This window comes from Corynebacterium sp. LK28, assembly GCF_014335105.1.
Lineage (GTDB): Bacteria > Actinomycetota > Actinomycetes > Mycobacteriales > Mycobacteriaceae > Corynebacterium > Corynebacterium macclintockiae.
The window spans coordinates 1-57671 of the sequence record NZ_PDGZ01000009.1 but is presented as its reverse complement, the minus strand read 5'-3'; the positions used below and the strand labels follow the sequence as shown (position 1 = coordinate 57671).

Sequence of the window (57671 nt, the reverse complement as noted above, 5' to 3'; positions counted from 1 at the left end):
TTACTTCCGGAACATTGTGCGGCGGTGGCGGCTGCTTCCCTTCGGCGACCAGCACTGTGGCGGCCGCGAGCTCCGCGCCATCGGCGTAGCGGGTTCGTGGGTTCTTACGCAGGCATACCTTGATAAGTTCCCGCAGGTTCGGGCTGATGTTGTCCGGCAGGTCTGGAGGTGTTTCGGAGATGTGCTTGATGGCCACAGAGACAGTTGAATCGCCGGAAAATGGGCGGTACCCGGCCAACATCTCAAAACCAACCACGCCGAGGGAGTAGACGTCACTGGCTGGGCCGACCTGATCACCCTGGGCCTGTTCCGGGGAGACGTACTGGGCTGTGCCGACGACCATGCCGGTGCGCGTCAGTGGCACTGCGGCAGCTGCCTTGGCGATGCCGAAGTCGGTGATTTTCACCATTCCGTCGGAGGTAATCAGCAGGTTCCCCGGCTTGATGTCGCGGTGCACCAGGCCGGCGGCGTGGATGGCCTGCAGCCCCGCAGCGGTCTGAGCCAACACGTCCAACGCCAGGTTCTGTGGCAGCGCGGATTCGCGCGACAACACATCGGCCAGGGATTCCCCGCGGATGTATTCCATGATGATGTAGCAGAACACCGTCCCGTTATCGGGGTCCTCGACCTCGCCGGAATCGTAGGTGATCACCACGTTGGGGCTGGATAGATCCTGCGCTGCCTCGGCCTCGTTGCGGAAGCGCGCGCGGAACTCTTCATTTTCCGTGTATTCCGGGCGCAGAATCTTGACCGCTACGTCGCGCTCTTCTTCGCCATCTCGGGCCAGCCACACGGTGGACATGCCACCGCGGCCAATGACCCACTGCAGCTCGTAGCGCGCACCCAGCAGCCGCTGTGTGCGCTCGATTTCCGTGCGGTCGGGTTGTTGGGAATCGCTCATGGCTACTGCTGCTCCTTCTCAGCTGCATGGATGACGGCACGTCCGATGGGACCAGCCACCGAGCCACCGGTTGCGGCCTGACCACGGTCGCCACCATTCTCCACGAGAACCGCTACCGCCACGTCGGCGCTGGTGGAAAACGCGATGTACCAGGCATGCGGCTTCGAGTTGCGGGAATCCTCACCGTGCTCGGCGGTACCCGTCTTCGAGGCGATGGAGGCATCCCCACCGGCCCACTTCTCGGCGTCCACCATCAGTTCCTTCAGCGTGTCGGCCGTCTTCTCCGGGATCGCCCTGCCCGCCTTCTGCGGCTTGGTGGTGCGCAGGGTGGACAGGTCGCGGCCGGTGATCTTGCTGACCAGGTAGGGCTTCATGCGAACACCGCCGTTGGCGATGGTGGCGGCGATGACCGCATTCTGCAGCGGGGTCAGCGCCACGTCGCGCTGGCCGATGGAGGACTGGCCCAGCGCTGCATCGTCGGGGATGTCGCCCAGGCGGGAGGGCTCCAGGGGCAGACCCAGGTAGTCGTCCTTCTCGCCCACGCCGAAAGCACGGGCGACATCTTTGAACTTATCCGTGCCGTGGCGGTTGGCCATCTCCACGAATGCGGTGTTGCAGGAGCGCTTGAAGGCCTCGCGTAGGGTCGTGGTGCCGCCTCCGCCGCAGGCCGCCCCGCCGTAGTTCTCCAGGGTGGTATTCGTACCCGGCAGAGTGATCTGGGACGCGGCGGTCACAGAGGTATTCGGGTTATCGCCGTCATTCAGAGCAGCGGCGGTGGTGATCACCTTGAACGTCGAGCCCGGAGGCTGGATCTGCTGCGTTGAGCGGTTCAGCAGGGGAGAGGACTCGTCCTTCGCATAGTTGTCGAAGTTAGCCTTCGCCTCCTCCGCCGGAGGCCCGACAATCCTGCCCGGGTCGGCAGAGGGGGTGCTGGCCATCGCCAACACCTCGCCCGTCGAGGGGCGCAGCGCCACTACGGAACCTGAGTAGCCCTTGTTGGCCAGCTGATCGTAGGCAACCTCCTGAACCTTCGGGTTCAGGGTCAGCTCCACGTTCGCCCCGCCGACTTCCTTACCCGTCAGCATGTCCCATGTGCGGGTGGCGAATAGGGAATCGTCTTCACCGGTGAGGATGGAGTTCTGCGAGGACTCGATGCCCGACGCACCGTACTGATCCGACAGGTAGCCGATGACAGAGCCGTACTTGGCGGACATGTAGGGATATTCACGGTCGTAGAAGTCCTCGGAATCCTTCACCGACTGCGCCAGCACCTGGCCGCCGGCGGTGATCCTGCCGCGTTCCTGCGACTTGGCCTCTAGGAATTGACGCGAATTCAGCGGGTTATGCGCCAGCGACTTCTGCTGGAAGGCCTGGATGTACGTCAGGTTTGCGATCAGAGCCATGACTAAGATGAAGCTAAAGATGGCTACCGCGCGGATGGAGCGATTCATGCTTCCTCTCCCTCCTTGATGGCCTGGGGCGTGCGGGCGTCATGAGAAATACGCAGAATAATTGCCAACAGTATGTAGTTCGCCAACAGCGACGAACCACCGTGGGAGAGGAATGGCGTGGTCAGGCCCGTCATGGGAAGCAGGCGCGAAATACCGCCCGTGACCACGAAAACCTGGATGGCGATTGTCAGCGCCAAGCCCGCGGCGACCAGCTTGCCGTAGGAATCGCTGGCCCGCATAGCGGTGTTGAATCCGCGGGAGACGAACACTGCATAGAAAAGCAGCACGGCGGCCAGGCCGATCAGTCCTAGTTCCTCGCCGATAGCAGCCAGGATGAAGTCGGAGTGCGCGACGGGGATGTTGTTCGGGTAGCCCCCACCCAGGCCGCGACCGGTCACGCCACCGAAGGACATGCCAAACAGGGCTTGGGAAAGCTGGAAGCCGTTGCCGTCGTAGTTCGCCAGAGGGTCGACGAAGTTCGACACGCGATCCTGAATCTTTGCCGAGATCTGGTACACGCCGAATGCGCCGACGAAAGCCAGACCCAGGCCCAGCACCAGCCACGAGGCGCGGTTGGTGGCAATGTACAGCATGCCCAGCACGGTGCCGAACAACAGCAGTGCGGGACCGAAGTCGTTCTGTGCGGCCATGATCATCAAGGCGATGCCCCACACCAAAAACAGCGGACCCAGGTCGCGCAGGCGGGGGAACTGCAGGCCCAGGACGGACTTGCCGGCGACAGTGAACAGTCGGCGTTTATTCACCAGCAGCGCGGCGAAGAACAACAGCAGCATGATCTTGGCGAACTCGCCGGGCTGGATGGAGAACGGGCCGATGCTGATCCACACGTTTGCATCCGCGTTCAAGGAGGTCGGCCACACGATTGGCAGAGCCGTCAGAATCAGCCCCGCCAGACCCAGCAGGTAGGAGTAATTCTGCAGCGAACGGTGATCCCTTAAAAAGCCGATCACCAGGCAAAAAAGGATCACGCCCAGGGCGGTCCACATGATCTGCGATTTCGCCAGCTCGCGCCCCGACCCCAGGTCCAGACGGTAGATCATCACCAAGCCCACGCCATTGAGCAGCGCGGCGATGGGCAGCATGATCTGGTCGGCCTCCGGAGCGGTCCAGCACACCACCAGGTGCGCGACCAAGAACGTCGCAAAGAAACCTCCGACCAGGTAAAACACTTCGGAGGTGATTTCCTTACCCTGGGAGATCTCCAACGCCACGATGGCCAGCAGCAGGATAATCGCAGCCAGCAACAGTAGACCGGCCTCAGTACGTCGGCTAAAAAGCTTCATAGGCTACTTCACCTCGCGGCAGGACACTCCGGGGGTCGTGAGGTCCGCCGGATCGCCGCCGCTGCGGCGCTCCGAATCGTTGCGGTCGTCCTTTTTGTCTTTTTTGTCCTCGCCCTTGCCCTTCTTATTTTCCTTATCGGAAGGCACCCGCGTCACACACACCGGCAGAGTTTGCTCCGCCAGCCGATTCACCTGGCTTTCGACCTTCTCGTAGGAATCCTCCGGCAGATCCTCCAGCGCGCCCCGCGCTGCCGGGGTGAGGTCGGAGGTCGTAAACAGGTGGCAGCCATCGCCTGCACCTGGATCCACTAGCTTTGCCGTGCCGTCGTCTTCCAGGCAGATGTCCTGTTTAACGGAGTTCAGCTTTATACCCAGCACGGAGGCATCGGTGCCGTTCATAACCTTGATCTGCGAGTTTTCCTCCGCCACGTAGTACGTGTCTTTGATCCGTTGGTACGTGATGTAACCCGCCGCGGCTGCGCCCAGCACTACGACTAGGACGATCGCGAGGGTAACCCACAGGCCGCGCCGGGACTTCTTGGGTTTATCGGTCTTGCCGGACTTGCCGGCGCCCTTTCCGTCATCGCGACCTTCGGTGCGGGCCGCCGTGCGGGCTACGCCGGGTGTCGCTGGTTCGGTTTCGTCGTCTTCTTCGTCCTTTTTTGGTGACGCCGTCGTCGTCGATAGCCCCTGAATTGCCGCTGCGCGGGCCGCCGAAGAATTCGGGCGTGGCATATCCGTTGCCTCCCCCGCAATAGCGCCCGCTAACACCGGGCGGGGTGGGAGGGTTAGCTCCGGATCTGTGGGGGTGTTGGAGTCGGCGTCGAACCCAACAACATCAGCGACAACGACCGTGACGTTATCGGGGCCGCCACCGCGCAGCGCCATTTCGACGAGCTTGCGGGCGGCCTTTTCCGGTGTGCCGTGGGAGAGGATTTCGCGGATCGTGTCGGGGCTCACCGGGTCCGAAAGTCCGTCGGAGCAAAGCATGAATCGGTCGCCGACCTGCGTCTTTTCGCGCCACAGGGTGGGCTCGACGGGGCGGCCGGTCAGGGCTTTGAGGATCAGGGAGCGCTGCGGGTGGCTGCTGACGTCCTCGGGAGCGAGCTTTCCTTCATCGACGAGGGACTGGACGAACGTGTCGTCCTTGGTGATCTGGCGCAGATTGCCGTCGCGCAACACGTAGCCGCGGGAATCGCCGATGTGGCAAATGGCCACTTCGTCCTCGCGGAAGAGCATGGAGGTCAGGGTGCAGCCCATGCCATCGAGGTTCGGGTGTTCGTCGACGTGTGCGGCGATGTCCTGGTTACCTTCATCGGTGGCTGTGGCCAGCAGGTTTTCCAGTTGATCGCGGTTGTCGGGTTCGTCGATCAGCGGGGAATCCAGGGGGCTGAGCGCATTGATGAGGAACTGAGAGGCAACCTCGCCGGCCGCGTGGCCACCCATTCCGTCGGCCAGGGCCAGCAGGTGTGGGCCGGCGTAGGCGGAGTCCTCGTTATTGCCGCGGACCAGGCCACGGTCGGAGCACGCCGCGAAGTTCAGTGTGGAGCCGGTGTCGGCGGGGCCGCCGGCGTTGCCTTTCGTGCCGTCGGTCATGCGTCCATCCTCACGTGGGTCTGGCCGATGCGGATTTCCATACCGGCGGAAAGCTTAACGGGCTGGTCCAGGCGCTCGTTGCCTACCCACGTGCCGTTGCGGGAATCGAGGTCTTCCACGTACCAATCGGATCCGCGGTGGATCAGGCGGGCATGGGAACCGGAGGCGAAATCGTCCTCCAAGACCAAAGTGCAAGACTGCGAACGGCCGATGGAGATTTCCTCGTAGCCCTTGAGGTTTAGCGTGGTGCCGGTCAATGGACCAGAAGTCAGTTCCAGGGAACGGGGGGCCTTGTGCCTGCGGAAAGCGGAACCGGAGGACGAGGGTTCGTTCATGGGCGGCCCATAACCCGCAGCGACCGGTGCCATTCCGGCCGGGGCGAGCCCGGAAGTTCGGTCTGCATCCTTCTTGAGGGAGCGAACTGTCATCCAGATGAAGAACCACAGCAAAAGCAGCAGGCCAATCTTGACCAGCAAAAGCAGCGTGGTCTGCACGGTTTTCAACTCCTCAAACAAGGTCGGCTAGCGCTTCGACTAGCGGGGCTGCACATGGCCAGTGGGCCACATGTGTATGTGAATAGCCTAGTTTAGATGACCCCGGAGGAGTAGACGAGAAAAGAAAAAGGATTCGATTCGGGGGCGTTAGTGGAACTCAACCCCAATTTCGGAGTGCCCCATCGAAATCACATCGCCGTTGGCCAGCAGCCAATTTTCGATCGGAGTGCCATTGACGGACGTGCCGTTGGTGGACTGCAGATCCGTCAGGATGGCATCGAAGCCATCCCAGGTAATGTCCGCGTGCTGGCGGGAGACACCGGTATCGGGAATGCGCAGATCCACCCCGTTGCCACGGCCAATAATGTTGCTGCCCTTGCGCAGTTCATAGGTGCGATCCGAACCGTCGTGCAGGGTGAGGGTGACCTTTAGCTCGCCTTCGCCCTCGCCCGCGCCTTCGCCGCCGCGGATGGGGGAAGGTGTGGTCTGCGCGATGACTTCGGTGCCCGGGTAGCTGGCTGGGTGCTCAAAATTGTCGGCGACCTGCTCTTGCGGCTGGTCTTGTGACTGCTCTTGTGGCTGGGCTGGTTGGTTGGGCTGCTGGGGCTGGTCCTCCGACTGCTTACGGGCGAAATCTGGGGAGGCGTGGTGCGCGGCTGCGGCTCCGCCGAGTCCCGCGGCGCCGGCTGCACCAGTCACACCTGTCGCTCCGGCTGCACCGGAAAACTCATTACCGGCGCTGCCTTCCTGGTTCGGTGCTTCCGCTGGCGAGACCAAATCTCCCAGAGACCTGCCCGCACCCGAATCGTCAGTTCTGTTGATCGGGTTGCTGTTGTGACTGTGGGCGTCATAATCCTGCGACACCAAAGAGCGCTCGCCGGACTGCGACGACGGCCATGCCGGGTGATCAGCGTCGTCGGCAGCGCGAGGATAGGGTTCCCCGTAGCCGCCATCCGGGCTGTGCTGTGGCGCGGCGTTGTTCATGTAGTCGTTGCTAGCGCTGGCGTTATGGGCATTGGCACTTGCGCTGGTGTTGGCACTGCCGGAATTGCCGGAATTGGTGGAATTGCCGGAATTGGTGGCGCGAGGCACATCGAAACGCGCGTCAGCGCGCATCTGGCCGGAGTGCAGGCCATCGTGGGCAGAAAGATTCACCTTGACCGGCTCGTTAGTGCGCCAGCCCTGATTACGGATGAAACGGCTGAGGCGATCGCCCATCTCCTCGGCCAGGCGCGGGCGGGACTCGGTGAGGCTGGCGTAATCGCGGGTGCTGACCAAAACCTGGAAGTAGCTGGGCGCCAGGCGCTGACCCTGGGCATCCGTCATGACGGATTCCTCTGCATACTGCTTAAGAACCTCGTCGATCTCGGTCGGGACAACCTCGCCGCCGAAGACACGTGCGAAGCCGTTATCCAACCCGCGCTGCAGCGAGTTGTCGAGCTTCTTGATACGTCCAAACAGACTCATTGTCCGTAGTCCTCCTGTGTCATCCTGTGTTTTTCTAATGCAGTCGCATGCCTGTAGCGCCGTAGGCGAAACAGCTGGTCAGCAGTTTGCCCAGGCGCCGGGTGGCAGGTTGTGCTGTGCAAGCCGCGCCCCGTCGCTGCGAGTACGTCCACGAGGCAGACATGCGCGAAAAATCAGTCACTGTGCGAGTGTGTAGTTGGCCATTATAGGGGCAATGCCGGGTATCGTGCACTTTCTAGCAGGTCAGAGGCGATTTTTGGAAGCGCGCATGCATCGTGCTAGAGTTTCATTTCGTTGCCAGCGAGCATCGCTTCCAGTTCGGAATGTTGAGCTTTAGCAGGCAAGACAGTGTAAACACTGTGGTGAATACCATGTGTCCTACATAGTCGCTCGGGCGAGTGGCGGAATGGCAGACGCGCTGGCTTCAGGTGCCAGTGTCCTTCGGGACGTGGGGGTTCAAGTCCCCCTTCGCCCACAGAATGAACACCCCGCGGGGTTGGGATCTTCGGATCCTGACCGTGCGGGGTGTTTTACATTTCCGGGGTGCCAATAAGGCAGTAGTAATGCGCTTAGTTTCAGACCGCGAATGGGTCGTGCTCGGGGTCGCTATTAAATTGAATCTCCAGATCGTGGGCAATTTTCTCCGCAAGTGCAGTACTGAAGTAGTGGGAAACAAATGCGATGGCCATATCTATACCCGCGGCAACACCGGATGACGTCCAGCGATCACGATCCTGCACCCATCGGGCAGAACTTTTCCAATCGATGTTGTTGCCGAAAGAGGCGGCCCAATCAAACGCAAGTTTATTGCTGGTGGCGGCGTATCCCTCTAGCAAGCCAGCTGCGGCCAGAACCGCCGAACCTGTGCATATGGAACAGACAAGTGAGGCGCAACTCGCCATTTTGTAGATGCGGGCCAGGAAATCCGCATCTTTGACGAGAGCTCGCGTTCCCTGACCGCCCGGGATGATAACGGTGTCGCACACGAGGGAATCAAAGGTTGTGTCGGGGAGAATCTTCACACCTTGGGAGCTGGCTACCGGCTCCCCATCCGAGGATACAAACCTCACTTGAAGGTCAGGAACCTTAGCGAAGATTTCCGCGGGTCCAAAGACATCCAAGAGCTCGAATCCGTCGAAGAGAATAAACGCTACCTGCTGTGGTCGTTCGTTATTCATGAGCCTGCTCTCGAACCTGCCGCAGTTCTTCGTCCAATAAGGCCTGATCGATCGCAATCGCGGTGGCCACACCCGCGCCCATCGCCTGAGAAACCTGGTCGGGGGAGCTGGTGACGTTTCCTGCCGTCCACAGACCTGCGACGGACGTTTGGCCACGAGGTTGCCGTACTACCCAGCCGTTCTCGGATTCGCATCCGGCGGCTAGCAGCAGCTGATCATTGGGGTGGAAATCCGGTCCGGTAAAGCATGCCTCGAAGGCGCGGGTTGTAGAGGTGGAGGCGCCAGCTTCGTTGGGGTCGGAAGTGCTCACCAGAACTCCCGTGTCCGATGCTGGGTCGGGCTGTACGCCGGAGACGGGGGCGTCCATAAGAACGACACCACGCTTTTCAAACAGTGCGCGGTCGGCCTCGTCTAGGGAAAGCCCGTTGGTGAAGAACGTGACGCGGTCGGTCCATTTACGCATCAGGTGCACCATGTGCATCGTGAAGCCAGGGTTCTTTCCGCCAATGACGGCGAGGTCGCGTCCGCGCACCTCATAGCCGTGGCAGTAGGGGCAGTGGAAAACGCGGGATCCCCAGAGCTCAGTCAGTCCTGGTACGTCCGGCAGCTCGTCGGTGATGCCGGTTGCGACGAGAACCTGCCTGGCCAGAAGCTCCTGGCCGTCGGTGGTGGTGGCCTTCCAGGCGCTGTTCGCGCTCCCTACTTTGTCGAGCGCGGTGACTTCGCCGGGGATGACCTCGCCGCCGAAGGAAGCGAACTCGCTGCGACCTTGATCTAGCAGCTCCATGGGGTTAACCCCATCGCGACCCATGATCCCGTGCGCGTGGGCGCTGAAGCGGTTTCGGGGTTTGCCGCTGTCGACGATTGCTACGCGCCGCTGCGCGCGGGCTAGGGTGACGCCCGCCGCTGTGCCCGCGAACCCGCCGCCCACGATGAGTACGTCGAGTGGTTTGGCCGTGTTGTTTTCCATGGTTGGAATCCTCTCTGGGGATTGCTGTACTTGGTCACCCAACCTACATGCTTGTTGTAGTGAGGGAAGGGGTTGTGGAAGTGATTCGCGACTGGAGAAAGATTGCGCGCCCGACCAGCGTCTAGCTGGTTCCGGGGAAACTTTATTGAAAACGTATTGACAACGCAGCAGGTGAGGGGCAGTATAGAAAGCGTCAAAGCAACCGACTGGCCCGCCCGACCAAGGGGAAGTGGCTCCATGGTTGCCCGGGATTAACAAGGAGTTCATCATGAGCTGCACCACTCACGCCGACCACGATCACAAGCACGGTTCGAACTGCGGCCACGTTGCCGTCCCGCACGGCGACCACGTCGATTATGTTCACGACGGTCACCTGCACCGCGAGCACGAAGGCCACTGGGACGAGTGTGAGACCGCCGAGCACCACGTCCACGAGGGTCACGATCACGAGCACGGCCCGGACTGCGGCCACGTTGCCGTCCCGCACGGCGACCACGTCGACTACATCCACGACGGCCACCGTCACGCGAAGCACGGCGACCACTGGGACGATCACTAAAGCTGCGGAGAAGAGTGACTTCCCAATCGTCACTCCGGTAACATAGGCCACCTGAAACGCCAGTGAAAGGAGCGTTGGGTGACGTACCCGCAAGGAAACGACGACCAGACTCGCATGTTCAACACGCAGGGCGGTGCTGGCTACGGTGGCTATGGCAACCAGGGCTACAACCAGCCACAGCAAGATCCCCGCGAAGGGCTGCTGGCCGGCCGATACGACGGCAAGAAGGTCGCGGTGAACCTCATCGTCCTCGCCGTCTTGGCTGCGGCCGTCACCTTCGCTGCGGTGTTCATCGCGGATCTCCTTGTGAGCTTCATCCCTGGCGAAGCTTCTGCGGGCGTAGGATCCGCGGTACTCACTGGCGTGGTAGCGGGCGTCATCGGCGTACTTGCCGGACTGCTATACATTCCGGTCTCCGGTACGGGTAACGAGCACCTCTTCGGAATGGCGGTGATTGCCCTGGCGGCCGTCGCCGCGATCGCATGGGTCTTTGCAGGTGGGCTACTGGACGGCGATTGGGGAACACTCGTCACGCTCACGGGTATTGTCTGCACCGCCGCGATTGCGTATGTGGTGCCGTCCCGTATCGAATCGGCAGCCGTTTACGGCCCGCGCCGCTAGCTCGAAGCTGGGGGAAACGAACGGCACTTAGTTTAAGAGTGCTCGTTAAGTGCGTTCCAGAGACTGTCTTTATCGTCAATGTTGACAAGTAGGGGGCCACAGTCGAAACGAGGGAGCTCGACAGGAGCCGATTTCGGGGGCTTGGGGTGGCTATGGGCTACTTCATTCTGCTCTGCGTCCGTCACTTGCATAGTTTCAAAACTAGCGTGGGTTCCGCATCAAACAAAGGCTACCAGCGTGGTCAGGGTCATTTCCATAAGAATCCCCTTAATTTTCGTTATCAATCCGAGATTTTTTCGGGATTTAGCGCTTTTTCGGTTGACGCACCCCGGGGGAGAGTGCGTAAGTTTGCGTGCTTAGTGGCAGCCGCCCGGCAAACACCCGGGGCGCGATACTTCGCGTAACTGCCAGCGTGCAGTCGCAAAGCGCGGCCGCGTAGACATCAAACAATCGATATGAAGCCAGCCACCCGGCAGGCTTCGCAGAAGGAGTTTTCGTCTACATGAATAAGTCCGTAAAGACCGCTTTCGCCCGCATCGGCATGGCTGCAGGCCTGGTCGCTGCCCCGGCGGCAGCCGCCACAGTCGCAGCCCCGTCCGCACAGGCTGCACCTGTTAGCGTCTGGGATCAAGTCGCACAGTGCGAGTCCGGCGGCAACTGGAAGATCAACACGGGCAACGGCTACTACGGCGGGCTGCAGTTCAGTGCCCAGACCTGGTCTGGCTTCGGTGGCACGAAGTACGCTCCGACGGCCAACCAGGCTACGAAGGCGCAGCAGATCGAAATCGCCGAGAAGGTCCTGGCCACCCAGGGCGCAGGCGCTTGGCCGAACTGCGGCAAGGTGCTGGGCTAACAGCTGGGATAACCAGCTGGGCTAGCTTAAGCGTCCAGGTACTTTTCTGGAATATCTAGAGCCACCAGGTCCTCCCGGGACTTGGTGGATTTTTCTAGTGCTACCTTCACCACGTGGCGCATCTGGTCCTCGGGGTTGGGGATGCGACGCTGCTCGGACATCAAAACAGTCAGGATCTCCGGCTGGTCCTTGAAGCAGTGCCACACCACCGCGTTGGCCAGCGATTCCAGCACCAGACCCCGTGGCTGCAGAGCTTGCTTCGGACGGTCGGCGCGCTTACCGCCACCGCGTGGGCGCACGTGCAGATCCTGCTGGCCGATACCAACGACCGAACCATCCTTGTTGTAAATGATGGAGGTGTACGGCACGTTGCAGTAGCCGTCCTCGTCGACGGTGGTGGTGATCCAGTCGATCAGCTCGGGGGTAAGTTCTACGTCCATGTACGCGCCGCTGCGTCCGGGCGTGAGGAATTGGAAGGTGCCGGTGCGCGTCCAGGCCTCGTATTCAGTGCCGAGTCGGCGGGCAATGAGGGTGCCGAACAGCACATCCGTCATGGAAAACAGGGTGCCGCCGAAAGCTGCGCCGTGCATGTTTGCGTTCCACCAGCGCAGGTTCAGCACGATGCGTGCAAAGGCCCAGTCGTCCGAGACCTCGGTCATCTTAATGCCGGAAAACAGCAGTGGCGGCCAGAGGTTCATCATGCGCCGCATGCGGCTCGGCTTCTTAATCATTTTGTTCACGAAGCCGGGTACTGCCTTCATCTGTGCTTGGTAAATCTTCTTCAGAGGTTTCATGATGCGTTTATGGTATCGCGGACCGCCAACGGCAGGCAGGTATAAAAGTATTCTTTTCTTGTTGACGCCCCTACGCCCGCGCCGTACTGCACGGGTGTTCGAAACCTACCGTGGATTATCGCGGGAGGTTGCGGGGGTTGTCCGGCTGGGTTGCTAGCGTGATGGGCTATGAGCAAGAGGGTAAATGGCCGCGTAGTCGGCGTGCGTGTAGTCGGCGCGCGCGGTGTGGCAGCGCTTGTGCTGGGTGCAAGCCTGCTGCTCGGCGGGTGCGTCGAGGGTGCGGAGATTCTAGAGGGCGGAAGTTCGGCGTCCCAAAACTCGGAAACGACAGTAGAACCGCCTACAGAAACAATCCCCGACCAGCCGGAACCGCCGGCGGCGCCAGAACAGACAGAGCAGTCAGACCAACCGACTCAGCCCGCAGAGCAAGAAGCGCCCGCAGTGCCGGAACGTTCACTGCACCAGCAGAACATGCTGGATCTGCTGGAGACGCTGGCGGTGAAGGGGCGCGCGCCGAAGACGGGATATAGCCGCAGTCAGTTCGGCCAGCGGTGGAAGGACATCGACCGCAACGGTTGCGACCAGCGCAATGATGTTCTGGCGCGCGACCTCACCAATGTCGAGGCGCCGAAGGGTTGCAAGGTGCTCAGTGGGGACCTGGATGACCCCTATACCGGCCAGCTGATCCATTTTGTTCGTGGGCAGAAGACCAGCCAGGCGGTGCAGATCGACCACGTGGTGGCGCTTGCTGATGCGTGGCAGAAGGGCGCGCAGCAGCTTACGCCGGAGCGGCGCGAGCAGTTCGCCAACGATCCGCTGAACCTCCTGGCTGTTGATGGACCTTCGAATATGCAGAAGGGCGCGGGCGATGCTGCGACGTGGCTGCCTGCGAATAAGTCCTTCCGCTGCACTTACGTCTCTATTCAGGTGCGGGTGAAGGCGGAGTATCAGTTGTGGGTGACACAGGCGGAGAAGGAAGCGATCCGGCGCGAGCTCGGCCGCTGTTAGAAGCGCAGATAGAGGGCCACTTCCGCCGGTTGCACTTCCAAACTAGACTGCTTGGTCTATAATCGTTGAAACGATGCGCACCGGGCTGTGATTTCCCGGCGCACAAAAAGCACAAAGACGCGCTACCAAGCCCTAGTTCGAAGAGGAGTTTCCATGGCCCACAACACAGACGCCATCCACGCAGGCTACGAGCCCGACGAGTTCATGGGCTCCATCAACGTACCGATCTACGCCTCCACCACGTTCGCCCAGAACGCGCCGAATGATCTGCGCGGCGGCTATGAGTACGGCCGGGTGGCGAACCCGACTGTCGATTCGCTGGCCCGCACGATTGCGGCGCTCGAGGGCGGCAAACACGGCCGCGTCTACTCTTCCGGTATGGCAGCGACCGACCACCTGCTGCGCGTGCTGCTGCGCCCCGGTGATCACCTGATCATGGGGCACGATGCTTACGGCGGCACGTATCGCCTGATCGCGACCGCTTTCAAGGATTGGAATGTGGACTTCACCGTCGTTGACACCACCGACGCAGAGGCCGTCCGTGCGGCGCTGACCCCGAAGACAAAGCTGGTGTGGCTCGAAACTCCGACGAACCCGCTGCTCGCTGTGTCCGACATCGCCGCCATCGCCGAGGTGCTTGCCGATGAGTGTGGTAGTGACGCCCCTACGCGCCCGAAGTTGATCGTGGATAACACTTTCTGCAGCCCCTACCTGCAACGACCTCTGGATCAGGGCGCGGACGTGGTGCTGCACTCCACGACGAAGTACATCGGTGGACACTCCGATGTGGTCGGTGGTGCGATCGTCAGCAACGATGCGCAGCTGGATGAGGATCTGGACTTCCTGCTGGGCGGGGCAGGTCCGATTGCTTCGCCTTTTGATGCCTACCTCAACGCCCGTGGCTTGAAGACCCTGGGCGTGCGGATGGATCGCCACTGCTCGAACGCCCAAGCTATTGCGGAGTACCTGGACGGCCGCGACGAGGTCGCCACTGTCCTGTACCCCGGCCTGCCACAGCACCCGGGGCACGAGGTGGCTAAGCGCCAGTCCACCGGTAAGGGATTCGGCGGCATGATCTCCGTGCGTTTCCACTCCGAGGAGGCCGCGCTGAAGTTTTGCCAGTCCACCAAGCTGATCTGCTTGGCTGAATCCCTGGGCGGCGTGGAGTCTCTGCTGGAGCACCCGGCGACGATGACCCACCAGTCCGTGACCGGTTCTCAGTTGGAGGTTCCGCGCGACCTAGTGCGTATCTCCATCGGCATTGAGGATCTGGAGGATCTGCTCGCAGATGTCGCGCAGGCGCTGGAGCAGCTTTAAGATCTGGACTTATGAAGTCCTTTTCTTCTTCCAAGTCCTTGGCTGCACTGGCCACCGCAACTGCCCTGGTTGCCGGCGCCGCGAGTGTAGCTCCGGCCCAGGCCGCAGCGTCGTCCGAGGGTAAGGGGTCCAGTACGGCTCCGATTACCCAGCCCGTCGACCCGGATGACAATCCAAAGAATCCGCAAGCGAACAACGAGGGCTCGCTGGCTAGCAGCGTGGAATCCGCGAACCCGGGCGCGGAGTGGTTGTTGAAGGCCTTCCCGCTGGGCAGCACTGACCCTGCGGGTTCCCTGGGCAAAGATGCGCCGCCGATCGCAGGCATTCTGGCCTGGGTCGGCGGCATCGCGGGCGTATTCGCCCTGGGCGCTGCGGCGTTCGGTGCTTACCAGTACGCCGTTCAGCAGGGATGGATCAAGCCACTATAAATAGTGGCTTATGCGCAGGGCGTTAGGCGGATTCGCCTTCGCCGCCCTTGTAACCCAACTGTTCGAGCAGCCCGTCCAGCTCCCCATCCTCCGCGTTGTAAATGTCGGCTTCGAGGATGATGTCCTTGTCCTTGTTGATGATGAAGAGCTTCTCGTGAGCCAGCTCTTTGAAGTGTCCGGCGTAGTTGTTCGGGTCGTTGCTTACGACAACCGGGTTCTGGCTATTGAATTCCTTTGACTTAGTGTCGACATACTCTTTGTCGTTGATGAGGTCGACTTGGTTGTATGCCCAACCGGTGCCCCGGACACCCGTGCAGCGAAGGCCGTCCATTTCGCGGGACGGGCGACTGCGGTCTCGGTAGCGGAGATTAAAGTGGCCGTTCTTGCAGCGGTTGACTAGATCGTTTAGCTTCGCGGGCATTGCGCCCTTGTAAGGCTCCTCGAGGGTGTTATCCGGGCCGCCGAAAGTGCCGGGCGCAGCAGGAGTGTCTGTAGCAGAGCTGGAGCTGCTGGAAGTGCTGCTAGACGAGCTAGTGTCCTCGCTAGACGGAGTGTCTTCGGTGCTTGTCTCCTCAGTGGTTTCCTCTGCACCCGTGGATTCCGTCGAGGAGCTGTCGGCGGTGTTCTTTGTTTCCTCGTCATCCTTCACGACAAAGAAGTAGCCACCGACTGCCAGCGCGACCACTACGACTAGGGCTGCGATGATGCCGATGATCTTGCCGGCACCGCCACCCGAATTCTGAGGCTGGCCGTAAGCTGTCGCCCCCGAGCCATACCCTGCTGCACCTGCGCCGTACCCACCCTGGTCGAAAGGGCTCTGGGGCTGCTGGCCGAAGCTGTTCTGCCCCGGCTCGCCATAACCGTCGAACTGGCTCGGCTGGCCAAAGCCGCCCTGCGGAGCCTGCTGGCCATAGCCACCCTGTTGGCCCGGTTGTGCGCCGGGGTATTGCGCGCCTTGCGGATTCTGGCCTGGGTTCTGCCCCTGCGCCGAATTCCACTGCGTGGTTTCGTCTGTCGGGTTGGAGCCGTTAAAAGGGTTGTCGCCCCCGTTGCTATCGCCCGGATTGGGAGTGTTTCCGTAAGGATTGTTGTTCGTCATGGTGGAGTGAAAGTCCTTCAAGTCTCAAGAAACGTCTTTGCTTTTTGCATGGCTCAGAAATTGTGAGCGCATTCGTGGGGTTGAATGCTGCCACGCGACTTGGTGTTCCGCTACGTGTTCAGTTGGGGTGATATAGGGGTGACAGATGGGGGGATGTGTCACCCCACTAAGGGGATTATTTTTCCGAGTAGCCCAGTTCGATGAGTGCCTGCTTCGCCTTTTCCTCATCGCCTAAGTGCAGGGTGGTTTCCATCAGGTAGCCCTTGGACTTGTTGAAGACGAACACGATCGGGGAGTACGTGTCCGGAATGTAGCCAGCGAAATTATCCGGGGCGTCGGACCAGATCTCGGCGTTGTGGTCCTTGGCGTACTTGATCTCGGTATCGGGAGCCTTGGAGTCCTTGATGAGCTTAATCTGCTTGTACTCCAGCGCTGTGTCCCAGACACCGGAGCACTGCATTCCCTGGACTCGTCGCTTATTTTCCCGGTTCAGCTCAAAGGTGCCGGACTTGCAGCCGTAGACCATATCCTTGAGCTTCGCCGGCATTGCGTCCGCGTATTCCTTGGTCAGCGAATCATCGGGGCCACCGATTCGACCGCGTTCCCGGGGCTGCTTCGAAGTAGAGGACTCGGAGGAAGAAGACTCGCTGCTGCTTTCCGAAGACTCCGAAGTTTCCTCGGAGGATTCACCCGACTTTTCCGCGCTGCTCGAGGAACCGGAGGCCTCGGTAGAGCCTCCCTCATCGTCCTTGTTCAGCAGGAAGTAACCACCGACGATGAGACCAATCACTACGACAGCTGCAACGATGATGCCAACGATTGTTCCGGTGTTTCCACCACCGCCGTTGCCGCCATTCATCGGCTGGCCATATGCGCCGTGAGGTTGCGAGTTGAAGGGGTTCTGGTCGAGCCCTTGCTGGCCATAGCCTTGCTGACCGAGGCCCTGCTGGCCGTAGTTCTGCTGGCCGTAATTTTGCTGACCATAGCCTTGCTGGCCGTAGTTCTGTTGACCGTAGCCTTGCTGGCCGTAGTTCTGTTGACCGTAGCCTTGCTGGCCGTACTGCTGTCCCTGATTAGCGGCTCCGTCCGGGTCCTGACCTGGGGTCTGACCCGGGTTCTGACCCGGATTGAACGGGGAGCCACCATCACCGAAGTTGTTCGACATGTGAAATCCTTAGAGAAACGCCATAATCATTTATTAGGCCAAAGATTAATACATAGAATTGACCGCTGCAGTGCTCTAGGAATTTTTCGAAACCAAGTCGGGAAGAACCTCCTTGTGGCGCCACCCCGGCCGCTACATTGGGACTCATGAGTACTAACGCTGCAGCAACCGAACCTTACCCATCGTCCGACTCCCGCGTAGCCGTTGTCACCGGCGCAAGTGCTGGCATTGGGGAAGCAACCGCCAAGCTCCTGGCCGCGGATGGCTGGCACGTCGTTGTGGCTGCTCGTCGTATGGAAAGGCTAGAGCAGGTCGCGCAAGAGATCGCCCAGGAGGGCGGTAAGGCTACGCCCCTTGCGCTCGATGTGACGGATGGGGCGTCAATAAATAATTTCACCGCAGCCGTGGCCGAGCTGACGGGCTCCAAGGTGGACCTGCTGGTCAACAACGCAGGCGGCGCGCGTGGCCTCGACCCGGTGCTGGAAGCCGATCCGGAGGATTGGCGCTGGATGTTCGAAGCAAACGTGATGGGCACCCTGGAGGTCACCCGCGCGCTGTTCGATCAGCTACAGGTGGCGGAGGCGCCGCAGGTGATCAACGTGGTTTCCGTCGCAGGTCGCGGCGCTTACCGAGGGGGCGCCGGCTACAATGCGGCGAAGTTCGGGCAGACCGCACTGACCGATGTGATGCGCATGGAGTTCGCCGAATCTGGCGTGCGCGTCTGCCAGGTGGATCCGGGACGGGTGGCCACCGACTTCAGCCTCAATCGTTTCAAGGGCGATGCCGAGCGCGCGGCGGAGGTCTATGCAGACAAGCTAAACCTGCAGGCCGAAGATATCGGCGAGACCATTCGTTGGGTCGCGGGGCGGCCACGCCACATGGACGTTGAGTCGATCATGATCCGCCCGCTCGACCAGGTGTAAGCCCGGCAACGCGCCGGGCACGAGCTGCTACTGGAAGGTGACGGCGGTGCCGGTCGCGCTAACCATCACCATGCCGCCCTGCCCCAGGGACTCGTAGTCGATGTCGACACCGACGATGCCGTGCGCGCCCATCTCCAGCGCGCGATCCACCATCTCCTTCAGAGCGGTCTCGCGAGCTTGCAGGATCTCGCCCTCGTAAGCGGAGGAGCGGCCACCGGTGATGTTGCGGAAGCCCGCGCCGATATCCTTGAACATGTTGATGCCCGCCACGGTCTCACCCGAAACGATGCGCAGGTACTGCGCGATGGTGTGGCCTTCGACGGAGTTAGTGGTAGTGACGATCATGGTGTTGCTGGCCTTTCTGCGATTTTTTCTTAATGACGCCCACAGTCCCAGCGTGCGCGCCTGTGCAACCGACTATAGAGGAACGCGCGGGGCTGGCGGCTGAAAAAAGGTCAGCTGGTGACGGGGTTGGTTGTGAAGTAGTTGTATAGACCTGGCGAAACGGGGTGCATGAGGTCCAGACGCATATTAACGATCGGCATTGGCTCTTTGGCTGTGGGAATGGTGGTCTCCACCGCATCGCGGGAACGTGCCTGGCCAAGGTAGTGGAAGTCGTGCCCTTCGGCGTCGTCCTTCTTTACAAACACTTCCAAGGTGTAATTCCCGGCAACAATTCGTTGCTCAATCTTGCTATCGAGGCGCCTGTTTGACTTCGTAAACCAGTTAATCACGGAGGGGCTGTCGAACTTGTCTTCGTACTTGGTGGAATCCGAAATGTCATCGGCCTTGTGATAAGTGATGAAGATTGGGCACGTCCCGGTTTCCTCGTTAGCTGCGTAGCCGTACATCGTGGAGTATTGGTTATTTTCCCAGTTCAGCATGCGGCACACATCCTTACGCGAATACTGCTTTCCAGGGAGCATGGAACCCTGCGATGCGTAGCGTTCGCGGTTGGTGCGCAGGCCAGTCTCGATGGCATCGTCAACATGGCGGGCGAAAAGGGGAGAGGAGTCGTAGGTCTTTCGCAACGTATCGCTGAGGGTGAAGATGTCGTTGCTAAAGGTGGCCAGGGGGAGATTGCCGTATTTCTTTTTCTCGTTGAGTGTGAAGAAGCTCAGATCCAGAATCCTGGAGACCGATTTCAAGGTCAGCGTGTCTAGCCCCTGTTCACTCCGTTGGGGAATGAAGCGATGTAGCAGTGAGCGGAAGTCTTCTACGGAAACCCGACTTTGCTCCAGCAATTGTTTAAGCAGCAGTAGCTCGTGAGGGCGCAGCCCGTTCAGCAATTCATTGTCGAGGAAAGTCAGGAATGCGCTTTCCTCCTTCGTTGGCACTTGAGTTTCCTTCTTCGACCGGACCAGAAAGTCCCAGTAGTTGGCTGTCCTGGACGTAGCAATGATTGGCGGCTGCACAGTGTCCTGGATCAGAAAATCGAGTCGCCAAGGCTGGCGCCCCAGTCGAAACTCCAAGTCGGCGAAAGACTTCTTCAGTTGGTGGAGCTTATCCAAACTGGCATTAGCCAGGCTTTCCAGAATCCGTTGTTCGGAGATCTTGTCAAAGCTGATGCTGCTAATCCCAGCGATTGACCCTGACTCGTCGGCATCCCGCAAACGCTTGCGAATGATGTCCTTGTTTAGTGAACTATCGCCAAAAAGAGCGATGGGCACGAGGAAGTTGTTTTTGTAGTTGCCAATGAAATCGATGACTCGCAAGTGATCCTTGCCTGCCGCCTTGCGCAGACCGCGGCCGAGCTGCTGGGTAAAAATGATGGCGGACTCGGTATTCCGCAGCATGACCACCTGGTTAACGGAGGGAATGTCAATGCCTTCGTTGAAAATATCGACGGTCAGTACATAGTCCAGCTCTCCGTCTTCCAGCTCCTTAATCACCGCATTGCGGGTCTGTGGCGAATCTTCACCGGTCAGCGCTTTGGTGCGCAGGCAATGGCCGAATACCGATTCTCCATTGAGCAATGCGGAAAGCTCTGTGGCCTCTTGCCGCGATGAGCAAAACATGAGCCCCGTGACCTTATCCGCCCGCCCGTAAGTCGTGAGCATGTCGAGTAGATGCTTTACCCGCTCGGTGGAGATCAGCTTGGATAGCGTGCTCGTTTCTTCAATAGTCCGCCCTTGGTCATCGATGTAATCCGTGACCCCGTAGTAGCTGAAAGGTGCGAGCATCTTCGACTCCAAGGCTTTTTGGAGCCGAATTTCGTAGGCCACGTTGTAATCGAAAAGTTCAAAGACGTTAAAGCCATCGGTACGCTCCGGCGTCGCCGTAAGCCCCAGAAGGAAAGCCGGCTGGAAGTGGTCCAGGGTGCGCAGATAGCTCTCTGCACCGGCTCGGTGGACCTCGTCGACAATGATGAAGTCAAAGGAATCGGGATCAAAGTCCCGCAGGTTATCCTCGCGCGAAAGGGACTGAACGCTGGCGAAAACATACTTGCGGTCCGGCTGTCGCGTGGAACCGACGAACTTGCCGAAGTCTTCCGGAGGAGCTTCCAGAACCCTTTGAAATTCCAGGATCGCCTTGTCCAGAATCTGTTCCCGGTGAACGATGAACAGCATTCTTTCCGGCTTGGCTTCCCGGACACTCAGCGCGGCGAGGATTGTCTTGCCCGTTCCCGTCGCGGAGATCACGACCGCGCGCCGGGCATTCGACTCGCGAATCTGTTTGATCTTTTCGAGGGCTTCCGACTGCATCGCGTTGGGCCTAATACGACCGACGGGGATGACCTCGTCTTTTTCCCCGAGTATCTCGTTCCTCTGCGGGATCGGTTTCCACGATTTCTCGTAGGCGTCGATCCATGCTGCGGTGAGTGGCTCGGAGCGCTCTTCCAATCGCGCGACGGCATTTCGAACTTGCAGGGCAATGTCGCCATCCGGCATGGCCGAAAAGCGCACGTTCCATTCCGTGTTGCTAATTAGGGCGTTACGGGTCAGATTTGAGCTGCCAATGATCGCCGTTGTGCCACCGGCGTGCTCAAAGACGTAGCCCTTGCTGTGGAAAGCGTCGACCGAGTCTTTAAGTACCCTGACTTCGATGTTGGTGAGTTGTAGAAGCTCTTTAAACACCGCAGGTTCGTTGAACTGCAGATATGTCGAGGTGATGATGCGACCCTGGCCCTGGAAATTCAGCAGGTCCTGCTTCAACAGTGCCAGTGCGGAGGAAGTGATGAAAGCAATCGAAAAATCAAAGCTCTTTGCGCGCTTTAGTTCGTGCTTGATGGCGCGCAGCATATCGTTGCTCTCGGTGTTAGCAATGAGCGCAGGATTGAAAACCTGGCCGGATTCAATACTTCGATCCAGATAGCCGAAGGCTGTATCCAGGCCTACCTTCGTATCGAAAACAGACACGATGCTTCCTCAAAAAGCTGGCTACTGGCCGAGCTCTTGGACTATTTTCTGGACCGCAGGAATGTCGGCGGGTGCCCAATCGAGCTCCGGAAGTTCGTTGACATCCATCCAGCGGATCTCTGCGTGTTCGGTGATCTGAGGGTCTGCTCCATTCAGGGTGCAGTAGAAGGTGCTGAGGACTACGGTTCCGAAGTCGTAGTTGTGCTCCGTCGTTTCGAGGTGGTCGCCCACAGTCGCGTCACACAGTAGCTCTTCTCGCAATTCCCGTCGGAGTGCTTCCACTGGGGTTTCACCTTGTTCGATCTTTCCGCCGGGGAATTCCCACGTCAGTGGAAGGGACATCGATTCGCTGCGTTGGGCTGCCAGGACCTTGCCATCGCGTACAAGCACGGCCCCGACTACGTTGATCCTCTTCATTTCGATACCTCCACAGCTTTGAATATTGTCGTAGCCTAGCAGGCATTCTTCTTTTCTGCCGCGCAGTCTTCCAGCTCCTCCAGAGGGCTAGCCTGTGGGCACAATCACCGTGGTCGCGAGCCCGCAATTCACCTCCGACGAACTCCCGTCGCCGACGTTGGAAGACCTGCCCCGTTAGTTCTGCGGGTTCGGGGGCGCGGGCTGATTCTTCTTGGGCATCAGCCCGACGTTCATCGGCGGGATCTTGTGGTTCGGATCGAACATCTGCGCCTCTAGCTCCGGAGCCAGAGTCTCCGCGAAGATGTTGTTGAAGTGGTGCGCATCGCGGTAGACCGCCATGTTGCCGATGATGGACGGGCACCAGTCCTCGCGGCACACCGCCGCGGTCAGATCCAGGAGGGTCACGTCCATGCCCTTGTAAGCTTCGATGGAAGGATCCTCAGGCAGCAGGGAATCCCAAATGCTCTGGCCACACTCGGCGTTGATGGCCAGCACCTCATTGAAGTTCGGGCGACCGGGGTTAGCCAGGCCAGGGAAACCATCGTCTTCCGCAGCTTCGCCCTGCTTACCTTCCATCATCTCCGCCACGCAGGTGCGCATGTCACGCGGTGCCCCGTTGGCGTTGGTCTGCCACGGGTTATCGCGCATCAGCCAGCTGTGGATGCCCTGGTCGGTAAAGCTCTGGACCAGATCCTTGTACTCCTGCGGCACCTGCTCCGGGCCCGCGCCACCGATCGTGGACGGTCGGGTGCCGGTCATGAAGATGCCCTCTGTCGGCGGGTGCTCCTTGATGTACTCCACGACCTTTTTCGACCAGCTGATGCAGGTGGGGTAGGGATCGCCGTTGACGCGCGGGATGTTGGCATTCACCGGGCAGCCCATCTTCAGGATCGGGATCATCTTCACGTGCCGGTTGCGGCCCACGATGTCCAGCGCCGGAATGTAGTGCTCGGAGTGCGAACCGCCGATGACGTACAGGGTCTTGTCAGAGTGGATGTCGCCGTAGGCACATTCCTCGTCGGAACGGTTGTAGTTCTTCTTCAGAATCAGCGCATCGCTATCGAAGCCGATCTGGCAGCCATCCGGCTGGGTCTGTGGCAGCAGCGAATGGAAGTCCTCCAATGGTGGCACCAGCGGCATGTTCTCCGGCACGGGAGCGTTGTTTAGGAAGCTTGCCGCGCCGGGGTAGATTGACCGATCGGCCGCCAGATCCCACAGCTGTTCGCTGTTGACGTCCTCGCGGTGCTGGAGGTACTTCGGGGAAGCCACCACTGCGCCGGCGATCACGATAACCAGCACGGCGTAAATGGCCTTCGGCCAGGCGGAAAGGGACTTTGCCCAGTAACGGGGGCTCAGCAGCACCCAGTTACGCTCCGGCTTCTTGCCCTGGCGCAGCGGGCGCTCGATCAGGATGTTGGACAGCCAAGCCAGCACCACGCTGCCCCCGATCACAGCTGCGCCCAGCGCCGGGGTGACCTTGGGGACGTTGAAGTAGTAGACGCACAGCACCAGGATGGGCCAGTGCCAGACATACAGCGCGTAGCTGATGCGGCCCAAGAACTGGAACGGACGGGTCAGTAGCATCCGGGTAACGCCGACGGGCTCGCCGGAGTGGCCGGCAACAACCACCAGCAGCGCGCCGACCAGCGGCACCAGCGTCCACGGGCCCGGGAACTGGGAAGAGCCGTCCAGGAAGATGCCGGTACCGATGATCATGGCCAGACCCACGATGCCCATGATCGTGCGCGTCCAGCGGCCGAGGGGACGCAGCACCGGGTTGCCGTTGGCATCTCGGCGCAGCAGCAACATGCCCAGCAGGCCACCCAGGCCGATCTCCCAGAAGCGGCTCAGGGTGGAGTAGTAGTTGATGGTCTGGTCTTCTATGTGGAAGTACGTGGCGTAGGCGAAGGAAAGTACCGTGGCGGCGGTAAGCACAACAAGCAGTACTTGGCGGGCGTACTTGCGGAAGATCAGGGCAATCAGAGTGATAACCAGTAGCGATCCGGCGTAAATCTGCAGCTGGGCAGACATGGACCACAGGTGCTGGAACGGGCTGACCGTGGTCTTTACGGACGTGTATTCGCGGCCGGTGTATGCCAACTGCCAGTTGATGTAATAGCCCAGGGCGGCCACCGCATCCTTCGCCATCTGCACATGCACGAGGCGGTTCATCAGCAGTAAGGAGGCCGCAAGCACGCTAGCAACCACCACCGCGAGCAGCGGGAAGAGTCGCCGGATAATGCGGATCAGGGACTGCGGGAACGTCAACCCCTTCGGGTTCTGCGCATTTCGCAGCTGGCTGCCAAAGAAGAAGATGCCGCCGAGCAGCAGGAACACGTCCACGCCCGAGCTGACCTTGCCGACGAAGACGTGGAAGACCACGACCAGGCCGATAGCCAGGCCGCGCAGCCCCTCAATGTCGTAGCGCATGCTGGAGGAGCGCACGCCGGACTTACCGGAAGAGCCAACCTTCTTGGCGCTGCTTTGCGCAGCGTCGGTGGATTCCGTTGATTGTTTCGCCGTTGATCGTTTCGCCTGAGTAGCGTCCGACTGCTCCGTTGTATGGTGCGAGTTCTCGTCCGCCGTAGAGTTTCCCTGTGCCATAACTTGAATCAGTCTATTGACCAGCGGGAAAAATATCGAAACGACTCACCCGTCAGTGCTCAAAGTGCATGGGGCTGCAACTTCTGGCACCGCCTGTTTGCGCCGTGGAACCACACCACCGAGCTACTCGAAATACACATCCTCCAAGGACAGTGCCTCCGCTGTGCTGGCCTGCTTACCGGCTGTTTCCACGTAACGCGCTGCATGGGCGATGAACCCCTGCCGCTCCTCCTCAGTCAGCTCGCGCCGTACCTTCGCGGGCAACCCGGCGGCCAAGCTGCCAGCCGGAATCTTCTGGCCTTCCAGCACCACCGCGCCCGCGGCGACGAGGCTACCGCTGCCGATCACGGACCCGGACAACAGCGCCGACTGCATACCGATCAACGTCCCCGCCTCTACGTGCGAGGAGTGAATCAGCGCCTGGTGGCCAATAGTCACGTCGTCTTCCAGCACGCACTGCTGCCCGCGCTCCACGTGCATCACCGAGTTATCCTGCACGTTTGTCCGCTCGCCGATGCGGATCGCGCCCACATCCCCGCGCAGCACGCACCCGTAGAACACCGAGGAATCCGCCCCGATCTCTACATCTCCAATGATCGTCACACCGGGGGAGATCATCGCGCTGCGGTGGATCCTCGGCGCCTTGCCCTGAAACGGAAGGATGAGCGGTGCTGCATTCATGTTCTCTATGCTAACTATTTTTGGACGCCCACACCCCCTTTCCCCGAATGGTTCACGCAACACTGCAGGATCGGTAGCGTTGGCGTCATGAGTAAGAACACCACGAACGACGACCAGCCAGTAACGATCCTGGTCGTCCACCACAGCCCCACAGAGAAGGCCCAAAAGCTGGCGGACACAGTCCTCGCCGCAGCGCGCGCCGCAGCCGAGGAAGTGAATGCCGAAATGGGGGAGGCCGGGGATGGCGGCGGCCAGCCGGCCGTGCAGGTCCTGGAGCGGCAGGCGTTGGATCCCGACGTCGACGAGCTGCGCGGCGCCAGCGCGGTGATCCTGGGAACTACTGCCAACTTCGGCTACATTTCCGGCGCCCTCAAGCACTACTTCGACACGGTGTACGTGCCGGTCCTAGAGGACATGAAAAACACCCCGACCAGCTGGTGGATCCGGGGTGGATATGACACGACGGGTGCGGAGAAAGCCATGCGCTCCATCCTCACCGGGTTGGAATGGCAGACGGTCGCCGAACCCGTCGAGTTCACGGGAGATATTGAGCCCCACCTGGCGGAGCTAGAGGTGATGGCGCAGGCGGTAGTGGGCCAGGCTGTGGCGTCGATAATTTAAGGCGCTTTAGCGCTGGTCGGACAGCGCGTAAGCAGCACCGGCGACGGCCGCAGTGACCGAAAGAACCGCAGGCCAAGCACCAATCTTCTTAGCCAACGGGTGGGACAGGCCGAACGCCGCGATGTAGCCGGTGGTCAGCCCCACAGCTACCCCGGCGCCGGCCTTGGCATTCCAGGAGCGGGCGGCATAGCCCCCGGCAGCAGCGAGGATGACGCCGCCGAGTGGCCGGATGCCGGTCTCCCGCGCAGTCAACCAACCACCGATAAGACCGGTGGAAACAACCGCGGCGGTGCTGACCTCCTTCGCAGGCTTCACAGTGGTGGTGGGCTTGAGCTGATCCAGCTTCGTTTTCTTAGACATGCCCCCACCCTACGCGCGCGACGAGACCTAGACTTCGTATAATCGACAAAACGATGACTAGGGTGGCAAGTAGTTCAAGGTACAACGATCATGAGGAGGAACATTCCATGGTTGATCGGATCGATACCCGGCTAACCGAGCTGTGGGGAATCGATAAGCCAATCATCGGCGCACCTATGGCCGGGCGCTCCGACGGCGAGCTGGCTGCAGCGGTGAGCCGCGCCGGTGGCCTGGGCATGTTCGGCGCCGGTGCGGGTACTGCGCCGGAGTGGATCCTCGAGAATGCGCGCATTGCGGCGGAAGCTGGCCCCTATGGCATCGGCCTGATGGTGTGGGCGCTGGAGGACAACCCCGCGCAGTTCGACGCCGTGCTGGAAGCCCGCCCCACCGTGGTGAGCTTGGGGTTCGGGGATCCCGCGCCCTATGTGGATCGGGCGCACGAGGCCGGAATTTCCGTTGTCGCGCCGATCAATACCATGGCTCAGCTGCGCCAAGCGCTGGCCGCGGGCGTGGACGCAGTGTGCGTGCAGGGAACCGATGCCGGCGGCCACACCGGTCGCATCGGCACCCTGCCGCTGCTGCAGATCGTGACGGAGTACATGCAGCTTCACGCGCCGGGCGTGCCGATCGCTGTCGCCGGAGGTATCGCTACGGGACGGGGCGTGGCCTCCGTGCTGGTAGCTGGTGCGGACGCAGCCTGGGTGGGCACTGCGCTGCTGGCTTCGCCTGAAGCTGCGGGGCCAGAGGAGCTCCGGCACGCCGCGATCAAGGCCACGGCCAGCAAGGCCGTGTTGACGGACATTTACGACCGCGCCGAGAAGCAAAAGTGGGATACCGAACAGTGGCCAACCCGCACTGTGCGCAACGCATTTGTGGATACGTACGGACCATTGTCCGACGCTGGTGAGGTAAGTGATGAGGAACTGATCGCCGCCCGCGCTGCGGGAGGCGACTTCGCCGACGAACTGAAGCTGCACGCGGGGCAAGGCGTTGAGCTGCTGCGGGCAGAGGTTCCGGCGGGGGATGTCGTGCAGAAGATGTACGACGAAGCGCTGTGTTGCCTACGGCGCTTCGCTTAGGTTTCCCCAGGTGTACTAGTCGCTAGCTGTTTGGGGCTAGCGACTCGAGGCTAGCGACTCGAGGCTAGCGACTCGAGGCTCGCGACTAGAGGCGCTGGCGGGACAGGAAGTTCCAGACTTCCTGGGAGGCATCCGGGACGCGGTTCCAGGTGTGGTTCTGCGGGTTCAGGATCAGCTGCAGTTCCTTGCGGGCGCACGGGTAGACGTGGCGCTCGCCGCCTGGGATGCGGGTGACGCGCGGCGGGAAGCCACAGCCATTGCGGCGTGCGTAGCTGTTCACCAGGTCGCGAACGGCCATGTAGTGGGCGCCGTTGTGGCGGTAGCCGCCACCGATCTTCATCATCGTGTCGCCACGACCGTGCATGATCAGGAAGGGGATCGCACGGTTCTTGCATCCGCGGTTCACCGGATCGTAGAACGCGCCACCGACAGCAGCGGCACCGGCGAAGACGTGGGGCAGGTGGCAGGCAACAACTGCCGTCATGCCACCACCGTTGGAGTGGCCGGTAGCGTAGATGCGGCCGCGGTCAATGTTGTAGGTGCGGTCGACCTCATCGATGATCTGCAGGAAGAACCGCAGGTCGGTCCCACCCTTTACTACTGCGTAGGGGGCGCCTTCCCAGCCGTGGTTGATGGACTCCGGGAAAACCTTGATGGCCTGCTGGCGTGCACCGGTCTCGTACAGGCGGGAGTAGCGGCGGAAGTTCTCCGGGGTGTCCCGCCAGCCGTCGAAGCCGAAGATCACGGGAGCCGGGCGTGCCGGGTTGTAGTGGGTCGGCATCTCCAGGATGTAGCGACGGTTGTAGCCGCCAGAGCGGGTGTAGACGTTGATCTGTTGGCCGTTGCCGATGCGCGGAGCTGGCTTGGCGGTGTTCACGCGCTGCGGGCCCTGCTTCGCCGGAGCCGGCGGCTGAAGCATGCGCTGCAGATCAGAAGAACCTGCAGGCAGCGGAGGCAGCTGCGGAAGCGGAGGAAGCTGGGGCAGGGATCCCTGCGGGGCGGCGTTGGCGGCGGGAGCGTTGTGCGCAGCTACGCCGGCTGCGCCCAGCACGGTGGCCAGAACGAGGGAAAGGGTTACAACAATGCGCTGGAATGCAGCGAAGAAAGTGGTCAGAGGTTTTTTCACGAAAGTGACTATACATAACCTGTGAGAAAGCTTCTAATTGTTTGAGTATGGAAGGGGTAAATCTTTATTTAGGCAGCGTCCATAGAACTTCCTGGGGACCACAGGTAGCGTAGGTGACATGACTACAGAAATTCTTGCAGCAAACACTTTCCTTCTCGCGAGCGATTCTGCGGTGCCGCCACTCGGCATGCTTGGTTGGATCATTATCGGTGGCCTGGCTGGCTGGATCGGCTCCAAGATCATGGGCACCGACGAGCAGATGGGGCTAGTCCTCAATGTCGTCGTCGGTATCATCGGCGGCTTCATCGGTGGCTGGGTCTTGGGGCTGCTGGATATCGGCAGCGGCGGCAAGTTCTTTAGCTTCCTCACCTGCCTGCTGGGTGCATGTATCTTCCTGTTCCTCGTCGGCCTAGTTACCGGCAAGCGCGGCAAGAAGTAGCAACAAGCTACGGGGCGTTAACGCGCTCCCATGGTGGGCTGAGTGCTTACGCCGAGGCGCGCGCTTTCGGCTTCCAAGCCTTGGCCTAGCCACAGCACTAGCAGCAAGACGACCAGTCCGCAGATGATGAAAATCAGCGTTCCGATGAAGAAGTAGGAACGGAAAGGGTCACTTTTCGATTCTTCCCGAGTAGGCGCCTCGACCTCAGGTCGGGCGCTTTCTTCATTCCTGGAAACGGCTGGCTCGCCCGATTCGTTGAGGAATCCGCCGCGCTGAACAGATACGGCGCGAAATGTACCGGTATCGCGCTGCGGCGATATCGGCTGCGGAGCCACGGTGGGTTCCGCAGGGCCGACTGTGGGGCGACCTTCCATCGGGTTTCCTCCCGTCTATTACTTAAAGCGTTCCACGTTGTTTTCTGGCTGCGATACAACCGTGGGCTCGAGCAGTCGGGTCGGTGCTGCGAACCCTGAAAAGTAATCGCAGCGCCGAGCGAAGGCTCTGCGAGAGGCTGAAAAGTGAGGTAATAAAAACAGCCCTTGCTGTTGGGTTATTTTAAGCTTAGTCGCGACTTTCCGCTATGTAGAAGGCGACCCCTTTCGAGGGGCAGGCATCCTGGTGAGTGCCATTTTTCTACCCCCAAGTGGGGTTATCCACAGGTCAGGGCTCTGTGGATAACTCCGCAGTAGGGGTGGGGTAAGAAGCTGCTCGCGCGGAGGTCGTCCGGCGTTTTTATTACGCTGTTGATTGCTACTAGCGCTTACACGCGGCAGCTAGGCTTTTCGCAGTTGAAAGGAAAGAAGAAACGCGATGGAAGGCACACGGCAGTTACTCACCACCAGCACTGGCCAACTCACCGACGAATCCGGGGTGGCCCGTCCACCGTGGGCCTATCGCAGCGAGGTCGAGCTGGACTACTACGACAACGAATGGGGCCGCCCCGTCATCACCGAGCACGGCCTTCTGGAACGCATCTCCCTAGAGGGCTTCCAATCGGGGCTGTCGTGGGCCACGATCCTGCGCAAGCGGCGGGGTTTTCGCTCTGTGTTCTTTCTTTTTGACGCCCAGCGCATCACCGAAATGAGTGAATCCCAAAGACGCGCTGCTCTGCAGGATGAGCGTTTGATTCGCAATGCCCGCAAACACGAGGCACTGTACGAAAATGCCAAGGCGACGTTGGCGCTGCGACAGTTGGACGAGTATCAGGTCTTGCCGGAGGATTCACCGGCGCACCAGGTGCTGGGTGGTGCGGCAAACAGGCTCGCTCCCGGACTGCCCGTGCTGGTGTGGTCTTTCACCCCGGCCGAGCACTCCCGGCCCGCTACGCTGGAGGACGTGCCCTCGTCCTCGCAGGAATCCCGCGCGCTGGCGCGGGAACTCAAGCGCCGCGGCTTCCAATTCGTTGGCCCCACCACCTGTTATGCGCTGATGCAGGCCATCGGCATGGTTGACGACCGGGTGGTGGAGCCTTAGAGGGATAGTGCGGCCGCTTAGATTTTGGCGGCCAGCTCGACGGCTTGGCGGATGGCGCGCTTGGCGTCCAGCTCCGCGGCGACGTCTGCACCGCCGATGATGTGAACGTTGCCGGAGTCCTTATTGTCGGCACTATCCTGTTCAGCGCCTGCCGGGCGGACGGACTCCTGGCCGGTGCACAGCACGACCGTGTCCACGTTCAGCACACGCTCTTCGCGGTTCTCCTTGGTTTCGCGCTCGATCTGCTCCAACAGTTCCTGCTTCTCTGTGCGATCCAGGGTTCGGCCTTCGAAGGTGCCGGACTTGATCTGCTTGATCTTCTTCAGGGTGACCTGCGGATCCTCCACCGGAACGGTGATGTGCAGGCCATCGGAATCGATCTTCTCGTAGGTCACGCCCACGATCTGCTCCGTGCCACCCATCGCAACTGTCGCACGGTGCACCCAGCCGGTCGTCTTGCCCAGCGAGCGGCCCATGCGGGTCGGCTTACGCTGCAGCATCACCACGCGGCGCTGAGGGCGCTCCGGCTTCGGGGTGGAAAGGTTGCCGTGTACGTCGGAATCCTCGACCACGCCCCACTGGCTGTTCCAGGAGGTTAAGGACTGCGGCTCGCCCTGGCGATCCTCCAACAAGAACTCCGCGACGTCGTAGCCGATGCCACCGGCGCCGATGACGGCCACGTATTCGCCCGGAGCCTTCTTGCCGGAGATCAGCTCGGCATAGGTGGCGACAGTCACGCCGTCGATTGTGCCCTCCAAGCCTTCGGCCACACCGGGGAACTCAGGAATGCGCGGGCGCACGCCCGTGGCCACCACGACCTCCTCGAATCCATCGGCCTGCAGCTCTTCGGGGGTCACGGCCTTGCCGGTGGAGATGTTCACCTTCAGACCCTCCAGGCGGTTAACCACCGCGTACAGAGCCTGCACGAACTCTTCCTTACCCGGCACGCGCATCGCTAGGTTGAACTGTCCGCCCAGGGTGTCGGCGGCCTCAAAGATAGTGACGTCGTGGCCACGGAGTGCCAGCGCTTCAGCAGCGAAGAGTCCGGCTACACCGCCGCCGATCACGCCGATCTTCTTCGTACCCTGCGCGGGCAGCAACTCCAGTTCCGTCTCGTAAGCCGCCCGCGGGTTAACCAGGCAGGTCGCCCGCTTGTTCTCGAAGGTGTGGTCCAGGCAGGCCTGGTTGCAGGCGATGCAGTGGTTGATCTCGGTGTTCAGGCCGCGTGCAGCCCGGTTGACGAATTCCGGGTCGGCCAGCAGCGGGCGAGCCATGGAGACCAGGTCGGCCTGCGGGGTGCCGGCGGGCTCGCCGTCGCCACCGTCCCAGCTGCCGTCGAGGATGGCCTCGGCAACCTCCGGGGTGTTGATGCGGTTAGAAGCCACCACCGGGATGTTTACGTGTTCGCGCACCTTCTGCGTGGCCCAGGCGAAAGCGCCGCGGGGCACGGAGGTCACGATCGTCGGGACCTGTGCCTCATGCCAGCCCACGCCGGAGCTTAGCATGTCCGCTCCGGCCTCTTCGAGCTTCTTGGCCAGCTGCAGGATCTCCTCCTGGCTCTGGCCGCCCTCGACCAACTCCAGCACGGAGATGCGGTAGTCGATTACGAAGTCCTCCGGCACCTTGGCGCGGATGGCCTTCACAATCTCCACGGGGAAGCGCTGGCGGTTTTCCACCGAACCTCCCCACTTGTCAGTGCGCTGGTTCGTGCGCTCCGCGAGGAACTGGTTGATCAGATAACCCTCGGAGCCCATCACCTGTACGCCGTCGTAGCCTGCGTCGGCAGCGAGGGCGGCGGAGGCGGCGAAGGCGTCAACAAGCTTTTCTACCTCTTCTCCCGTCATCTCCCGGGCGGGGAAGGGGCTGATCGGCGACTGCGACGCAGAGGCGGACTGCACCATCGGGTGGTAGCCATAGCGACCCGCGTGCAGCAGCTGCAGCAGGATCTTCGCGCCACCGGCATGCACCGCATCGGTGATTTCGCGGTGCGCTTCGGCGATCTCCGGGGTGTTGAACGGGGTGCCGTAGGGGGTCAGGTTGCCCTCTAGAACCGGTGGGTAGCCGCCCGTGACCATCGCGGCCACGCCACCCTCGGCGCGGGCGGCGTAGAAGGCGGCGAGCTTTGGTACATCTTCGGTGTTGTCCTCCAGGCCGGTGTGCATGGAGCCCATGATCACGCGGTTGCGGAAGGTGGTCTTGCCGACCTGGATGGGGGAGAGGAGGGTCTTGTAAGCGGTGGCAGGATCCTCGGTCGGGGTGGCGGTGAGTGTGGCTGCGCCGGGTGCCGTAGTCAGCGGCAGCAGGGTGCGGACGGAAGAGTCGTTGGAAGGCTGGTTCGTCATGGGCGCAATTATTCCTAACTGCGCAAAAACTTGTGGAGCTTTTCGAGAAACCGAGAGCATTCAGCCCGACGCGGGTTAAAGTATGTATCAAAATGTGAGTAATGTATGACAATCATCGCTGTTCAGCGTGATTCCGGTCACACGATAGGGTGAAGCTAGAAAGAGTAAGGCAATCCTAATTTTGTCTGTTCGCGCCGGTCGGTGCACTCTAGAGAACCCATGACGAAATGATGTGATCGGCGCGACAGCTAGATTTTGCTAGAGACGCAAGTCACCAGCAGAACCGCGACTCGATTGCAACTTTATTCGCATATGCAACTGCAGTACCTGTGACGAGAGTTAGGCCGTAAATCATGAAAAACTACCCTGCACGCCAGGGTCTTTACGACCCCCAGTTTGAGCATGATGCGTGTGGTGTCGCCTTCGTGGCTGACATGCACGGCCGCGCGACACGCGACATTGTGGACAAGGGCATTCAGGCCCTGGTGAACCTGGACCACCGCGGAGCAGCTGGAGCGGAGAAGAACACCGGCGACGGCGCCGGCATCCTCATCCAAATCCCGGACCGTTTCTACCGAGAGGAAATGGCCAAGCAGGACATCACCCTGCCGCCGGCTGGACAGTACGCCACCGGCATCGCCTTCCTGCCCAACTCCCGCATGGCCGCGCTCGACGCTGTGCGCGCTGTCGAGGCCATCGTGGAGGAAGAAGGGCTGAACCTTATCGGCTGGCGCGACGTGCCGGTCGACGACTCGAGCCTGGGCGCCATCGCGCGCGACGCCGAGCCGCTGTTCCACCAGCTGTTTGTCTCTGGTGAGGACGCCAACGGCTCCCCTCTAGAGGGCCTCGAGCTCGACCGTAGAGCCTTCTTCGTACGCAAGCGTGCAGAGCGCGAACTCGGCACCAAGGGTCCGGGCGAGGGCTCTGGTGGCGACACCGTGTACTTCCCCTCCCTGTCCGCCCGCACCATCGTGTACAAGGGCATGCTGACCACCCCGCAGCTGCGGGACTTCTACCTGGACCTGCAAGACGAGCGTATGGAGTCCGCACTGGCTATCGTGCACTCCCGCTTCTCCACCAACACCTTCCCGTCCTGGCCGCTGGCACACCCTTACCGCCTGGTTGCCCACAACGGTGAGATCAACACCGTCCGCGGCAACGAAAACTGGATGCGTGCCCGCGAATCCCAGCTGCGCTCCGAGGTACTGGGCGACCTGGATCGCGTGCTGCCGATCTGTGGCCCGGAAGGCTCGGACACGGGCCGCTTCGACGAGGCCCTGGAGCTGCTGCACCTGGCCGGTCGCAGCCTGCCGCACGCCGTGCTGATGATGGTTCCACAGGCATGGGAACGCAACCCGCACATCGACCCGCAGGTCCGCGCGTTCTACGAGTACCACTCCAGCTTCATGGAGGCCTGGGACGGCCCGGCCGCCATCACGTTCACCGACGGCACTCTTATCGGCGCCACCCTGGACCGCAATGGTCTGCGCCCGGGACGCATCTGGATTACCAAGGACGGCCTGGTCGTCATGGCCTCCGAGGCCGGCGTTCTGGACATCCCGGACAGCCAGATCGTCAAGCGCACCCGCGTGGAGCCGGGCAAGATGTTCCTGGTCGACACCTCCCGCGGCTGCGTAGTTGAGGACGAGGAGATCAAGCAGTCCCTGGCCGACCAGCCGTACCAGGAGTGGGTCGACGAGCACCTGGTGAAGGTATCCGACCTGCCGGCGGCCGAGCCGATCGGCATGAACCACGAGCGCATCGTTCTGCGCCAGCGCGTGTTCGGCTACACCGAGGAAGACCTCGAGACCCTGCTGCTGCCGATGGCTGCCAAGGGTGCCGAGGGCATCGGTTCGATGGGTACCGATACGCCCATCGCCGCCCTGTCCAACCGCCCGCGCCTGCTGTACGACTTCTTCGCGCAGCGCTTCGCTCAGGTCACCAACCCGCCGCTGGATAGCTACCGCGAGAAGATGGTCACCAGCATGTTTACTCAGCTGGGTGCGCAGGCGGATGTTCTAAATCCTGGTTCTGACGCCGCCCACCGGATCCACCTGGACACTCCGATTCTGGGTAACCAGACGCTGGCCAACCTGGCGAGTGCCGCGGAAAACGCGGAGGCTTCCGGCTCTGGCGCAGACCTCAGCGCCTTCAAGGCCGTGCGCATCCCAGGCTTGTACAACGTGGCACACGGCGGCAAGGGCTTGCGCGAGGCCATCAAGCGCGTCCGTCGCCAGGTCACGGAGGCCATCGAGGATGGCGCGACCATCCTGATCCTTTCTGACCGCGAGTCCGATGAGCGCTACGCTCCGATCCCGTCGCTGCTGCTGACCAGCGCCGTGCACCACCACATGGTGCAGGAGAAGACGCGCACCCGCGCATCGCTGGTGATCGAGTCCGGCGGAGCCCGCGAGGTGCACCACCTGGCCATGCTCATCAACTTCGGCGCGGATGCCATCAACCCGTACATGGCCCTCGAGACCGTCAATGAAATGGTCAACGACGGACGAGTGGGCGTCACCACAGAAGAGGCCGAGGAAAACTACATCAAGGCCGCGACCACCGGCATCCAGAAGGTCATGTCCAAGATGGGCATCGCGACGGTGGCGAGCTACCGCGGTTCGCAGCTGGCCGACGTGGTGGGCCTGCACCAGAGCCTGCTCGACGAGTATTTCGTCGGCGCATTCAGCCCCATCTCCGGCATCGGCCTGGACGAGATCGCCGACGACGTGGCCAAGCGCCACCGCGCGGCATTCCTGCCCCGCCCCGAGGAGCAGGCACACCGCGAGCTGGAAATCGGCGGCGAGTACAAGTGGCGCCGCGAGGGCGAATACCACCTGTTCAACCCCGAGACCGTGTTCAAGCTGCAGCACGCGACCCGCACTGGGCAGTACCGAATCTTCAAGGAGTACACCGAGAAGGTCGACAAGCAGTCCGAGCGGCTGGCTACCCTGCGTGGCCTGTTCAAGTTCAAGTCCAACCGCCCGTCGATCCCGATCGAGGAGGTCGAGCCGGTCAGCGAGATCGTGAAGCGCTTCGCCACCGGTGCGATGTCCTACGGTTCCATCTCCGCCGAGGCGCACGAGACCCTGGCGATCGCGATGAATCGACTGAAGGGCATGTCTAACTCCGGTGAGGGCGGCGAGGATCCGGCCCGCTTCGAGCCGGAGGCGAACGGCGACTGGAAGCGTTCCGCCATCAAGCAGGTGGCTTCCGGCCGCTTCGGCGTGACCAGCCACTACCTGAACAACTGCACGGACATCCAGATCAAGATGGCGCAGGGCGCCAAGCCGGGCGAGGGCGGCCAGCTGCCGCCACACAAGGTGTACCCCTGGATCGCCGAGGTGCGTGTGACCACCCCGGGCGTGGGCCTGATCTCCCCGCCGCCGCACCACGACATTTACTCCATCGAGGACCTGGCGCAGCTGATCCACGATCTGAAGAACGCCAACCCGGATGCGCGCATCCACGTCAAACTCGTCGCCGAGCAGGGCGTGGGCACGGTCGCCGCCGGTGTGTCCAAGGCACACGCGGACGTGGTGCTGATCTCCGGTCACGACGGCGGCACGGGTGCCTCCCCGCTGACCTCACTGAAGCACGCGGGTGGTCCGTGGGAGCTCGGCCTGGCCGAGACCCAGCAGACCCTGCTGATGAACGGCCTGCGCGACCGCATCACTGTCCAGTGTGACGGTCAGCTGAAGACCGGCCGTGACGTGATGGTCGCAGCTCTGCTGGGCGCCGAGGAGTTCGGCTTCGCGACGGCTCCGCTAGTGGTCTCCGGCTGCATCATGATGCGCGTCTGCCACCTGGATACCTGCCCGGTGGGCGTGGCAACCCAGAACCCGGAGTTGCGCAAGCGCTACACCGGCCAGGCCGAGCACGTGGTGAACTTCTTCAAGTTCATCGCCGAAGAGGTCCGCGAATACCTCGCAGAGCTGGGCTTCCGCACCCTGGAAGAGGCCGTGGGCCACTCCGAATGCCTCACCGGCGGCGAGATGGAAGTCGAGCACAAGACCGCGGGCAAGCTGAACCTGGAGCCGATCTTCGCTCAGCCGGACAGCCCCTTCATGCACCAGGATCTGCACTGCACCAAGGAGCAGGATCACTCGCTGGACAAGGCGCTGGACAACCAGATCCGCAAGGACGCGGAAGACACGATCCGCCGCGCCGCTGCGGGCGAGGACGTGTCGATCGAGCTCAGCTACCCGATCACCAACGTCAACCGCACGGTCGGCACCATGACTGGCTCGCTGATCTCCCGCGTGGCTGGCCGCGACGGCCTGCCGCAGGACACGGTGAACCTGCAGTTCACGGGCTCCGCCGGTAACTCTTTCGGTGCCTTTGCCACCCACGGCATGACGCTCACCCTTAACGGTGACGCCAACGACTACGTGGGCAAGGGCCTGTCCGGCGGCCGCATTGTCATCCGCCCGACGGCGGACGACGCGGCTGAGGACTTCACCAGCGACGTCATCGCCGGCAACGTGTTGGGCTTCGGCGGCGTACAGGGCGAAATGTTCATTCGCGGCACCGTGGGCGAGCGCTTCTGTGTACGTAACTCCGGCCTCACCGCCGTCGTTGAAGGCGTGGGCAACCATGGCTGCGAGTACATGACCGGCGGCCGGGTCATCGTCCTGGGCAAGATCGGCAACAACTTCGCAGCCGGCATGTCCGGTGGCATTGCCTACCTGGTGGATGACGGTAGTGGCGTCACAAACAGAATCAACACCGAGCTCGTAGACATCGAAAAGATCACCGACGAGGAAGAACTGCGATGGGTCGAGCAGACGATCCAGACCCACCGCGACCTGACCGGATCTACCGTGGAGGTCAACGCCGCGGACCTGATCAAGGTCATGCCCCGCGACTACGCCCGTGTGCTCAAGACGATCGCGCGCGCCGAAGCTGAGGGGCTCGACAAGGACGGCATCGCCGCCGCAATCATGGAGGAAGTGAAGTAAATGGCTGATCCACGCGGATTCCTGAAGCACCGCCGCGAGTCGGCGGCACACCGACCCGTCCCGCTGCGCCTGCTGGATTGGAACGAGGTCTACGAGGACTTCTCCGATGACAAGGTGCAGACCCAGGCCAGCCGCTGCATGGACTGTGGCATCCCGTTCTGCCACGATGGCTGCCCGCTGGGCAACATCATCCCCGAGTGGAACGACCTGGTACGCAAGGGCAACTGGCGCGAGGCCTACGACCGCCTGCACGCCACCAACAACTTCCCGGAGTTCACCGGCCGCCTGTGCCCCGCACCCTGCGAAGGCGCCTGTGTGCTGGGCATCGGCGATGATCCGGTGAACATCAAGACCGTCGAGTACACCATCGTCGAGCACGCCTGGAAGGAAGGCTGGATCAAGCCGATCAAGCCGAGCTTCAAGACCGGCCAGCGCGTAGCTGTCGTCGGCTCCGGCCCGGCCGGCTTGGCCGCCGCGCAGCAGCTGACCCGCGCAGGCCACGACGTCACCGTCTTCGAGCGCGCCGACCGCATCGGCGGCCTGATGCGCTACGGCGTGCCCGAGTACAAGATGGAAAAGAAGTGGATCGACCGCCGTCTGGAGCAGATGGAGGCCGAGGGCACAAAGTTCGTCGTTAACACCTCGCCCACCGGCGAGCAGCTGAAGGAGTTCGACGGCGTGATCGTCGCCATCGGCTCCACCGTCGGCCGCGACCTGCCCGTGGCGGGCCGCGACCTGAAGGGCGTGTACCAGGCGATGGAGTACCTGCCGGAGGCCAACAAGGTCTGCGAAGGCGACCGCGAGGAATCCACCATCAACGCCAAGGGCAAGCGCGTGGTCATCATCGGCGGTGGCGATACCGGCACCGACTGCTTCGGCACCGCGCTGCGCCAGGGCGCCATTGAGGTTTCCCAGTTCGACATCACCCCGAAGCCGCCGAAGACCCGTGGTGCCTCCACCCCGTGGCCGACCTACCCGCGCATCTGGCGCGTGGCGTCCGCCCACGAGGAGGGCGAGTACCGCGTGACCGGCAACGAATCCGCCGACGAGATCGCCGCCCTGGGCCTGGCCGAGCGCCAGCAGGGCGACGAGCTGGGCATCCGCCGTTACTCGATTAACACCGTGGAGATCACCGGCGACGGCGAGAAGGTCACCGGCCTGAAGGGAGCCGAGTGCCGCTTCGGCGAAAACGGCCTGGAAAACATCCCGGAGTCCGACTTCGAGATGGATGCCGACCTGGTGCTGCTGGCGATGGGCTTTGTCTCCGTTGAAGAGACTCCGGTGGTGCGAGACCTGGGTCTGAAGATCGGCGAGCGCGGCCGCCTGGAGCGCGACGATACCTTCCGCGCCCAGCCCACCAACGCCGAGTTCGCGGACATTCCGGTGTTCGTCGCCGGCGACGCGGGCCGCGGCCAGTCCCTGATCGTGTGGGGCATCTCGGAGGGACGTTCCGCCGCTGCGGAGCTGGACCGCGAGCTGATGGGCGAGACTGCCCTGCCGCGCTCGATCAACCCGACTGATGTGGCGATGCAGGCTTGAGTTTTGCCGCTTACCTGGGGCTGCTCGGTGCCTGGGTGCTGGCCATTGCGGTGCCGGGCCCGGACACCGTGCAGCTCATTCGTTTGGGTGCACGGTCGCGCCGCTCGGCGGTGTTCGCCGCGCTCGGAATCTGTACAGGCAATGTGCTGTGGCCGGTTGTCACGATGCTGGGCCTGGCCGCGCTGATCGCGGCCTTCCCATGGATCCTTACCGCGTTGTACCTGTTCGGCGGCTGTTTCCTGATCTACATGGGCCAAGGCGCGTTCCGTTCCGGTTATGCGGATTGGCGCGCGCGTGCAGCCTTACCTGCTGTTTCTCTTGATGACGCCACCCGCGCCCCAACGGCAGACAGTGAGGCGAAGGCCTCTGTGCGTGCACCGCTGGGGGACTTCGCTTCCTGGCGCTTGGGGCTTGCGACCAACCTGTCGAACCCCAAGGCGCTGCTGTTCTTTGGTTCGGTGTTTGCGCAGTTCATCCCGGTGGAGGCTTCCTTAACGGACCGGCTGCTGGTGCTCGTTTTGATGACTGTCGTGGGGCTGGCGTGGTTCTGCGGCTTCGCCATGGCGGTGGCCGCGGGGGCGGAGAAGATCCAGCGCATCAATCCCTTTATCGAGATGGTGGCCGGGGTGCTATTCGTCGTGCTGGGCGCGTTCCTGGCCTTCGAGGGCGTGCAGATGCTGATGGGTAGCTAAAGGCCGCTAGACTGAGGCTCATGGGATTTCCAGAGGTCAGCATTCGCGATTCCGACATCAAACTGGGGCAGTTCATCAAACTGGCGAACCTGGTGGAGACCGGCGGGGAGGCCAAAGAGGCCATCGCCGCCGGAGCCGTGCAGGTCAACGGTGAAGTAGATACCCGCCGTGGCAAGACGCTGCGCCCGGGCGACGAGGTGACCCTGGTGGATGCGGAAACTGGCGATGTGTTGGCCGGAGCCGTGGTGGTTAGCACCGCGGGCGCAGGCGCTGGCACCGCGGGCGCAGCTGCCACGACCAGCTCGGAAGTTGCCGACGACGACCTCGGCGAGTTCTTTGATGAAGCCACCGCAGACGATGACTTCGACCCGGAAAAGTGGCGCAACGTCAGCCTGGAAGATGTTCGCGAGGACAACGCGATCTAGCGTTATCCGATCGCCTGGCCGGTGGAGGCCGGGTTGGCGTCAATAGAAAACAACAGTTAGCCCCCAACAAGAACACAAGAAAGAGCAGTGGAGGAAACATGCCCGCGATGATCGCCCAGCCCGGAATGCCCGTATGGCTGGATCTGGCCAGTACCGATGCGGCGAAGTCGGAGAAGTTCTACGGCGAGCTGCTGGGCTGGGAGTTCGAATCCCTGGCCGACGGCTACTCTGTGGCGAAGAAGCAGGGCATGCCGGTGGCGGGCATCGCGCAGATTCCGGAGGGGAACCAGTCCGTGTGGGGAGTACTGCTGTACACCCCGGACGTGAAGCAGGCGCACGACAAGGCCGTGCAGGCGGGGGCGAAGTCCGTGCTGGAGCCGCAGGATCTGGGGGAGCGGGGCGACATGGCTGTGCTCATCGACCCGTCGGGCGCGACGATTGGCCTGCGCAACCCGGCGGATGAACATGCTCTGATCGCCGCGGGCGAGCCCGGAACCCCGGTGTGGTTTGAGCTGATGGTGGCTCAGAACTGGGAAACGACCCTGGAGTTCTACCACGAGCTGGCGGGTTGGGATATCAAAGCTGCGGGGACCGACGACTTCCGCTATGCCACCGGCGAGTTCGACGGCGCGGCGGTGGTCGGCCTGTGGGATACCTCCGCGTTGGAGGTGCCGGGGATGTGGACCGTGTACCTGGGCGTGGCCAATGTGGACGATGCGGTCGCTAATACGCCCGAGCTGGGCGGAAAGGTGGTTCGCCCGGCCTGGGAATCCGAGTTCGGCCGCATGGCGACCATCGAGGATCCGACGGGTGCGCTGGTGAACCTCTGCGAGATCGAAGAGTTCGTCCCCGACGAGGATGCGCACGAGCCGGACCTGCTGGCCCCGGAGAACTTCCAGGCCTTCTAGCGCGCCGGGCTAGCGTGAGCCCCAGCAGGCGCCCGGCTAGCGTGAGCCCCAGCAGGCGCCGGGCTAGTGCATTACCAGATGCAGACGCGCTCGTCCTCCGCCAGCCACATGCCGTCGCCTTCGCGGACGTCGAAGGCTTCGTAGAATTCCGCGATGTTGCTGGAGACCACGTTGCAGCGGAACTCCGCTGGCGAGTGCGGGTCGATGGACGCGTACTGCGCCGCCATCTGCGGGCGGATCGCGGTCTGCCAGATCCGCGCCCAGCGCAGGAACACGCGCTGCAGGGCGGTGTACTCGGTGGTGTCCGGGTTGCCATCGGCATCCACCAGACCCTCGACCGGCAGCTTCTCCGCCGTCTCGAAGGTCTGCCCCTGGTCGGCCAGGTAGCGCCGCAGCGCCACGATGGCGATGCCCAATCCACCCAGATCACCGATGTTTTCACCCAGGGTGAAGCTGCCGTTGACGGTGTGCTCCGTGATGCCACGCTGGCGTAGCCCCGTCGGCACCAGGCCGTCGTACTGCGCGACCAGCTTGTCGGTCAGAGCGGTGAAAGCTTCGCGATCCTCCTCGGTCCACCAGGAGTTCAGATTGCCGTCACCGTCGTACTTCGAGCCCTGGTCGTCGAAACCGTGTCCGATTTCGTGGCCGATGACCGCGCCGATGGCGCCGAAGTTGCCGGCCATATCCGCCTCCGGGTCAAAGAACGGCGGACGCAGGATTGCGGCGGGGAAGGTGATGTCGTTCTTCACCGGGTTGTAGAACGCATTCACTGTCTGTGGGGTGGCGAACCAGGTTTCGTTGTCGCTGGGCTTGCCCAACTTCGATACCTCGTAGTTGTGGTTGAAGCGGCTCGCCGCCCACACGTTGGTCAAAAGGTCCGCGCCGGTCGAGCCGAACTCTAGGCCGTCGAAGTCGCGCCACTTATCCGGGTAGCCGATCTTCGCCTGGAACTTATCCAGCTTCGCCAGCGCCTTCTCGCGTGTCGCGGGGGTCATCCAGGCCAGCTCGCTAATGCGCTCGCGGTAGGCGGCGATCAGGTAATCCACCAGCTCCAGCATCTTCTTCTTGTGCTCCGGCGGGAAGTGCTCGGCGACGAACTTCTTGCCCACCTCTTCGCCCACGGCGCCCTCGACCAGTGCGACGCCACGCTTCCACCGCGCCCGCTGCTCCGTAGCACCGGACAGGGTGCGGCCGTAGAACTCCCAGTTCCGCAGGTTCACTTCCGTCGGCAGGTAGGCCGCGTTGCCCAGGATCACCCGCCAGTACGCCCACAGCTTCCACTCGTCCAGGCCGCTGACCTGTGGCTTATCGCCCGATCCGGCTGCCACGCCCTCGCCAGCTGCCATCGCTGCGACGTGCTCCAAGTAGCTGGGCTGGCACACCACGACGGTGGCCCCGCCAGCGCTTTCCGTATCCACACCAGTGGCCGCCAGCCACTCGCGGAAGGGGAAGCCCGTCGGCAGATCCTCCACCTTCGTCGGGTTGTAGGTTTTCTCTGCATCGCGGCTGGCCACGTTGTCCCAGTGCCCGCGCGCCAGCTCGGTCTCGAAGGCACAGATCGCATCCGCTGCCGCAGCTGCGCCCGCATCCGCGTACTTCCCGGGCAGTTCCAGCTCGCTGACCAGGCCCAACATGTCCTCTACGAACTTGCGGTACGCCTCGCGCGTCGCTGCGTGTTGTTCCTCCCGGTAGTACGCCTCGTCCGGCAGCCCCAGCCCCGTCTGTACCAGGTAGGCACGCTGAATGTCTTCGCTGGAGTCCTTCTCGATCCAGTACCCCACAACACCGCCAGTGCCTTCCACATCTAGCCTGCCGAGTACCTTGGCCAGGTCGCTGACCGAGGCGGCGTCATTAATAAGCCCCAAAGGCTCCCGCAGACCCGCCAGACCCGCGGCGGCGATGCCTTGCACGTCCATAAAAGACGCGTACAAAGCGCCCACGCGACCGTCCGGCTCGTCGGTGGCGGCGGCCTCTACAATCTCACGAACCTCCTGCTCAGACAGGTCGCGTAGCTGGTGGAAAGTGCCGTCGACGGGGCGGTCGCTCGGGATCTTGTGGGTGGCCAGCCATGCGCCGTTGACGTGACGGTACAGGTCCTGCGCCGGCGAGGGCTGGGTTGCCTCGCCCGCCTGGTTCTGGGCCGGAGCCTCGGAGACATCGTCCGGGATCGTCGCGGCCGGAGTGTATTCTTGCGCATTATTTTCAGTCATGTCCACCACCTTAGACACCATCCCGGACAGGGTGTCCGAGGTAGTCGTTAGGCTGGGACGTATGTTTCCGCATCCCGTGGCGCCGGCCACTCCTCGCCCCGCGCCGACGACCTATCGCCCCGCGCCGACCAGCCCACAACGGCGCGGTCTGTACTCGGCGTGGCTCATTTCTGCCCTGTTGTTTCTAGTTGGAGGTGCCTTTCTTCTGGACGCCACCCTGGAGGACAGCTCTAAGGCTCTAACAGTCAAGGACGGGATGGCGGACTCGATCCTCACTTATTCCGAGTGGCCGCTACGCTTTGCAACTCTGGAAGACTGCCACGATTCACCTGGCCTGGGGCGCCCGGGAATCATGCAGCTGGACTGCGACGGCGAGGACATTCGCATGATCGGTATGTCGCACGTGGACGTCAAGTCGGAGGAAGCCGTCAAGCGCGCCATGAACCGTGGCCTGCGCGCATTGATCTTCCAGGATGGCTTGGAACTGGATTCGACGGACGTGAAGAACGATTTGTCGGAGGAAGACAAGTCCCGGCTGGACAAAGCCAAAGTCGACCAGCTGCGCGTGTCCCAGAGCTACCGCCGTGGAGACGAGCGGTTTGTCTCGGTGGCTTTCGTACAGGACAAGGCCGCGGTGGTGGTTGTGATGCAAATTCCGGTGAAGTCGGCGTCATTCGACAAACAGTTAGAAGAGATCAACGAGTTAGTGCGCGGCGTCAGTCTAGATAGTAAATACAAAGAAAGAGCAGGTGAGCCCAATGTTTAAGGCGCGCAACTACCGTGTGTTCGAAGTGCCGCGCGAATTTCACCTGCAGCACCCTCCGCAGGCCAGGCCGAAGCTGCGGCTGTTCCGCGACGGGTGGATGGTGGCGTATTGGCTGCTTCTGATTCCGAGCCTGGTGATGTCGGGTTTTCTGCTGATCGGCAACAACCCCTCGAAGGTGAGCTCCACCCTAGGGCTGGTGCTGCTGATCGGCGCGGCACATCTGGCGGGCGTGCTGGTGTGCATCAGGTTGCTGCCTATATATAAAGGAACGCCTCGGCGGCTGGTCGCGTTGGCGGTGCTGTGGGGCGGGGCAGCCTCGGTGGTGCTGGCGGCGGCCGTGATTCAGCCGCCCGTGGTCCACGCCGTGGATAAGCTGGGTTGGCACAGGATGACCGCCAGCTTCGCCGGGGCGTACCCAGAGGAGATTGCGAAAGGGCTGGGCATCTGGCTGCTGCTGTGGATGGGACGGGCGTGGTGGAACCGCCCGTGGCACGGGATCATCGCCGGGCTGCTGGTCGGACTGGGCTTCGAGGTGTTCGAGAACATGATGTACGCCATGATGCTGGCCGTGATGGATCCGGTGTCCGATGTGCGGGGTGCGATGTCGACGTACCTTTTGCGAATGGTCGCAGGGCCGGCGAAGCACATGATGTTCAGCGCGTTGGTTGGATATGGCATCGGACTGGCGCTGTTCGTGGGTGCGAAGGCGGGGAAGCGGCGCACTGTCGCTTGGCGGCTGGGGGCGGTCGTGTTGTGGGGTGGTCTGGGCTTCTTGACGCATTTCGCGTGGAATGTGCGCTGGATAGGAGGGTCGTCGGCGTTTCAGTTGCTGTGGTTGGCATGTGTGTGGGTCGGGCTGGCGGCCTTGGTGATATGGCTGATTGTGCGGACGAGTCGGGAGTTTTTGCGCTGGAAGAGGCAGGGTGTTTGCCCAGCTGTGGCGATATATCAGCGCGTGTGATGAAAATCACATAGGGGGTTGAGCTGGGGTTTTTGGTTGGAAGGTTTCCTGCAGCGAAGAGTGTTGTCGATGAGGCTAGTGTGAATGGTGTGAAAGGTGTGACTTTTGGGTATGGTGTGATTCATGATTTCACTGCCATGGCGCCGTACCACGCGCAAGTCCGTCCCCGCACGCCTCACCGCAACGGCACTAGCTGGCACCGCCTTCACGGTGGCAGCCCTCGTTGCCACCGACATTGTCCCCGTACCCTCCTGGGCGCTCGAGGGTGTTGACGTGGCCTCCCACCAGCACCCGGGCGGTGCTGCTATCGACTGGACCGCAGTAAAGCAGTCGGGTCAGTCCTTCGCCTTTGTTAAGGCGACCGAAGGCAACTACTACACCAACCCCAACTTCTCCACCGACTCTATTAAGGCCCAGCAGGCCGGCGTGGTGCCGGGTAGCTACCACTACGCCCGCCCGGGTAACCACGACCCGCGTGGCGAGGCACGCCTGTACGCCACGACCCTGGCCACCGGTGCGCAGCCTTCGCTGCCCCCGACGCTAGATCTGGAGGAAGACGGTGGCCTGAACCCGACCGAACTGCAGAACTGGGTGCGCGAATGGGTCGACGAGATCAAGACCCTGACCGGCCGTGATCCGATCATCTACACCTACTACTACTTCTGGAAGAACAAGATGGCTAACACCACCGAGTTCTCCGAGTACCCGCTGTGGCTGGCCTACTACCGCGACACCCTGCCGGCGGATATCCCGGGTGGCTGGGATCACGTGACGTTCTGGCAGTACTCCGACTCTGGCAACGTCGACGGTATTAAGGCCAAGGTGGACCTGAACAAGTACTACGGCGACGATGCTGCCTTGAATGCTCTGGCATCCGGCATGTCGGCGAACACCGCTGCTGGCCAGGCTTCCCAAGCTCTGGACGTGCTGCGTCCGGCAGCTAATGGCGAGGCTGCGGTCGCTAACAAGATCGAGCACGCCACCGGCGTGAACGTTCCGCTGGCTACCGACTTCCTGATGCAGGTTCTGGGCGTTATCGGTGGCCGCGTATCCCCGGACGTTTTGCTGACTCAGGGTAAGGCGCAGATTCAGGGGATGGATCCGGCGCAGGTCGCAGGTTCCGCTGGCGCTGCTGGCAACGGTGGCAACGTATCCGGTTCCATGAAGACCGCCCAGGAAGTTCTGACGGCCTACACCGCACTGTCCGGTGCGCTGAAGGAGTTCAACGCTGGTGGCAAGAAGCTGCCGGTCGAGGCAATCCTGAAGCTGCTCCAGGGTGTCGCGCCGGGCGCTGGTGCAGGTGCTGGTGCTGGTAAGGGTGGCGCTGTGAACATCGGCCAGATCCTGACCCTGCTGCAGCAGTTCGGTGGCATCTCCAACTGGAATGCCAAGCTGGAGAACGGTCAGGTCAAGCCCGATGCTAACGCTTTCGCTGACCTCGCGGATGCCGCGAAGTCCGCCACTGCCGATAGCTCCGCCCCGGCAGGTCAGGCTCCGGCTGGCGCCCCGGCACCGGCTGGTCAGGCACCGGCTCCCGCCCCAGCTCCGACCCCGGCCCCTGCCCCGGCTGGTCAGGCTCCCGCTCCGGCCCCTGCTAGCTAGGCACCGGCACCGGCTCCCGCCCCAGCCCCTGCTAACTAAACGCTGGCTTGGCCCCGGCAAGCATTCCAGCTTCGACTGCTGACGCTGCTGCGGCCAACCAACCGCCGTCCTCACTGGGCGGCGGTTTTCCTATGTTGCGCTGCTTGCGTACTGGCCTATTCGGGATCTGCACCCACTAGCTAGAGCTATTCCAGCCTCCGCGCTCACTCACTTAGGTCGATCGCGCGGGCCGATGTCCCAAATCTTCCACTTTCGCCGGGTGGCTGGTCTGCAGCAAAAATTCTTAAGCCTCTGACCTGCATAAACGGAAAGTTATAAAAACAGAGTGGAAGATTTGGGACATTCCTCTCCTCGCCAGGCCTCCGAGAGGTCCGCTTTTGAGCAATCTCCGAATAAGCGGCCCATTTTCGCGCCCCTATTCAGGTATCGCCCGACCCCGTTTAGGCCGTCTATGGCGCTTACAGAGCTTTGACCCCGAACCAACCCCCACCGCAATCGCGTAATTGGTCTCGATTTAGGGTGACTATGCATGCTCACTCCCACCGATCCGGAGGGGTATTGTCCTAAATCTTCGAGTTATTGGAAGTAGCGGGTCTGCAGTAAAAAATCGCAGGCCTCTGACCTGCGCAAACAGAATAGTTATATTCTAAGACGTGGAATTTGGGACATCCCCCTCAGAGACTGCCCGCACCCGAAGCTCCGGGGGCGTCAGCGGCGGGGCAGTGGCGCGTCTGTGGCGGGTCAGTGGCGGGTCTGTGGCGCGTAAGTGGTGGGCCAGCCCGCCCCAACGCCAGGTCGCCAGCCCGCCAGCCCGCCCCAACGCCAGGTCACCAGCCCCCGCCCTCCAGCAGCTAGTCCGAGAACTTCATCGGCCCGTTGTACCAGAGCCCGGAGCGCTTGTGCGTCTCCGTCTCCAGCTTCACCGGCTTCGGCGCATCGCCGGAAGCGTTCGGGAAAGGAGTCAGCTTGTCCAGCACACCCCAGTCCCGCTGCCAGTCGTCCTTCAGGTAGGTCGGAATTTCCTCCGCCTGCGAGGTCATCTGCACCAGGCCGTAGGATCCACCACCGGAGTAGTCCATCACTGGCGTGTGATTGCTGCGCACGTCATGGTCCGGCGAAATGCGGAACTTAGCCGGTTCCGCCACGCCTGCCCAGTGGTCGTACTGCTTCTGGCACGGGAACTGGAATGCAATCGTCCAGTCCAGCAGCGTCGGTGCTTCGGAGCCCACGTAGTCGTTCAGCGACTCCATCTCCGGCACGCGCGGTGGCGTGATGGCAATCCACTGCGCAGGCGTCAGGTTCGGGTCGTTCGCAACGATGCGCACCGAGTCTGCGTCCTCCGGCACCTGGTCCATCGGAATGCGCAGGTTACGCCACTCGGGCGCGTAGCCCGGATCCAGCGGAATCTGCTCGCCCAGCACCTTAAAGTCCTCGGCCTTCTTGGAGCCGCCGGACTTGCCGAATTGCACCTTGATCTCCTGGCCGTACTTGAAGATCCCGTCCATGTCGAAGTGTCCGACCCGTCCGGCCACGCTGAACACCAGCAGTGGCAGTCCGTCGCGGTTCTTCGGCAGGCTGTACCAGCTGGTCATGGTGTTCGCTGGCGTCTGCAGCCCCTCTGTGAACGAGCCCACCACCGGCACCCTGTTCGTGTCGATCCCGAACGGCAGCACTGCGTAGGAACCGTTCACGCCCTTGGTGGCGCGCAGGCCACCGGTGGTTCCGGAGGCGTCGTTGCTATCGCTGCTGCTGCCCTTCTCAGCGTCGGAATCGTTTGTTGCCTTATCTTGGGACGCCGCAGCCTGCGCCCCACCACGGTCAGCGGAAGTGCGCGAATCATTGGAGCTAGAGTCCGTGCTGGAATCGCTGCTGGATTCCTCCTTGCGGAACTGGTCGGCGGAGCCCACGGTGGATTGCGATTCTCCGCTGGACTTCGCATCGATCTTGGCGGGGATGTTGTTCGGCTCGAAGCCGCGACCTCCGCCGGCGGTCAGTGAGTCCTTCAGCGAGGTGCCGTCGGCGGGCTTAAGGAAGGACTCGTTGGTGTTGGTTTCCACCAGCACGTCCGCGGCCTGATTGCAGCTTTGACCCGTCAGGGCCATCACGTTGCCCTTGCCCACGGAGTAGGCGGGCCACTGGCTGACCATGCCCTTCGTCATGGAAGCAAGGGTGAACACGACCGTGATGGTCGTGAGGATGCCGATCGGCGCGGCCGTCAGGCCGCGGAAGCGGTCGAGCTTATTGCGCTCGGCCCGCTCCAGATCGGCCACTTCCGATTCGGTGGTGGCACGGGCGTGTTTGGCGTCCGCAAGAAAACCAACGATAGCGCCCCACACCAGAACAACGATTGAGATAGCGAGTACCACCGAGCTGGCGGTAATGCCGGAGATCTGCACCGGCTTGTCCCACCACGGCACACCGTAAGAGGACAGGTACCACCAGCCGTTCGGGCCTGCGAGGGTGAAGGCGAACAGCATCAGGGTGGAGCCCAAGAACAGGATCCGGTTGCGGCGGGTCTGTAGGGCGAAGCGGGAGGCTCCGACTGCTGCCAGGGCCGTCAGCGCGGCGCCGATGCCAGCGAACACGCCGAAGTGGTGGGTCCATTTGGTGGGCGTGAACGTCATGAAGAACAGGGTGCCCAGGATGACCAGCAGCAGGCGCATGGACGGCCCCTTGGCGGCGCCGGTGATGCGTCCATTGCGCAGCATGGCGGCGATGACGATGCCGATGCAGAAGAACAGCATGACCATCGTGAAGCGGCGCGGGAAGCTACCGTCGACGGTTTGTTCCATGAGGGCTTCGTAGCGGCGGAACTCGTCGTACCAGTGCATCGACGGGCCGATGGCGCCGCGCAGCTTGATTGCCTCTGCGACTGTGCGCAGCGTCTGGTCGGCGAACACGGCCGTGAGGATCGCGGTGCCGGCCGCGAGGAACGGGGCGATCTGCGCCAGGATGGCGGCGATGACCGTCTTCTTCGGGGCACCCTTCGGCGCGCCCAGCAGCGGCAGTCGGCGGGTGAGGATGCGGATCAGCGCACCGAGGGAAGCCAGCAGGGCGGAGACCGCCATCAGGCCCGTCGGGCCGGCGCCCAGCGCCAGGGTGGCGATGATCGTACCGACCGCGGCGGGCAGCAGGCGGTGCGTGGCGATCGCGCGCTCAAAGGAAACCCAGGCCAGCAGGGAAAGCACGGCGATGATCGGCTCTGGGCGCGTGCCGTTGTTGAAGGTCATCCAGAACAGCAGGAACGTCGCCGCCATGGTCCAGTGCGCTACCCGGCGCTGGTTGATCTTGGCGCCGAGGCGCGGCATCACTTCGCGGGAAAGTACCAGCCAGGTCACAAGTCCTGCGATGAGGGACGGCAGGCGCATCCAGATGGAGGCGGTGGTGACGTGTGTCATCAGCGCCAGCAGGTCGTAGAACGGCGAGCCGAACGGGGATTCCGGCACGCCGAACCAGCGGTAGTAGTTGGCCATGTAGCCGGACTCGTGGGAGACCTTGGCCATGGTCAGCAGGTAGCCGTCGTCCGAGGTGTTCGCGCCGACAAAGTACCAGGCCAGCAATACGAAACCGACTACGCCGTCCAGGGGGCGGGGCTTCCACCACTTGCGGTGGAACAGTCGGCGGGAGGTGGTGCGCTTATCCAGAATGTCGATGCGGTGCAGGCAGTACAGGGAGATCGCGGTGGCGATGATGCCCACGAAGATCGCCAGGTACTTGATAGCCGAGGGGGAAGAGGTGAAGCGCGAGTCGACGGTGACGTGTGCCTGGAAGCCAGCGTCGATGGTGTTGTTCGAGTTCTTCTCGGTGTTCTTGATGTCCGTGTAGATGCCGGTGAGGGCAGGTCGGACATCGTCGTCGATAGTGGAATCCAGTGCGTAGCCCAGGGACTTTTCTGCGTCCGGAACCCAGGAGCGAGTGGATTCGTAGTTAGAGGTGATGCGCAGCTTCGCATCGTCCGGCAGCTTCGCCAGGGCATCCTTCTGGATGGTCAGTGGCACGACGTTGCGCACGACCACGTCCAGGCTGTCGTCGGTAGAGCGGACGAACAGGCCACGCAGGGTGGCCTCCGTGGATTCCTGCGGGAGGGTGGACAGAATATTGGTCGCACCGTTGTCCAGGTTGCGGACTTCCTTGATGGGCACGGTGATGTCCACGTCCTGGGGGACGTAGGAGATCAGCGGTGCTTGGACGGAGGTGAGGTCGTCGTCCTGGGGCCAGTTAAAGGAGGACTGAACCTGGTTGACCGGCAGGAAGGGCAAAGACAGGAACATCACCATGCCGATGAGGCCGGAGATGATGGACGCTAACTTTAGTTTTCCTGTTGGCTGCTGAACTTTAGACACAACAGGTAATTGTAGGACACGAGACGGCTAACTCGGAACTCAAATAGCCTGTTTCTTGTGATTCTTGCGCATTAATGTGACGAATGTTGTTTTTGGGGTGCTCTTATTCTTCTTATTGACGCCCCTTGTCACCGGGCTAGCGCTGCCGCACCGCAACCACGAACGGGCCGACCTGGTGCAGGTTCCAGCCCTTGGCGAATGCGGTGGCTTCGAAGCTGATCGGACGGAAGCGGACATTCGGCTGGCTGGGGTAGAGGTCGTCGGCCACCAGGTAGGTAAACGTGCCGTTGCCTGGCCCCTTGACCTTCGGGAGGGGCTTCTCGGTGCGCTTCTGGGCTGGAGTCTTGTCGCCTGGCTCGTTGGCGGAGCCCGTCTTGCGCTTCTCCATCTCCTTCTCCAGGTCGAGCTGCCCGCGCAGCAGCAGCGCATCCGGCGCCTTCCACCCGTTCGTCTTCTCCGCATCATCCATGGCCGCCAGCAGTTCTTCGGGCTTGGTGATGTCGCCCCAACGCTCGATGACCTCATTGCGGCGGGCGAATTCGCCGAGCGGATTGGCGTAGTGCGCGGTGAAGGCCTGGTAGGCGTTGTAGGGATAGTAGGCCATGAAAGTTTTCTCGTCCGTCAGCAGCACCTTGCCTGACCGACCTCCGAGCTCTTCGTGCAGTACCTGATCCACCTGGGCGTAGTAGACGGCGGAATTGCCGGGGAGCTGGTCGCCACGTTTGCCGTCGCCGTCAGTGTCGGTGTAGGCGGTATCGATGTGGTCTTCGTGGACGAAGGGGATCTGCGAGGCATAGTGAATGCCACAGATCGCCAGCACGATGGCCATGACACGACTGACTAGCACCCCAAAGCCCGGCTTCCGGCGTTCCAGCGAAGACATGCGCGGAGCATAAACCAGTCGCCAGTCGGCGATTGCCAGCACACCGGCGACGGCGAGGATGATGCTGATCGGGACCGCCACACGGAAGCCCAGCAGAGTGGTGCCGAGGACCGTCATGAGCAGCGACAGTATCACCCAGGCGTAGCAGACAATGAGCCCGTAGGTTAGGGCGCGTACATCGCCGTCCTTGCGCCGGAAAACCATCCAGATCAGGGCGGCTAGGGACAAGAAGGCGATGGCCGTCGACTCGAAGAAGGGGGTGGGGATATGCGTTGCGGCCTCGGGGAGGTAGTGCTGGGCGGTGCCCGTCGGGCCGTGCGGCTGGGTCAGTAGCGCCCAGACGTATGGTCCCCAGCCGACTAACGCCAGGGCGATGGACCCCACACCGATGATCACGAGCTTGATGAGTGGCTGGATGCTGCGCACCGTGATTGCCCCGGCAACGGCGAGAGCCACCACGGTCAGGGCGGACACGGCGGTGTACAGCGTGTACAGGTTCGCCGATAGTCCGAGGTAGATGATGGATCCGAAAAGCGCAGTCCGGCCTCCGTGCAGTGCTCGCCGCGCGACCACTAGCGCCGGTGCCATGCCCATTGCGACGATCGCCGCGTAGGGCTCATCGCCGCCGACGGTTAGGGTGACTGCGACTGTCACGAGCGCCAGGGCGCTGGCGACCGGAAGGGAGCCGCAGATGCGCTGCCATACCGGCACCAGCATGCTGCCTGCCATCGCCATGGTGATCAGTGCCCACGGCTGCATAGCTACCCAGCCGGACAGTCCGAAGATGCGGGCGAACAGTCCTCCGGTGAAGAACCATAGGCCGGGGTAGAAGGATGGCTCATCGACGTACGCCATGTCTTCCCACCCGAGGGAATCCGTCATGCGCGTGAGGGACTGCGTGCGGAAAGCCTGATCCACGCTGATGCCGCCGAGGTAAAGCTGTGTCGCGGCCAGCGGAATACCTAGCGCGGCCAGCACCAGTACAGCGGGGGCGAGGTACATCACCAGCTGCAGCACGATGGAGACCCAGGGCCGTAGAGTTTCCCGTCGGGCGCTCCGTCCCGCGCGGCTATCCGCACGGCCATCCGCTCGGCCATTGTCCCCGCGGGAACCCTTGCGGGCGTTCTTGTTTAGCCATCGCGGCGGGTAGATCCACCAGTAACTCGCCAGGCCAGTGAGGACGACCAAGATGGCGATGCTCGCCGTAGTGAGGCCGCGCAGCACGAAGCTGTTGGTGAAGGCCGGGAAGTTCGTGTGCGACATGATGTACCACCCTGCGGTGGTTCCGGCGAACGCAATCGCACCGGTCAGCGCCAGGCGAATAAGGGTCTGGCGCACCGTCAGCGCGTCTTTGCTGAAGGGAACCGTCGGGTCGACCTTCGCGGCGGGGCTTGAGCTCATTGCTTCATTGTTACATATGCCCCGGACGGCCTTGGTTTCTCTGGTGCGTTAGCGCAGCATAATGCCCCTAATCCCAGAGTGAAATCCGTCACGCAAGCCCACTCGCTGACTTTCGGAGAGCGTGTACTCGTGCAGTGTTTCGCAGGCGAACTGCAGCAGCGGCCGGTCGATCTCTGGGGGCAGTCCACCGCCGGAGAGCAGGTGCGCGTTGTCTCGTTGCTCCTCGGTGGCGATGTTGTCGTACCACCAGACCGCGTATTGCTGGCCGATGTCGGAGGGGCTCTGTTCGCCCGCTGTAGCCCAGACCTCGTTGGGTAGCGGCACGTACCGGCTGCGCAACTTGCGGTGGCGCGCCATCATGCCGGGGTTCGGGCGCGGCTTCGGCTTGGGTGCCTCTTCTGCTTCGGGTGCTGCTTCCTCTGGTTGTCCTGCTGGTTGTTCTTCTGGTGGTGACGCCACCGCCTCCGGCTTGGCCGCGGCTTCAGGTGCTGCTTGAGCGACGTCCGCGGGGCTTGGTACCTGCGGGGCAGTGGTGCGCTCGGGAGTTGCCAGCAATGCAGGGGACGGCGCAGTAGGGGACGGCTCAGCCGGAGCTGTTTCGTCAGTGGCTGAACCGGTGGCGTCGATAGTGCCGGAAGTGCCGGCAGCAGTGTCGGTGTCGGCAGCATCGCCGGATACACCACCGGGCACGTCCGACGCTGTGACCACGCACGGGCTGGGATCCGCGGGCTCTTCCGCGTCTCCCAGTGGCTTGTCCTCAGGCTGTTCGGGCTGCTCGCCAGCCGGCAGTGGACCTTCCAGGATCTGCAGGCGCATGGTGTCGCGGAAGTCCTCGCGCGGATCCAGGATTGTGGTCGTGTCGCAGGCGAAGCGCAGGGCGGAAGACATGGAATCCCAGCCGAATCCGTAGAGGTGCACACGGATGCCTGCCGCGACGGCCTCTTCTACGCCGGGCAGCATGTCGGCGTCGCCAGAAACCAGCACGATGTCCGATACCTGGCGGTTCATCGCGGCGATAACGATGTCCGCGACCAGTCGAGTATCCACTGCTTTTTGGGTGCGCCGCTCGCCCCACTCGATCAGCTGGCCGGCGCGCAGCTGCACACCCGGTTCGCTGCGTAGGGAACGCTGGTAGCGGTGGGGGCCGGAATCGGGGATTCCGTCGTACCAAAATTGCCGGTGGACGGGTTGCTTTAGTTGGACTTGAATCATCTGGCCGAGGACGGCCACGACCTCCGGTAGGTCGATTTCTAACTGTGCGCGGGCGCCGGTATCCCAGGAGTTATAAAAGCTGGCTAGCAGGTAAGACGTGTCGACATAGACCTGTGTTCTTTCCAACATTGTTCATTGCTCATTTCATTTCGCTCGTTGTTAGTTCTTGTCCCTCTAGCATGCCTGAAAACTCTGTTGTATGGTTAGTTACACAAGTAACCAACCAGCTAACTAAAAGCGCCGAAACGCAGAGCGCGCTGGGAGCTTGTTAAGTAGTGCTTTGAAGGAGGCACCGCGTGGACGAATCGGCAACACCGCTTTTCCAGCAGGTCGCGGACCTGATAGCGGACGCGATCGTGGACGGGTCGCTTCCTGAAGGCGAACGTGCCCCCTCGACAAACGAACTCGCAGAATTCCACAGCATCAACCCCGCCACCGCCAGGAAGGGGTTGGCGTTGCTGGTCGATCAGGGGGTATTGGCCAAGCGGCGCGGCGTGGGAATGTTCGTCGAACAAGGCGCGCGGGAGCTCATTCTGACCCTGCGTAAAGAAGCCTTCGCAGCCAGTTATTTGGTCCCCCTCGTCGACGAGGCCGCCAAGCTGGGCATGAACCGCACGCAGCTGAAAAACCTCATGGATAAAGTCGCAGAAAGTAGAGGACTGTACGAATGAACGCCACAACATCTCCCGGCGCTGCCTCTGGCGTCGCCCCCAGCATCGAGCTACGCGACGTCCGCCGCAAGCTCGGCTCTACCCATGCCCTCGACGGCGCGACTGCTCACCTCCCAGGTGGCCGCGTTTATGGTCTTATCGGACGCAACGGCGCGGGCAAGACCACCCTGCTGCGCACCATCGCGGGCCAGCTGCGCGCCAAGGGTGAGGTCCTCATCGGCGGTCAGCCTGTCTTCGACAACACCGCAGTCCTTAACGGCCTGATCCTCTCTGGTCCCGATGTTCCCTGGCCTGCGGATATCAAGGTCAAGCAGCTGCTCAATGTGGCTGCCGCCCGTTGGGGGACCTGGGATCACCGCTACGCGGACCACCTCTGCGAGGTCTTTGAGATCGATACGCGCAAGCCTCTTTCCAAGCTCTCGCGCGGACAAAAGTCCCTGGTCTCGATTGTTATTGGCCTGGCCGCGCAGTGCCCCGTCACCCTCCTTGACGAGCCCTACCTGGGGCTCGACGTGCAGAATCGCGAGCTGTTCTACAAGCTCTTGCTGCAGGATGTCGAGCGCAACCCACGCACCTTCATCCTCTCGACCCATCACGTCGACGACGCTGCCCGCATCCTCGATTCGGTCGTCCTCCTCGATAAAGGCCGCATCACGGGAGTCGGCACCCTCGACTCCATCACCGAGCGCATTGCGATCCTCTCCGGTTCCGCCGCGGCCGTCGACGCCACGCTCGGCGAGGTTGGGGCCGCTGGTTCTGTTCTTAACGACGCCACCTCTTCCGGCCTACGTCGCTTAGTGCTAGACACTCACAGGTTGGGTGTCGGCAGCGTCCAAGATCTCGCTGCCCGTATTGAGGGCAGTGGCGTACGCGTGACCAGGGCAGATCTGGAGCAGGCGGTACTGGCGCTGACCGGAAGGGAGTTCTGACGTGACGAATGTCTACCCGCCCATGCCGTGGGGGACCCACTGGAAGCTGGCTATGCGCCAGCTGCAGTCTAAAGCCTGGAACTCTGGAATAAGCATCGTGTTCATTCTTCTCGTCCTCTTCTTTGCAATGGGTGGGGAAGAAATCCACGGGTTCAAGCTAGGGGCATACCTACTATTTGGTCTTTCGCTGGGGCTGCAGCCGATCACCGCAGTGTGGGACAAGGCGCAGCTTCGTGCTCTGGGGATGAGCGTGGCGGATATCCGCCGAAACTTCCTGATAGTCATGCCTATTGCATCGACAGTCGTCTGCGGATCCATGCTATTGGGCTACATCCTCGCGCAAACATTCAATTGGCACATCCCGGCATTCTGGCTTGTCTTGGCAGTAGTTTTCGTCGTGCACGTGGCCAGCATTATTGGTGCACTCGCTCGGGTGGAAGATAACAATGAGGTCATCAAATCCACCAAGGAAGACAAGGCTGCAGCGGTAGAGGAAGGGGCCGATCCCGCTGGGGAAACCACCGATGGCGCTTTCGGCTTGTTCGCTGGGGTGTTGAATACGGAGACGAGGTGGCGTCAACAAGAACAAAAGGGCGCCAACCCCTCGGCGCTGGATTACCTCACCGCGTGGCGGATCGACAGGTACATGGCACGGGTATTCCTTATTGGGCTCGCCGCAGTGAGCATCGGAACAATTGGCTGGTTTGTCACAGGGGTGACGACCAGTGGTGCGATGTGGCTCTACCCGGCATCAATGTTCCTGCTGATGGCAGCGTTCTACTTCGGTGAAGCGCTCAACATGAGTCTGGGCAATTGGCTGGTGTTCTCGGGTGATCGCCGCCAGTGGTATGCGAAAGCTATGGGGCGGGTGGCGCTGTGGCTGCCAAGCATTGCGCTTTTGATGCTGTTAGGGATCGCAGAGTTCCTGCTGCTGCATGCCATCTTCCCGAGCGTAGGAAACCTAGAGGTGCGTGCAGATGCGAAAAGCTTGGTGATAACCCTGCTGGTCGCAGCGTCAGTGGCCGCAACTTTCGGCCTGGTTGGGATAGTCGGCTTCTGGGTGAGTAACCGGTTCACCGGATGGCTGAAATGGGTGGTCATCATCCTGTCCATCATGGTGCTTTCAGCTGCACTGGCTGCAGCTATCGTCACCGTTCAGGAGGTAATCGAGGCCGACGGGAATGTGCTGAGGTTCGTGCTAGGAATAGCCGCTGGGCTAGCACTAGTGCTGGCCCTTGCGTTTGGTGTGTTGAGCAGAGGCATTCAGCGCTTCGATACGACCAATGAGTCGGTGAGCGAAAACCTGGGCTTGGCTACGGAAGCTTAAGGCAGACCCTTAGGCGTGGAAGCCGGGTTAGAAGAAACACCGACGCAGGGGAATGCGAGAAAGTGGCGTGCATTAGACACCCTAAAAAGCATGCTTGACCAGTAAGTTTGTGTTTGTTGTGGGGTGTGTGTACATTAATTCGAGTCAGCGCGACACGGCGCCGGGAGTTACAGACTCACAGCGTGTCTTGTAGAGCGTGTCTGGCTAATCAT

Annotated in this window: 47 protein-coding genes and 1 tRNA gene (1 of these 48 running past the window's edge); 23 read left to right on the top strand and 25 right to left on the bottom strand. The window is 61.9% G+C overall.

Annotated features, from left to right (window positions below; all coding sequences use genetic code 11):
• The 7 genes from CRD15_RS03680 to CRD15_RS03650 all read right to left on the bottom strand — a co-directional run.
• Nucleotides 1-901 carry the 5' portion of a serine/threonine-protein kinase gene (locus CRD15_RS03680; protein ID WP_187401942.1) on the bottom strand. Its footprint begins 758 nt before the window's first position, so 901 of the gene's 1659 nt are visible here — the first part of the coding sequence; its start codon is at nucleotides 899-901; its stop codon lies beyond the left edge, outside the window.
• A gap of 2 nt (nucleotides 902-903) precedes the next feature.
• On the bottom strand, nucleotides 904-2352 hold the full coding sequence (locus CRD15_RS03675) for a penicillin-binding protein 2 (RefSeq protein WP_187401941.1): 1449 nt from the start codon (nucleotides 2350-2352) through the stop codon (nucleotides 904-906).
• Entirely contained in the window at nucleotides 2349-3656 is a 1308-nt protein-coding gene (locus CRD15_RS03670; RefSeq protein ID WP_187401940.1) for an FtsW/RodA/SpoVE family cell cycle protein, read from the bottom strand. Before CRD15_RS03670 ends, CRD15_RS03675 begins: the two co-directional genes overlap by 4 nt.
• A gap of 3 nt (nucleotides 3657-3659) precedes the next feature.
• Nucleotides 3660-5252, bottom strand: a complete 1593-nt coding sequence (locus tag CRD15_RS03665; RefSeq protein ID WP_187401939.1) for a PP2C family serine/threonine-protein phosphatase — start codon at nucleotides 5250-5252, stop codon at nucleotides 3660-3662.
• Nucleotides 5249-5746, bottom strand: coding sequence for an FHA domain-containing protein (locus tag CRD15_RS03660; RefSeq protein ID WP_070550522.1), 498 nt, complete (start codon nucleotides 5744-5746; stop codon nucleotides 5249-5251). Before CRD15_RS03660 ends, CRD15_RS03665 begins: the two co-directional genes overlap by 4 nt.
• Before the next feature lie 147 nt (nucleotides 5747-5893).
• Nucleotides 5894-7213, bottom strand: coding sequence for a DUF3662 and FHA domain-containing protein (locus tag CRD15_RS03655; protein WP_187401938.1), 1320 nt, complete (start codon nucleotides 7211-7213; stop codon nucleotides 5894-5896).
• A gap of 34 nt (nucleotides 7214-7247) precedes the next feature.
• Nucleotides 7248-7394 carry a hypothetical protein gene (locus CRD15_RS03650; protein ID WP_155272456.1) on the bottom strand — a complete coding sequence of 49 codons (147 nt, stop codon included), beginning with the start codon at nucleotides 7392-7394 and terminating at the stop codon, nucleotides 7248-7250.
• Nucleotides 7395-7605: 211 nt separating this feature from the next.
• Between CRD15_RS03650 and CRD15_RS03645 the strand changes: the two genes are divergently transcribed.
• Nucleotides 7606-7688 (top strand) — tRNA-Leu (locus tag CRD15_RS03645).
• 100 nt (nucleotides 7689-7788) lie between these two features.
• Here CRD15_RS03645 and CRD15_RS03640 read toward each other — a convergent pair.
• Nucleotides 7789-8391, bottom strand: coding sequence for a DJ-1/PfpI family protein (locus tag CRD15_RS03640; RefSeq protein WP_187401937.1), 603 nt, complete (start codon nucleotides 8389-8391; stop codon nucleotides 7789-7791).
• Nucleotides 8384-9361 (bottom strand): NAD(P)/FAD-dependent oxidoreductase, encoded by a 978-nt coding sequence (locus CRD15_RS03635; RefSeq protein WP_187401936.1) that lies wholly within the window; start codon nucleotides 9359-9361, stop codon nucleotides 8384-8386. Before CRD15_RS03635 ends, CRD15_RS03640 begins: the two co-directional genes overlap by 8 nt.
• 268 nt (nucleotides 9362-9629) lie before the next feature.
• Here CRD15_RS03635 and CRD15_RS03630 point away from each other — a divergent pair, with 268 nt between their 5' ends.
• The 3 genes from CRD15_RS03630 (at nucleotide 9630) to CRD15_RS03620 (ending at nucleotide 11394) form a co-directional block, all read left to right on the top strand.
• On the top strand, nucleotides 9630-9920 hold the full coding sequence (locus tag CRD15_RS03630; protein ID WP_035002020.1) for a hypothetical protein: 291 nt from the start codon (nucleotides 9630-9632) through the stop codon (nucleotides 9918-9920).
• Between the two features lie 78 nt (nucleotides 9921-9998).
• Nucleotides 9999-10541: a hypothetical protein gene (locus tag CRD15_RS03625; protein ID WP_187401935.1), complete on the top strand. Its 543-nt coding sequence runs from the start codon at nucleotides 9999-10001 to the stop codon at nucleotides 10539-10541.
• A 541-nt stretch (nucleotides 10542-11082) separates the two neighbouring features.
• Nucleotides 11083-11394: a transglycosylase family protein gene (locus tag CRD15_RS03620; protein WP_255463737.1), complete on the top strand. Its 312-nt coding sequence runs from the start codon at nucleotides 11083-11085 to the stop codon at nucleotides 11392-11394.
• A gap of 26 nt (nucleotides 11395-11420) precedes the next feature.
• Here CRD15_RS03620 and CRD15_RS03615 read toward each other — a convergent pair whose 3' ends face one another.
• Nucleotides 11421-12188 (bottom strand): PaaI family thioesterase, encoded by a 768-nt coding sequence (locus CRD15_RS03615; RefSeq protein WP_187401933.1) that lies wholly within the window; start codon nucleotides 12186-12188, stop codon nucleotides 11421-11423.
• A 168-nt stretch (nucleotides 12189-12356) separates the two neighbouring features.
• Here CRD15_RS03615 and CRD15_RS03610 point away from each other — a divergent pair, with 168 nt between their 5' ends.
• From CRD15_RS03610 to CRD15_RS03600, 3 genes are all read left to right on the top strand, one after another.
• Nucleotides 12357-13196, top strand: a complete 840-nt coding sequence (locus CRD15_RS03610) for an HNH endonuclease family protein (RefSeq protein WP_187401932.1) — start codon at nucleotides 12357-12359, stop codon at nucleotides 13194-13196.
• Between the two features lie 153 nt (nucleotides 13197-13349).
• A complete protein-coding gene (locus tag CRD15_RS03605; protein ID WP_034992313.1) occupies nucleotides 13350-14513 on the top strand; it encodes a cystathionine gamma-synthase in 1164 nt (387 codons plus the stop codon).
• Between the two features lie 11 nt (nucleotides 14514-14524).
• Nucleotides 14525-14941 (top strand): hypothetical protein, encoded by a 417-nt coding sequence (locus tag CRD15_RS03600; protein ID WP_043012293.1) that lies wholly within the window; start codon nucleotides 14525-14527, stop codon nucleotides 14939-14941.
• Nucleotides 14942-14963: 22 nt separating this feature from the next.
• Here CRD15_RS03600 and CRD15_RS03595 read toward each other — a convergent pair whose 3' ends face one another.
• Together CRD15_RS03595 and CRD15_RS03590 are read right to left on the bottom strand one after the other, a co-directional pair.
• Nucleotides 14964-16040 (bottom strand): hypothetical protein, encoded by a 1077-nt coding sequence (locus CRD15_RS03595; protein WP_187401931.1) that lies wholly within the window; start codon nucleotides 16038-16040, stop codon nucleotides 14964-14966.
• Between the two features lie 175 nt (nucleotides 16041-16215).
• Nucleotides 16216-17205: a hypothetical protein gene (locus CRD15_RS03590; RefSeq protein ID WP_034966493.1), complete on the bottom strand. Its 990-nt coding sequence runs from the start codon at nucleotides 17203-17205 to the stop codon at nucleotides 16216-16218.
• 146 nt (nucleotides 17206-17351) lie between these two features.
• On the opposite strand from CRD15_RS03590, the gene CRD15_RS03585 reads away from it, so the two are divergent.
• Nucleotides 17352-18128: an SDR family oxidoreductase gene (locus tag CRD15_RS03585; RefSeq protein WP_034966490.1), complete on the top strand. Its 777-nt coding sequence runs from the start codon at nucleotides 17352-17354 to the stop codon at nucleotides 18126-18128.
• A gap of 27 nt (nucleotides 18129-18155) precedes the next feature.
• Here the strand turns inward: CRD15_RS03585 and CRD15_RS03580 are convergent, their stop codons facing one another.
• The 5 genes from CRD15_RS03580 to CRD15_RS03560 all read right to left on the bottom strand — a co-directional run bounded on the left by CRD15_RS03580 (nucleotide 18156) and on the right by CRD15_RS03560 (nucleotide 25189).
• On the bottom strand, nucleotides 18156-18473 hold the full coding sequence (locus tag CRD15_RS03580; protein WP_187401930.1) for a YbjQ family protein: 318 nt from the start codon (nucleotides 18471-18473) through the stop codon (nucleotides 18156-18158).
• Between the two features lie 110 nt (nucleotides 18474-18583).
• The gene (locus CRD15_RS03575) at nucleotides 18584-21487 is read right to left on the bottom strand and encodes a DEAD/DEAH box helicase (protein ID WP_187401929.1); all 2904 of its coding nucleotides are present in this window, start codon (nucleotides 21485-21487) and stop codon (nucleotides 18584-18586) included.
• Between the two features lie 21 nt (nucleotides 21488-21508).
• Nucleotides 21509-21904 carry a (deoxy)nucleoside triphosphate pyrophosphohydrolase gene (locus tag CRD15_RS03570; protein WP_187401928.1) on the bottom strand — a complete coding sequence of 132 codons (396 nt, stop codon included), beginning with the start codon at nucleotides 21902-21904 and terminating at the stop codon, nucleotides 21509-21511.
• Nucleotides 21905-22078: 174 nt separating this feature from the next.
• The gene (locus CRD15_RS03565; RefSeq protein WP_255463723.1) at nucleotides 22079-24508 is read right to left on the bottom strand and encodes an acyltransferase family protein; all 2430 of its coding nucleotides are present in this window, start codon (nucleotides 24506-24508) and stop codon (nucleotides 22079-22081) included.
• 123 nt (nucleotides 24509-24631) lie between these two features.
• Nucleotides 24632-25189: a gamma carbonic anhydrase family protein gene (locus tag CRD15_RS03560; RefSeq protein WP_187401927.1), complete on the bottom strand. Its 558-nt coding sequence runs from the start codon at nucleotides 25187-25189 to the stop codon at nucleotides 24632-24634.
• 87 nt (nucleotides 25190-25276) lie between these two features.
• Here CRD15_RS03560 and CRD15_RS03555 point away from each other — a divergent pair, with 87 nt between their 5' ends.
• Nucleotides 25277-25810, top strand: a complete 534-nt coding sequence (locus CRD15_RS03555; protein WP_034976944.1) for a flavodoxin — start codon at nucleotides 25277-25279, stop codon at nucleotides 25808-25810.
• A gap of 6 nt (nucleotides 25811-25816) precedes the next feature.
• On the opposite strand, the gene CRD15_RS03550 is transcribed toward CRD15_RS03555, so the two are convergent.
• The gene (locus CRD15_RS03550) at nucleotides 25817-26170 is read right to left on the bottom strand and encodes a hypothetical protein (protein WP_051894000.1); all 354 of its coding nucleotides are present in this window, start codon (nucleotides 26168-26170) and stop codon (nucleotides 25817-25819) included.
• A 107-nt stretch (nucleotides 26171-26277) separates the two neighbouring features.
• Here CRD15_RS03550 and CRD15_RS03545 point away from each other — a divergent pair, with 107 nt between their 5' ends.
• Entirely contained in the window at nucleotides 26278-27249 is a 972-nt protein-coding gene (locus tag CRD15_RS03545) for a nitronate monooxygenase family protein (RefSeq protein WP_034976946.1), read from the top strand.
• 85 nt (nucleotides 27250-27334) lie between these two features.
• Here the strand turns inward: CRD15_RS03545 and CRD15_RS03540 are convergent, their stop codons facing one another.
• Nucleotides 27335-28375, bottom strand: coding sequence for a PHB depolymerase family esterase (locus CRD15_RS03540; protein WP_187401926.1), 1041 nt, complete (start codon nucleotides 28373-28375; stop codon nucleotides 27335-27337).
• Between the two features lie 118 nt (nucleotides 28376-28493).
• Between CRD15_RS03540 and CRD15_RS03535 the strand changes: the two genes are divergently transcribed.
• Nucleotides 28494-28814, top strand: coding sequence for a GlsB/YeaQ/YmgE family stress response membrane protein (locus tag CRD15_RS03535; protein ID WP_080716064.1), 321 nt, complete (start codon nucleotides 28494-28496; stop codon nucleotides 28812-28814).
• A gap of 17 nt (nucleotides 28815-28831) precedes the next feature.
• Here CRD15_RS03535 and CRD15_RS03530 read toward each other — a convergent pair whose 3' ends face one another.
• Entirely contained in the window at nucleotides 28832-29188 is a 357-nt protein-coding gene (locus CRD15_RS03530; RefSeq protein ID WP_187401925.1) for a hypothetical protein, read from the bottom strand.
• A 436-nt stretch (nucleotides 29189-29624) separates the two neighbouring features.
• Here CRD15_RS03530 and CRD15_RS03525 point away from each other — a divergent pair, with 436 nt between their 5' ends.
• The gene (locus CRD15_RS03525; RefSeq protein ID WP_187401924.1) at nucleotides 29625-30287 is read left to right on the top strand and encodes a DNA-3-methyladenine glycosylase I; all 663 of its coding nucleotides are present in this window, start codon (nucleotides 29625-29627) and stop codon (nucleotides 30285-30287) included.
• Nucleotides 30288-30304: 17 nt separating this feature from the next.
• Here CRD15_RS03525 and CRD15_RS03520 read toward each other — a convergent pair whose 3' ends face one another.
• Entirely contained in the window at nucleotides 30305-32629 is a 2325-nt protein-coding gene (locus tag CRD15_RS03520; RefSeq protein ID WP_255463722.1) for an NADPH-dependent 2,4-dienoyl-CoA reductase, read from the bottom strand.
• Nucleotides 32630-32982: 353 nt separating this feature from the next.
• On the opposite strand from CRD15_RS03520, the gene gltB reads away from it, so the two are divergent.
• The 5 genes from gltB (at nucleotide 32983) to CRD15_RS03495 (ending at nucleotide 41154) form a co-directional block, all read left to right on the top strand.
• The gene (gltB, locus tag CRD15_RS03515) at nucleotides 32983-37590 is read left to right on the top strand and encodes a glutamate synthase large subunit (protein WP_187401922.1); all 4608 of its coding nucleotides are present in this window, start codon (nucleotides 32983-32985) and stop codon (nucleotides 37588-37590) included.
• Nucleotides 37591-39129, top strand: coding sequence for a glutamate synthase subunit beta (locus CRD15_RS03510; RefSeq protein ID WP_187401921.1), 1539 nt, complete (start codon nucleotides 37591-37593; stop codon nucleotides 39127-39129).
• The gene (locus CRD15_RS03505) at nucleotides 39126-39821 is read left to right on the top strand and encodes a LysE family translocator (RefSeq protein ID WP_187401920.1); all 696 of its coding nucleotides are present in this window, start codon (nucleotides 39126-39128) and stop codon (nucleotides 39819-39821) included. The genes CRD15_RS03510 and CRD15_RS03505 overlap by 4 nt, the downstream gene beginning before the upstream one ends.
• A 20-nt stretch (nucleotides 39822-39841) precedes the next feature.
• Nucleotides 39842-40246 (top strand): RNA-binding S4 domain-containing protein, encoded by a 405-nt coding sequence (locus CRD15_RS03500; RefSeq protein ID WP_187401919.1) that lies wholly within the window; start codon nucleotides 39842-39844, stop codon nucleotides 40244-40246.
• Nucleotides 40247-40344: 98 nt separating this feature from the next.
• The gene (locus tag CRD15_RS03495) at nucleotides 40345-41154 is read left to right on the top strand and encodes a VOC family protein (protein WP_034974151.1); all 810 of its coding nucleotides are present in this window, start codon (nucleotides 40345-40347) and stop codon (nucleotides 41152-41154) included.
• A 71-nt stretch (nucleotides 41155-41225) separates the two neighbouring features.
• Here CRD15_RS03495 and CRD15_RS03490 read toward each other — a convergent pair whose 3' ends face one another.
• Nucleotides 41226-43364: a M13 family metallopeptidase gene (locus tag CRD15_RS03490; RefSeq protein WP_187401918.1), complete on the bottom strand. Its 2139-nt coding sequence runs from the start codon at nucleotides 43362-43364 to the stop codon at nucleotides 41226-41228.
• Nucleotides 43365-43425: 61 nt separating this feature from the next.
• Here CRD15_RS03490 and CRD15_RS03485 point away from each other — a divergent pair, with 61 nt between their 5' ends.
• The 3 genes from CRD15_RS03485 (at nucleotide 43426) to CRD15_RS03475 (ending at nucleotide 46693) form a co-directional block, all read left to right on the top strand.
• Nucleotides 43426-44130, top strand: coding sequence for a hypothetical protein (locus CRD15_RS03485; RefSeq protein ID WP_255463721.1), 705 nt, complete (start codon nucleotides 43426-43428; stop codon nucleotides 44128-44130).
• Nucleotides 44123-45091 carry a PrsW family intramembrane metalloprotease gene (locus CRD15_RS03480; RefSeq protein WP_187402029.1) on the top strand — a complete coding sequence of 323 codons (969 nt, stop codon included), beginning with the start codon at nucleotides 44123-44125 and terminating at the stop codon, nucleotides 45089-45091. The genes CRD15_RS03485 and CRD15_RS03480 overlap by 8 nt, the downstream gene beginning before the upstream one ends.
• Nucleotides 45092-45214: 123 nt before the next feature.
• The gene (locus tag CRD15_RS03475) at nucleotides 45215-46693 is read left to right on the top strand and encodes a glycoside hydrolase family 25 protein (protein WP_187401917.1); all 1479 of its coding nucleotides are present in this window, start codon (nucleotides 45215-45217) and stop codon (nucleotides 46691-46693) included.
• Between the two features lie 851 nt (nucleotides 46694-47544).
• Here CRD15_RS03475 and CRD15_RS03470 read toward each other — a convergent pair.
• From CRD15_RS03470 to CRD15_RS03460, 3 genes are all read right to left on the bottom strand, one after another.
• Nucleotides 47545-51036 (bottom strand): arabinosyltransferase domain-containing protein, encoded by a 3492-nt coding sequence (locus CRD15_RS03470; RefSeq protein ID WP_187401916.1) that lies wholly within the window; start codon nucleotides 51034-51036, stop codon nucleotides 47545-47547.
• Between the two features lie 136 nt (nucleotides 51037-51172).
• Nucleotides 51173-53320, bottom strand: coding sequence for a galactan 5-O-arabinofuranosyltransferase (locus tag CRD15_RS03465; RefSeq protein ID WP_187401915.1), 2148 nt, complete (start codon nucleotides 53318-53320; stop codon nucleotides 51173-51175).
• A 48-nt stretch (nucleotides 53321-53368) separates the two neighbouring features.
• The gene (locus tag CRD15_RS03460; RefSeq protein WP_034979960.1) at nucleotides 53369-54661 is read right to left on the bottom strand and encodes an NYN domain-containing protein; all 1293 of its coding nucleotides are present in this window, start codon (nucleotides 54659-54661) and stop codon (nucleotides 53369-53371) included.
• A gap of 167 nt (nucleotides 54662-54828) precedes the next feature.
• Between CRD15_RS03460 and CRD15_RS03455 the strand changes: the two genes are divergently transcribed.
• From CRD15_RS03455 to CRD15_RS03445, 3 genes are read left to right on the top strand one after another with little or no spacing between them, the layout of a single operon-like run.
• A complete protein-coding gene (locus CRD15_RS03455) occupies nucleotides 54829-55203 on the top strand; it encodes a GntR family transcriptional regulator (RefSeq protein ID WP_034966447.1) in 375 nt (124 codons plus the stop codon).
• Nucleotides 55200-56132, top strand: coding sequence for an ATP-binding cassette domain-containing protein (locus tag CRD15_RS03450; RefSeq protein ID WP_034966444.1), 933 nt, complete (start codon nucleotides 55200-55202; stop codon nucleotides 56130-56132). The genes CRD15_RS03455 and CRD15_RS03450 overlap by 4 nt, the downstream gene beginning before the upstream one ends.
• A gap of 1 nt (nucleotide 56133) precedes the next feature.
• Nucleotides 56134-57459 carry an ABC transporter permease gene (locus CRD15_RS03445; protein WP_237744291.1) on the top strand — a complete coding sequence of 442 codons (1326 nt, stop codon included), beginning with the start codon at nucleotides 56134-56136 and terminating at the stop codon, nucleotides 57457-57459.
• The last annotated feature ends 212 nt before the right edge of the window (nucleotides 57460-57671 follow it).

Excerpts from the sequence above, each read along its gene's own strand:
- CRD15_RS03585 (WP_034966490.1), top strand. The coding sequence starts at position 17,352 with ATGAGTACTAACGCTGCAGCAACCGAACCTTACCCATCGTCCGACTCC.
- CRD15_RS03450 (WP_034966444.1), top strand. The coding sequence starts at position 55,200 with ATGAACGCCACAACATCTCCCGGCGCTGCCTCTGGCGTCGCCCCCAGC.
- CRD15_RS03630 (WP_035002020.1), top strand. The coding sequence starts at position 9,630 with ATGAGCTGCACCACTCACGCCGACCACGATCACAAGCACGGTTCGAAC.
- CRD15_RS03495 (WP_034974151.1), top strand. The coding sequence starts at position 40,345 with ATGCCCGCGATGATCGCCCAGCCCGGAATGCCCGTATGGCTGGATCTG.
- CRD15_RS03560 (WP_187401927.1), bottom strand. The coding sequence starts at position 25,189 with ATGAATGCAGCACCGCTCATCCTTCCGTTTCAGGGCAAGGCGCCGAGG.
- gltB (WP_187401922.1), top strand. The coding sequence starts at position 32,983 with ATGAAAAACTACCCTGCACGCCAGGGTCTTTACGACCCCCAGTTTGAG.
- CRD15_RS03480 (WP_187402029.1), top strand. The coding sequence starts at position 44,123 with ATGTTTAAGGCGCGCAACTACCGTGTGTTCGAAGTGCCGCGCGAATTT.
- CRD15_RS03510 (WP_187401921.1), top strand. The coding sequence starts at position 37,591 with ATGGCTGATCCACGCGGATTCCTGAAGCACCGCCGCGAGTCGGCGGCA.
- CRD15_RS03590 (WP_034966493.1), bottom strand. The coding sequence starts at position 17,205 with ATGTCGAACAACTTCGGTGATGGTGGCTCCCCGTTCAATCCGGGTCAG.
- CRD15_RS03555 (WP_034976944.1), top strand. The coding sequence starts at position 25,277 with ATGAGTAAGAACACCACGAACGACGACCAGCCAGTAACGATCCTGGTC.
- CRD15_RS03655 (WP_187401938.1), bottom strand. The coding sequence starts at position 7,213 with ATGAGTCTGTTTGGACGTATCAAGAAGCTCGACAACTCGCTGCAGCGC.
- CRD15_RS03490 (WP_187401918.1), bottom strand. The coding sequence starts at position 43,364 with ATGACTGAAAATAATGCGCAAGAATACACTCCGGCCGCGACGATCCCG.
- CRD15_RS03525 (WP_187401924.1), top strand. The coding sequence starts at position 29,625 with ATGGAAGGCACACGGCAGTTACTCACCACCAGCACTGGCCAACTCACC.
- CRD15_RS03580 (WP_187401930.1), bottom strand. The coding sequence starts at position 18,473 with ATGATCGTCACTACCACTAACTCCGTCGAAGGCCACACCATCGCGCAG.
- CRD15_RS03545 (WP_034976946.1), top strand. The coding sequence starts at position 26,278 with ATGGTTGATCGGATCGATACCCGGCTAACCGAGCTGTGGGGAATCGAT.
- CRD15_RS03530 (WP_187401925.1), bottom strand. The coding sequence starts at position 29,188 with ATGGAAGGTCGCCCCACAGTCGGCCCTGCGGAACCCACCGTGGCTCCG.
- CRD15_RS03520 (WP_255463722.1), bottom strand. The coding sequence starts at position 32,629 with ATGACGAACCAGCCTTCCAACGACTCTTCCGTCCGCACCCTGCTGCCG.
- CRD15_RS03670 (WP_187401940.1), bottom strand. The coding sequence starts at position 3,656 with ATGAAGCTTTTTAGCCGACGTACTGAGGCCGGTCTACTGTTGCTGGCT.
- CRD15_RS03595 (WP_187401931.1), bottom strand. The coding sequence starts at position 16,040 with ATGACGAACAACAATCCTTACGGAAACACTCCCAATCCGGGCGATAGC.
- CRD15_RS03610 (WP_187401932.1), top strand. The coding sequence starts at position 12,357 with ATGAGCAAGAGGGTAAATGGCCGCGTAGTCGGCGTGCGTGTAGTCGGC.
- CRD15_RS03605 (WP_034992313.1), top strand. The coding sequence starts at position 13,350 with ATGGCCCACAACACAGACGCCATCCACGCAGGCTACGAGCCCGACGAG.
- CRD15_RS03620 (WP_255463737.1), top strand. The coding sequence starts at position 11,083 with ATGGCTGCAGGCCTGGTCGCTGCCCCGGCGGCAGCCGCCACAGTCGCA.
- CRD15_RS03535 (WP_080716064.1), top strand. The coding sequence starts at position 28,494 with ATGACTACAGAAATTCTTGCAGCAAACACTTTCCTTCTCGCGAGCGAT.
- CRD15_RS03665 (WP_187401939.1), bottom strand. The coding sequence starts at position 5,252 with ATGACCGACGGCACGAAAGGCAACGCCGGCGGCCCCGCCGACACCGGC.
- CRD15_RS03600 (WP_043012293.1), top strand. The coding sequence starts at position 14,525 with ATGAAGTCCTTTTCTTCTTCCAAGTCCTTGGCTGCACTGGCCACCGCA.
- CRD15_RS03465 (WP_187401915.1), bottom strand. The coding sequence starts at position 53,320 with ATGAGCTCAAGCCCCGCCGCGAAGGTCGACCCGACGGTTCCCTTCAGC.
- CRD15_RS03570 (WP_187401928.1), bottom strand. The coding sequence starts at position 21,904 with ATGAAGAGGATCAACGTAGTCGGGGCCGTGCTTGTACGCGATGGCAAG.
- CRD15_RS03615 (WP_187401933.1), bottom strand. The coding sequence starts at position 12,188 with ATGAAACCTCTGAAGAAGATTTACCAAGCACAGATGAAGGCAGTACCC.
- CRD15_RS03475 (WP_187401917.1), top strand. The coding sequence starts at position 45,215 with ATGATTTCACTGCCATGGCGCCGTACCACGCGCAAGTCCGTCCCCGCA.
- CRD15_RS03565 (WP_255463723.1), bottom strand. The coding sequence starts at position 24,508 with ATGGCACAGGGAAACTCTACGGCGGACGAGAACTCGCACCATACAACG.
- CRD15_RS03500 (WP_187401919.1), top strand. The coding sequence starts at position 39,842 with ATGGGATTTCCAGAGGTCAGCATTCGCGATTCCGACATCAAACTGGGG.
- CRD15_RS03635 (WP_187401936.1), bottom strand. The coding sequence starts at position 9,361 with ATGGAAAACAACACGGCCAAACCACTCGACGTACTCATCGTGGGCGGC.
- CRD15_RS03550 (WP_051894000.1), bottom strand. The coding sequence starts at position 26,170 with ATGTCTAAGAAAACGAAGCTGGATCAGCTCAAGCCCACCACCACTGTG.
- CRD15_RS03675 (WP_187401941.1), bottom strand. The coding sequence starts at position 2,352 with ATGAATCGCTCCATCCGCGCGGTAGCCATCTTTAGCTTCATCTTAGTC.
- CRD15_RS03640 (WP_187401937.1), bottom strand. The coding sequence starts at position 8,391 with ATGAATAACGAACGACCACAGCAGGTAGCGTTTATTCTCTTCGACGGA.
- CRD15_RS03485 (WP_255463721.1), top strand. The coding sequence starts at position 43,426 with ATGTTTCCGCATCCCGTGGCGCCGGCCACTCCTCGCCCCGCGCCGACG.
- CRD15_RS03460 (WP_034979960.1), bottom strand. The coding sequence starts at position 54,661 with ATGTTGGAAAGAACACAGGTCTATGTCGACACGTCTTACCTGCTAGCC.